Below are 57,671 nucleotides of genomic sequence, written 5' to 3' on the forward strand. Positions count from 1 at the left end.
CATGCCCTCGAAGCTCTTGTGCCGCACGTCTCCCCCACTGGGCGCCTTCCATCGTGGAACCCACTGTACCAACGCGGGAACATCGGGTACGGTCCCGACTTACTTCCACAGTGGAACTAACCGAAACCCTTGGGAAACCTGGAGGAACCATGGCTGCGATCGGTGTGCTGGGCCCTGGCGGAGTCGGCGGGGTGCTGGCGGCCCGGTTCGAGGCGGCCGGCCACGCGGTGACCGTGGTGGCCACGGAGCGCACGGCCGCGCGGATCACCGCGGGCGGACTGACCTTCCAGGGACCGGACAGCCCGCCGGTCGTGACCCACCCGGTGGCGCGGCCCTGGCTGACCGAGCCGGTGGACGTGTTGTTCATCGCGACCAAGGCGACCGAACTGCTCGCGGCGCTGAGCCGGGTGCCGCAGCCGGTGCTCGGCTCGGCCACGGTGGTGCCGCTGCTCAACGGGGTGGACCACCTGCCGGTGCTGCGCGCCCACTACCCGGCCGCCCAGGTGGTGGCGGCCACCATCGCCATCGAGGCCACCCGGCACGAGCCCGGCGTGGTCGAACAACTGACCCCGATGTCCGACGTGGCGGTCGCGGACGGGACACCGGCCGGGGCCGAGGTCGCCGACCTGGTTCGGTCGCTGGGTCTGCACGTCGACACCCATCCGGACGAGAACGTGGTGCTGTGGCGCAAGCTGACCTTCCTCGCGCCGCTCGCCCTGCTGACCACCGGCGCGAACGCGCCCATCGGCGAGGCGTGCACCAGTCGGGAGCCGTGGCTGCGCCCGCTGGTGGACGAGGCGACCTCGGCCGCGAGCGCCTGCTCGGTCACCGTCGACCCGGACGCGGTCGTGGCCCGGCTGCGGGCGCTGCCGGCCACCACGAAGTCCTCGATGCTCAAGGACTTCCGGGCGCGGCGGACGCTGGAGCTGGACGCGATCGCCGGGCCGATCATCCGCGCGCTGGGCCCGACCAAGGCGGCCACCACGGTCGAGGTGGTGCGCACCATCCTCGCCGCCGAGCAGGGCTGACCCCACCCGCCGCGCGTGGCCCGGCCGGGGTGGACCGGCCGGGCCGGGCGCGTGCGGTCAGGCCGCGTTGAACGTGTCCGGGTCGGGCCCGGTGCGGGTGCCGTCGTGCAGCGGGGCGAGCTGGGCCATGTCCTCGTCGGTGAGCGAGAAGTCGAACAGCGCCAGGTTCTCGGCGATCCGCGAGGGCGTGACCGACTTGGGGATCACGATGTTGCCCAGCTGCAGGTGCCAGCGCAGCACCACCTGCGCCGGGGTCCGGCCGTGCCGCCGCGCCAGCGCGGTGATCGCCGGGTGGCCGAGCAGGTCACCGCCCTTGGCCAGCGGGCTCCACGCCTCGGTGGCGATGCCGTGCTCGGCGTGGACGGCCCGCAGTTCTTCCTGCTGCAGGAAGGGGTGCAGCTCGATCTGGTTGACCGAGGGCACCACGCCGGTGGCGTCGATGACGCGCCGCAGGTGCGCCGGCTGGAAGTTGGACACCCCGATGGCGCGGACCCGCCCGTCCTCCTGGAGCTTGACCAGTGCCCGCCAGGTGTCCACGTACCGGTCGCGCTCGGGGGTGGGCCAGTGGATCAGGTAGAGGTCGAGGGTGTCCAGACCGAGCCGGTCGAGGCTGGCGTCGAAGGCGCGCAGCGTCTGGTCGTAGCCGTGGTCGGAGTTCCACACCTTGGTGGTGACGAACAGCTCGCTCCGGTCCACATCGGACTCGGCCAGGGCGCGGCCGACACCGGCCTCGTTGCCGTAGACCGCGGCCGTGTCGATGCTGCGGTAGCCGGCCGCGATGGCGGCCTTGACCGCCGCCGTGGTCTCGTCGTCCGGCACCTGGAAGACGCCGAAGCCCACCTGCGGCATGTGCACGCCGTTGTTGAGCTTGACAGTGGGCACGTCCGTCATGCGGATGTCCTCTCTGGACCCTCTGGACTCGGTGGGGTCCGGTTGTGCGGTCAGGGGATGATGCTGGTCGCCACGCCGCCGTCGACGCGCAGCGCACCGCCGGTGGTGGCCGAGGAGTGCTCGGAGGCCAGGTAGGTGATGAAGTTGGCGACCTCGTGCGGCCGGATCAGCCGGCCCAGCAGCGAGGTGGGCCGCTCCTCCTGGATGAACCGGCGCTCGGCCTCCTCGAAGGAGATGCCGGCGCCGACCCGGCTGGCGATGAACTCCTCCACGCCCGGGGTCAGGGTGGGACCGGGCAGCACGCTGTTCACGGTGACCCCGCTCCCGGCCACGGCCTGGGCCATGCCCCGGGACACCGCGAGCTGCGCGGTCTTGGTCATCCCGTAGTGCACCATCTCGGTGGGCGTCTGCACGGAGGACTCGCTGCTGACGAAGATGACCCGGCCCCAGCCGCGCTCGACCATGCGCGGCGTGTAGTGCCGGGCCAGCCGAACCCCGGAGAGGACGTTCACCTCGAAGAAGCGCTGCCACTCCGCGTCGGGGATCTCGAAGACCGGCGTGGCCGAGAAGATCCCGGCGTTGTTCACCAGCACGTCGACGTCGGGCACCTCGGCGACCAGGCTCGCGGCACCCGCCGCGGTGGCCACGTCCGCGGCGACGCCCCGCAGTTTCGGGGAGCCGGTGGCCTCGCGCAGCGCGTCCACGGCGCCGGCCACCCGGTCGGCGTCGCGGCCGTTGACGACCACCTCGGCACCGGCCCTGGCCAGCGCCTCCGCCGTGGCGTAGCCAATACCCGCGGTTGACCCGGTGACCAGCGCGGTGCGTCCACTCAGGTCGATCTGCATCAGGGGTCACTCCTCATCGCTCTGCCGGTGGGCGGACCGCCCGCGCCGGCAGCTTATTTGCACACGCGTCTTATTGCCTACGCCGACTAACGTATCACGCGGCAGATTCGGGCGCGGCCGGCCGCTGCCCCGGGTGACCGGGTTCACCCTGCTGCTCGCCGTGCGTCACCCGGCACCGCCGGAGCGGCGCAGCGGGGGGATCGACGGCACCTCGGGTGCGTTGTCGATGTCGGCCTGGGTCATCCGGAACTCCGCCGGATAGGCGTCGCGCTGGGTCCGGCGCGCCGGCTCGGTGGTGCGCCAGGTGTACAGGCAGCGCTGGCACTGCAGCACCTGCCACACCCCGGGAACCGGTGACTCGGCGAGCGTGGCGGTGGTGTCGTGGTCACAGCGGGGACAGCTCATGCCAGGTCCTCCTTCCGGTGTGGACGGTTCAGCCCGCCCTGGCGGCCAGCAGGCGGCGCAGCCGGTCGATCCAGGCCGCGGCCTCGGGCAGGTCGGTCACCGGCTGGCTGTAGTGCCCCCGGGCGTCCGGCTCGACCGGCGTGGTGGCGTCGATGATCAGCTTGTTGGAGATGCCGGGCGGCTGCGAGCCGGGGTCCAGCTCCAGCACCGACAGGTTGGGCAGGTTGAGCACGTCGCCGGCCGGGTTGACCTTGGTGGACAGCGCCCACATCACCTGCGGCAGGTTGAACGGGTCCACGTCCTCGTCGACCACGATGATGACCTTGCAGTAACCGAGTCCGTGCGGGATGGTCAGCGCGCGCATCCCCACCGCCTTGGCGAAGCCGCCGTAGCGCTTGCCCGTGGCGATGACCGCCAGCAGCCCGTGCGTGTACATCGCGTTGACCGCCCGCACCTCCGGGAAGTCGGCCTTGAGCTGCTGGTAGATCGGCACGCAGGTGGCCGGCCCGATCAGGTAGTCGATCTCCGTCCACGGCATGCCCAGGTAGAGCGACTCGAACACCGGCCGGTCGCGGAACGAGATCCGGTCCACCCGCACCACCGTCATGTTGCGGCCACCCGAGTAGTGGCCGGTGAACTCGCCGAACGGGCCCTCGATCTCCCGCCTGCGGCCCTCGATGACCCCCTCCAGCACCACCTCGGCGCCCCACGGGACGTCGAAACCGGTGAGCGGGGCGGTGGCGATCGGCGCGGGCGCGCCGCGCAGCGCGCCGGCCATCTCGTACTCGGACTGGTCGTAGGCCAGCGGGGTGCCCCCGACGATGCTGATGATCGGGTCGTTGCCCACGGCGATGGCCACCGGCAGGTCCGCGCCGTTCTCCTCGGCCTTGCGCAGGTGCAGCGCGATGTCGTGCATGGGCACCGGTTGCAGGCCCAGCTTGGCGCGGCCCTTGACCTCGATCCGGTACACGCCGACGTTCTGCTTGTCGAAGTTGTCCGGCTCGTCGGGATCGCGGGAGACGACCACGGCCTTGTCGATGTAGAACCCGCCGTCACCGTCGTTGAGCCGGAACAGCGGCAGCACCTCGAACACGTCCACCTCCCCGCCGGTGCGCGTGTTGCGCGCCCACCCGGGATCGGCGCGCCGCTCCGGCGGGACCGGGAAGGTCTCCCAGCGGCGGATGAACTCCGCGACCTGTTCCTTGACCGCGGTGTCGGCCGGCAGGTCCAGGGCGAGGGCGTGGTTGGCCCAGGAACCGTGCACGTTGAGGGCGATCCGGGCGTCGGTGAACCCGGTGACGTTGTCGAAGTACAGCGCGGGCGCGTTCTCGCCGAGCCGGGCCACGGCGTTGGCCGCCGCCCCCAGGTCCGGCTCGGGCGCGACCTCGTCGCTGATCCGCAGCAACTGCCCGGCCGCGTCGAGCACGTCCAGGAACGAGCGCAGGTCGTCGTGGGGCATCAGGGTCCTCCTTGGACTTCCGCCGGCTCAGCCGCGATCGCTCGGGCGGTCCCGCCGGGCCTCGGCCAGGCCGGCCCACCGGCGCGCGGTCGGCGTGGCCAGGTCGAACTGGTCGAGCACCCGGACCACCACGTGGTCCACGATGTCGTCGACGGTTCGCGGGTGGTTGTAGAACGCGGGCACGGGCGGCACGATCCGCACCCCCATCCGGGCCAGCGCGAGCATGTTCTCCAGGTGGATCTCGCTCAGCGGGGTCTCCCTGGGCACCAGCACCAGCCGGCGCCCCTCCTTGAGCACCACGTCCGCCGCCCGGCCGAGCAGGCCGGCCGCGTACCCGGAGCGGATCCCGGCAAGCGTTTTCATGCTGCACGGCACGACGACCATGCCGTCCGTGCGGAACGATCCCGAGGAGATGGCCGCCGCCTGGTCCGCGCTGCCGTACACCACGTCGGCGAGCCCGGCCACCTCCCGCTGCGAGTAGGGCGTCTCCAGTTCGATGGTGGTGCGCGCCCACCGGCTCAGCACCAGATGCGTCTCCACGTCCGCCATCCGGCGCAGCACCGTGAGCAGCCGCACCCCCAGCCGGGCGCCCGTCGCCCCGGTCATTCCCACGATGAGTCGCACGCCGTCCTCACCCCGGCCCGCCCTCGACCGCCGAACCGGTGTGCCCCGGCCGGCCGCGGCGGTGGGTGAAGCGCCACTGGTGCGGCGGCCGGGCGACCAGCTCGACCGGTGGATCGGGAACCACGGTGGGCGCGCCGGCGAAGCGCGCGATGAGCACCACCCGGTGCTGCTCGCCGGTGTAGACGTCGACGCGCCGGCACCCGGGCTGGTCGGCCAGGTCCGGGAACACGGCCAGGTCGAGCCAGTCCAGCAGGTCGTCGAGCCGGTCCGGGTGGGCGCGCACCTCCCACATGAGCGTGTCCGGCACGGGTCCATCCACAGTGGATTCGGGCATGGCGGCTCCCTGGTGGTCGTGGTGGCTGGGCTGCCCGCTCCCTCGGCGGCTACCGCTGGCCGACCCGTTCCCGGTGCGCCGCCGTGCCCGGCACGTCCCACACGTAGTAGTCGGTCTGGTCCAGCCCGAGGAAACCCAGCAGCCGCGCGGTGAACTCCTCGAACATCTGGTCCACGGTCTGCGGCACGTTGTAGTAGGTCGGGATCATCGGGTACACCACCGCGCCCGCCTCGGTCACCTGGGTCATGTTGCGCAGGTGGATCAGGTTGAACGGGGTCTCCCGGACGCACAGCACCAGCCGGTGGCGTTCCTTCAGGCACACGTCGGCCGCCCGTTCGATCAACGTGTTCGCCTGGCCCTGCGCGATCCGGGCCAGCGCGCCCAGCGCGCACGGCACCACCACCATGCCCCAGAACGGGTAGCTGCCGGACGAGGGCGGCCCGGCCGGCTCCCGGTCCGGGTCCCAGCAGGCGACCTTGGGTGACTGACCGCCCAGCAGCGTGCTGACCGGGTCGTCGGTCTCCGCCCCGCCGAACTCGTGGGCGAGCAGCTTGCGCCCGTTCGCCGACACCATCAGGTCTACGTGTCCCACCCGGTCGTCCCGGACCAGTGCGGACAGCACGTACCGTGCCATGCGGGTACCGCCCGCCCCGGTCACTGCCATCGCCAGCCGGCGCTGCTCCATCGCGCACACCTCCCGCTGTCGGAGTGCCCGATTGGGACGGTGGTACACGCCGATGTGGACAGTGCGGGCGGATTGGCGGTGTTCGGACGGCTGGGTGACCGCGCGCGGGTGAGGCGGGTGCGGCGCGAATATGGCGCGGACCGTCGTCGCACCCGCTGGCTCCCACTCCGCCGCCACCCGAGCCGGTTCCAGACGAGGCAGCACGCCACCGGCTGACATGTCCTCGAGTGGGTGGAACTCACACAATCCGACCAGGTCCGTTTGACGCCACCCGAACGGCAGAATTTAGGGCCGCGGAGGCGCCACACACGTCTCCCTCAACTATCGCTTCACCATACGCCGCACAAGCCGAAGAAGAACACCAGGATCCGCCACGACCGCGAACACGTCACCAACTGGAAATATTCCAACCCTGATTCCTTCATCTCGGAGTTGCGGCAACACCTTGTTCACCCAACGATCCAGCGAAATCACGATAGGACCTTCCCCCGACTCGCGTTCACCTTCGGGATAGCAGCGCGCGGCAAACTCCGGATGCGACCAAAAGGCGATGGTGGTGTTACCTTCCTCGTCTTCCCAGAGCAGCGTATCCTCACCCAGCCCCCAGGAGCAGACCGCCCCTTGCGCCAGCACACGATCCAAAAAGTACTTCTCTCGCTCCTTTCCAGACAGGGACATCTGCCGCAAGTCAGCTGCAGTCAACTCGGGAAATCCTTGAGCCATGTCCAACACTAGCAATTAATCCTTTTCTTGCCGCACAGCCTCTTCCTCAGATCATAATATCTGTGTTGCGTCTCATGCGGCGACACCGGCCGCGGGACCGGGCAGCTGTACCCGAATCCTCGTGCAGTTTCATGGAGGCACCTACGAGCACGCTGGCAACCAGGGACTCCCGGCGTCCTTTTTTCTGACACACAAGGTTCTCTGTGTAAAAACCGCCCGGCTCGGGTCGAGCGCATTCACCCCACTGATCACCAGAACCGTGACCAGCAGTACCGACAACCACCGACGCCGCGACGTCACGGCGTGCCACCGTCAGACGCGGGCAGCACGGAACACGGCCGCACGGCCCATCTGGAGGACTCCCCCGGTTCAGCCGCGATCCCCCGACAGACCACGCGATCGCCGCAAACGCGGGAGATGGTCAGCAACACAGGTAGTGGAAACGTCCAAACGGCGTCACCACGCCCCGCCGACGGCGACCAGCTCTCAGCGGGCCGCGCCGCCGTGCCGGGCCAGCAGCGCGCGCTTGTCCGGCTTGCCGTTGGCCGTCTGCGGCACGTCCCGGATGACCGTCAGGTGGCTCGGCACGTTGATCTCACCCAGTTCGGTGCGCACCAACGCGGCCAGCGCGACCGGGTCGGGCACGGTCTGGCCGGCCGGGACCACGAACGCGTGGATGGCCTCGCCGGTCCGCTCGTCGGGCACGCCGAGCACGTACGCCTGGTCGACGTCGGGGTGGGTGGCCAGCACCCGCTCGATGGGGCCGGCGTGGCAGAGCTGCGCGTTGACGATGATCACGTCGCGGGTGCGGCCCCGCAGCTGCAGCAGCCCGTGCCGGTCGGTGCGGCCGAGGTCGCGGGTGCGCAGCCAGCCGCCGGACAGCACCTCGGCGGTGTGCTCCGGGTCGTTCCAGTAGCCGGACATCATGTGCGGGCAGCGCACCCAGATCTCCCCGACCTCCCCGTCGGCGACCGGTGTTTCGTCCTCGGCGCGGATGCTCACCTCGACGTCCGGGTGTGGCCGGCCCACCGACGCCAGGGCGGCGTCACCGTGCGCGGCCACGTGCTCGGGGCTGAGCAGGGAGATCATCCCCAGTTCGGTCTGCCCGTAGTCCTGGTACAGCACCGGGCCCAGCGCGGTCAGCGCCTCCTGGTAGCGGCGCGGGCTGACCGGGGAGCCGGACACCACCAGCGCGCGCAGGCAGCTGACGTCCACGGGCCGCTGGCGCAGCTCGTCCAGCATCGCGTACAACCGGGGCACCGGCAGGATCGCGGCGGTGATCCGGTACCGCGCGATGGCGTGCGGGAACAGCGGGGCGGTGCTGTCCTCGGGGATGACCGCGGTGCCGCCGCCGAGCAGGCACCGCAGCACGTAGTCCAGGATCACGGCGCTGGCCAGGGTGCCGGACAGCAGGTAGCGCTCGGCCGCCGCCATCAGGGTGGCGTCCTCGGCCGCCCACTGGTCCGGCTGCCGGCACCAGCGGGCACTCAGCGCCCGGTAGGTCTGCGCGCAGCCCTTGGGCAGCCCGGTGCTCCCACTGGTGTAGACCAGACGGGCGACATCGTCCGGCCGGCCGCCGGCGAGCAGCGGCTCGGTGGCGTCCACCTCGGCGGCCAGCACGTCGACCGCGCCGGCACCGGGGCCCAGCGACAGCACCGGCAGCTGGTTGCCCGGTCCCAGGCGCGCCACCTGGTCCGGTCCGTCGACCACGGCCACGTCGATGTCGGCGGCGAGCACGTGGGCCCGCTGCCGGTCCGACAGTCCCGGCGACACCCCCACCACCCGGGCGCCCAGGATGAACGCGGCGACGTAGGCGGCGAACGCCTCCGGGGTGACCGAGGTGAGCACGGCCACGCCAGTGCCCGCGCCGACGCCGGCGCGGCGCATCCCGGCGACCGCCGCGCGCACGAGGTCCAGCAGTTCGCGCCGGGACACGCGCCTGCTCCCGTGCTCGAACGCGACCGCGTCCGGTCGTGCCCGCAGTTCGTCCACAAGAGACTGTGGAAAGACCCGCTGTGGCACGCCGGGCGTGCCGTGCCTGCCGTCGCTCACCGCACCACGCTACCCGGAAGTGGGTCGGTCGGCGCAAGACCCGGGCGCCATTTCCCTTGTGTCCCACGGCTTTCGGCCCCGACGGGCAGTCAGGCCGATGCCGGCGCCGGTTCTGATATTCGCTTGAGAATTCTCGGCCATCATTCGGCTGGGTCCTTCCCAACCCGTTGGCACGACGTGGAGGTTGGCATGTCAGAGGAGATCCTGGACTACCTGGTCGTCGGCGCTGGCCCAGCAGGCCTACAACTGGGTTACCTCCTCCAGCAGCGGAACCGGAACTACCTGATCCTGGAGGCCGGTTCCGCACCAGGAACCTTCTTCCGCACCTACCCCCGGCACCGCCAGCTGATCTCCAGCAACAAGCCGCACACCGGTACCACCGACCCCGAGCTGAACCTGCGGATGGACTGGAACTCGCTGCTGTCGGACAACCCGGAACTGCTGTTCACCCGCTACAGCGAGCGCTACTTCCCGCCGGCCGACGACATGGTGCGCTACCTGGCCGACTTCGCCGAGGCCAACCAGCTGCGCATCCAGTACGACACCCGGGTGGTGCGGGTGGACCGGGACGGTGTCTTCCAGCTGACCGACGCGCGCGGCCGGACCCACCGGGCCGCCCGGCTGGTCGTCGCCACCGGTGTCGGCCAGCTGTACCTGCCGCCGATCCCGGGCATCGAGACGGTCGAGCACTACGACACCGTCACCGTCGATCCGGCGGACTTCGTCGACCAGCGGGTGCTCATCATCGGCAAGGGGAACTCGGCCTTCGAGACCGCCGACAACCTGATCGAGACCGCCGCGGTCATCCACGTGGGTGGCCCCAGCTCGGTCCGGCTGGCCTGGAAAACCCACTACGTGGGCCACCTGCGCGCGGTGAACAACAACTTCCTGGACACCTACCAGCTCAAGTCGCAGAACGCCATCCTGGACGGCCACGTCCAGCGCATCGACCGGGACGGGGACGGCTACCTGGTCAGCTTCAGCTTCTCCAGGGCCAACGAGGTCGTCAAGCAGCTGCGCTACGACCGCGTCATCGCCTGCACCGGTTTCCGGTTCGACGCCTCGATCTTCGCCGACACCGCGCGGCCGGAACTGGTCATCAAGGACCGCTTCCCGGCCCAGACCCCGGAATGGGAGTCAACCACCGTGCCCGACCTCTACTTCGCCGGAACCCTCATGCAGCAGCGCGACTTCAAGAAGGGCACCAGCGGCTTCATCCACGGCTTCCGCTACTCCGTGCGGGCGCTGCACCACGTCCTGGAGAAGAAGTACCACGGCGTCGACTGGCCCAGCCGGACCATCGCGCGCGATCCGGCCGCGCTGGCCGACGCGGTGCTGGCCAGGGTCAACCGCACCTCCGCGCTGTGGCAGCAGTTCGGCGTGCTCGGCGATGTGGTCACCGTCGACCGCGACGGTGCCGCCTACCGCGAGGAACTGCCCGTGGACTACGTGCCCGCCAGTGACTACGGCAAGGCCGAGGACCACTTCGTGATCACCCTGGAGTACGGCCCGGACCACGACAAGGTCGACCCGTTCGACATCTCGGTGAGCCGCATCGCCCAGGACGACGCCGGGCGCGCGCACGACGCCGCCTACCTGCACCCGGTGGTGCGGCACTACCACCGGGGCGAACTCGCCGGCGTGCACCACGTGGCCGAGAACCTGGAGAACGAGTGGGACAAGCCCACCGCGCACCGCCAGCCGCTGGTGGAGTTCTTCGCCCGCCAGCTGGCCGGGTCGGCCGCGGCGGTGTCCACAGTGGAGGCCTAGGCGTGGCGCCGCTGACGCTCGCCGAGTTCGAAGCCGTGGCACGCGAGCGCCTCGACCCGGTCCACTACGACTTCTTCGCCGGCGGCGCCGGGGACGAGACGACGTTGCGGGCCAACCGCGCCGGCTTCGCCAGGCTGGCGCTGCTGCCCAGGGTGTTGCGCGGCAACGGCACCCGCACCACCGCCACCACCCTGTTCGGCCGCGACACCGAGCTGCCGGTGGTCATCTCGCCCACCGCGTTCCACCGACTGGCCCATCCGGACGGAGAACTGGCCACCGCGCGGGCGGCGGCCGGTGCCGGGGTGGTGCTGGTCGTGAGCATGGCCGCCACCACCCCGGTCGAGCAGATCGCGGCGGCGGCACGGGCGGCGGCCCCCGAGCGCGCGCCCACCCTGTGGTTCCAGCTCTACGTCCAGCCGGATCTGGAGTTCACCGAACACCTGGTGCGCCGTGCCGAGTCGGCCGGCTGCACCGCCCTGGTGGTCACGGTCGACTCCCCGGTGTTCGGGCGGCGGGAACGCGACCACCGCAACGGTTTCCACGACCTGCCCGCCGGGCTGTGCTGTGAGAACCTGCGCGAGCCCGGCGGCGCGGTGCGGCGGATCGAGATGTCCGCGGAGCTGTCCTGGGCGCACATCGACTGGCTGCGCCAGCGCACCGCCCTGCCGATCGTGCTCAAGGGCGTGCTGCACCCGGAGGACGCGCTGCTGGCCGTCGAGCACGGCGTGGACGGGCTGCTGGTGTCCAACCACGGCGGCCGGCAACTCGACACGGCGCCGGCCACCGTCGAGCTGCTGCCCGAGATCGCCGCCGCCGTGGCCGGCCGGCTCCCGCTGCTGGTGGATGGCGGGGTGCGGCGCGGCACGGACGTGGTCAAGGCGCTCGCCCTGGGGGCGAGCGCGGTGGGCGTCGGCCGCCCGGTGCTGTGGGGCCTGGCCGCGGCCGGGGAGCGGGGCGTGCGCGAGGTGCTTGCCCTGCTGCGCGAGGAGGTCGACCACACCCTGGCCCTGTGCGGTGCGGCGTCGCCTCGGGAGCTGGGCCCGGATCTGGTCCGCCGCCAGGAAGGGGTGTGCTGATGCTCGTCGTCGTGGCCACCGCCGTGGTGGTCGTGCTGGTGGTGGCCAGCCTGCCGCGCTGGCTGCCCACCGCCGTGATCGCCCTGCGGGAACGCATCTTCGCCTCGATCAACGGCGACGAGGGCATTCCCGTGCCCGGCCCGCTGGTGGACGTCTCCCGGTTCCGGGAGGTCTACGCCCACCCGGCGGCCAACGGGCGCAGCCGGGGCGCCGCCCTGTCCGACCTGTTCTGGTACTGGCTCGCCCCCGGACCGCACGTCCACCAGGAACACCTCGAACCGGGGCCGCGCTACGACGAGGTGGCCCGCACCACCCGCCAGGTGCTGGCCGTGCCCAAGCGGGAGGCCGAGGACCTGGCCCGGCGCTGCGCCGCGCGGGTGCTCGACGAGCTGCCCACCGGTCGACGCGTCCTGGTGCGGCTGCGGGACGTGATGATGCCGGTCTGGGCGGAGGTCTACTACGAGCTGGTCTTCCGCGAGCCCTGCCCGCCCCGGGCCCGTGACCTCATCGTGGCCAACGCCAACGACGTGGTCACCGCGTTGAAGTGCTGCGGGCTGCGGCACATGGACCGGCGCGCGCGGCTGACCCGCTACCTGGTGGACCGCATCAGCGCGGGCGAGGTGCCGGTGCGCCTGCCGGAGTGGCTGTCCACCGAGGAGAAGGCGTACTACCTGCAGGGCACCTTCTTCAACACCGCGGTGGTGCAGATGTCCGAGGCCATGACCCACCTGCTGCTGGCCATCGCCGAACACCCCGAGGTGCAGGCCAGGCTCGTCGAGCACCCCGAGGACTCCGCCTACCTCGACCACGTGCTGGACGAGGCACTGCGCGCCTACCCGCTGTTCGGCATCGCGCACCGGATCACCTCGGCCGACATCGTCGTCGACGAGCACACCACCGTCCCGAGTGGATCGGTGCTCTGCTTCAACTACGCCGACTACCACAACAGCGGGTTCCCCGACCCCGCCAGGTTCGACCCCAGCCGGTGGGAGGGGCTGTCGGCGCGCGAGGCCACCCACATCCCGTTCGGGGTGACGCAGAACCGCCCGTGTCCGGCCAAGGGCATCGCCCCGCTGACCATGCGCGCGGTCACCAGGGAGGTGCTGCGCCGGTTCGCGCTGGCGTCCTCGGTCAGCCACACCCGGTCGGTGCCCAACCGCGGCCCGTGCCTGTTGCTGCCGCGCGCCGCCGGCCCGGCGGCCCGGCCAACCGCGCTGCTGGCGCTGCTGCGCGTCCGCGACCGGTGGGAGGACGTGTGGCGCAGCCTGGTCCAGCTGGTGCTGGGCAGCTACATGGTGTGGGACGCCCGGCGGCAGCGCCTGTGCCAGCGCTACTTCGAAACCCACCGGCCGTTCGGCCCCGCCCCGAGCGGACCGGCCGACGGCTGCCCGGTCCGGCACTGAACGCTGTCCCTCCCGGAGGCGAACACCTGTGGACATCACCGCACTCGCACCGACCTTCTTCCTCGCCGTGGTGGTCATCCTGCTGGCCTGCCGGGTGGTGGTCCTCGTCGTGGCCCGGCTCGGCCAGCCCCCGGTGGTCGGCGAGATGATCGCCGGCGTGCTGCTCGGCCCCTCGCTGGTCGGGCTGATCAGCCCGGGACTGCAGGAGACCCTGTTCCCCCAGCAGCTCAAACCCGTTCTCTACGTGGTGGGCCAGATCGGCCTGGTGGCCTTCATGTTCCAGGCCGGCCACGAGTTCAAGTCCCACCGGACGGGCCGGATCGCCGGCACCGCCGGCGCCGTCTCCCTGGCCGGCATGGTGGTGCCGCTGCTGCTGGGCGTCGGGATCACCCTGCTGGCCCAGGGCAGGGTGAACATCTTCGTCGACGGTGTGCCCACCGGGGTGGCCGCCGCGTTCGTCGGCGTGGCGCTGGCGATCACCGCGTTCCCCATGCTCGCCAGGATCATCACCGAGCGGGGGCTGGCCGGCACCCGGTTCGGCTCGCTGGCGCTGGCCTGCGGCGCGGTCGACGACGCGGTCGCCTGGATCCTGCTGGCGTTCGTGCTGACCGCCGCCACCGGCCACAGTGGACCGGCGCTGATCACGCTCGGCGGCAGCGTGCTGTTCGGGATCGCCGTCGCCACCGTCGGCCGGCGGGTGCTGGCCTGGGTGCTGGGCCAGCCCCGGCTGTCCGCCCAGACCAGGCTGCTGCTGACGGTGGCGGTGCTGTTCGCCGCAGCCTGGTACACCGACGAGATCGGCCTGTACGCGGTGTTCGGCGCGTTCTGCGTCGGCATCGCGCTGCCCAGCGGCCCGGTCGCCGACCGCGTGGTGAACACGATCGCACCGGTCACCAACACCGTGTTCGTGCCGCTGTTCTTCGCCTACTCCGGGCTGAACACCAAGTTCGGCCTGCTCACCGAGCCCAGCCTGCTGGTCTTCTCCGCCGTGTGCGTGGTGGTCGCCGTGGTGGGCAAGTTCGGGGCCTGCTGGGCGGTGGCCCGGCTGCGCGGTGAGCCGCCCGAGGTGGCGGCGCGGGTCGGTGCGCTGATGAACGCGCGCGGCCTGATGCAGTTGGTCGCGCTGAACATCGGGTTGCAGGCGGGCATCGTCAACCAGGAGCTGTTCACCGTGCTGGTGCTGGTCGCCCTGGTGACCACCGTCATGGCCACCCCGAGCCTGTCCTGGCTGGACCGCCGCGACCGGCGGCGCGCCGCGCGCACGCCCAGCCCGTCCGCCACCCCCGACGTCGCCCCGGCCGGGTAGCCGGCGCACGCACCGGTTGTTCGTCCGGGGGCACGGCGCTGTGCCGGCGAAGAGCGCAGCCCACGCCCCCGGACGCGCGAGCACCGCTACTGCCGGGGGTGGCGGCGCTGACCAGAACCGGACGCCGGCGTTGTCCCACCAGGACACCCCGCCCTAGCGTGCGCACTCACCCGCCCGACCAACGGAGGACCGCCCCCTCTCCCCCACCGCCCCCTCTCCCCCACCGCCCGCCCGCAGTTCGACGACGGCACCGTCACCGGTTGAGCCCGGCCAAGGGAGACCCGGATGCCCGCCAGGAGAACCCTCGCCGCGATCCGGCCCGCCGCGCTGGCCGTGGCCGCGATCCTCACCGCTGCCGGCGCCGCGGCGGCCGCGCCGCCAGCCACCACCCAATCCACTGTGGACGGTGATGGCCCCGGCGAGCTGCGGCGACCGTTCGCCATGCCCGGGTTCAAGGAACAGGACTTCAACGGGGCGCTGTTCGTCGGCGAGGGGGAGGCCAGGTTCGCGCTGCGCGTTGACCTGCTGACCAAGGCCGGCACGGTCATCCGCGAGAACATGGTGCCCAACATCCACCGGATCGGGCCGACCTCGCCGGACGGCTCCTACTACGAGATCGAGGTCAGCACCGACGACCGGAGCATCACCCCGGAACGGTTGGGCGCACTGCGCGAGGTGCTCGCCAACCCGGCCGACTGGACCCCGGAGCAGGTGGCCGCGGCCCGCGCGCGGCTGCCCGTGCTGCAGGGCCAGTACGACCAGCTCCAGCGGGACGAGCGGGTGGTCCGGATCAGGTACGCGCGCTCCGGCAGCGGCGCGCTGGTCGGGTCGGTGACCGCGCTGCACGACGACACCACGGTGTTCCTCGAAGCCGCCTCCCCCCTGGGGCGAGCCGGGCAGCTTCCAGGTGGACGACGGCGGCGTGCGCGCGTCCTCCCCCGGCGTGGTCGACCCGGCGCGCACCGGGCACTTCCGCCTCACCCCCACGGTCGCCGCCGGCTCGGCCGGCGCCTACGCGAGCGCGCCGGACCTGGTCAACGCGATGACCGGGAAACCGGCCGCACCCGGCACGGCCGCCGCGGCCCTGCGCTACGACCTGCGCAGAAACCAGACGGTCACGTTCACCGCGCAGGTGGCGGACCGCCCGGTGCCCAGCGCGCCGCGCCCGGCCGCGGGCATCCTCCGCGACCTGGACACCGCCAAGGCCCGGCTGGCCGCCAGCCAGTTGCGCGGCACCGGCCCGGCGGGCCGGGCCATCACCGCCATGCGGGACGCGATCGCGTTGAACACCAACTACGACGAGGTCCACCGCCGCAGCTTCGTCATGTGGGGCCTCGGCGGTGGCGGTGACTGGATCTTCACCGGCTGGGACTCCGGCTGGGACGCCATCACGGCCGCCGCCGTGGACCCGGCACTGGCCCTGGACCACGAGCGGGACCTGTTCGACAGCGGCGGCCCGCGCTACGACCAGGCCAACGCCGGCGCCATGCACGCCTACGCGGTGTGGCGGCTGTACCGGGACTTCGGCGACCGCGCCCTGGTGGAGCAGGCCTATCCCGTGCTCGTCGCGTTCTTCGACAAGCTCGTCGAGTGGGACGTCAACCGGGACGGCCTGCTGGAGTCGCCCTACGGCGGTGACCGCGTCGGCGGCCGGGGCAACCACCTCGGCCTGGACGACAGCCCGCAGTACGCCAACTACCAGCGCGTCGCCAAGACCGGCGGCAGCGGCGACCCGCGCGACAACACCAACCTGACCGACGTGGCGCTCAACTCCTGCTACGCGCTGTTCGCCGAGGCACTGGGCGGGATGGCCGAGGTGCTCGGCGAACCGGCCGACCAGCAGCGGTTCGCCCGGGTGCGCGACACCGTCCGGGACGGGGTGAACACCCTGCTGTGGAACGAGGAGCGCGGCCTCTACCTCAACCGCTACCCGGACGGCACGTGGAACCCACCGTCTACGACGGACTGAAGCGGTACGGGTTCGACGCCGAGGCCGCCGAGGTGGCGGCCAGGAGCACCGGGATGTGGCTGGACACCTGGGACCGGGAGAGCTGGTTCCCCGAGTACTTCGACCCGGAGCCGGACCAGTCGATCAACGCCTCGGCCACGGACACCGCCTGGCGGACCTACAGCTGGTCCAACCTGATGCCGCTGATGCGCACGCACGAACTGATCGCCGACGAGCCGTGGAGCGCGTCCAGCGGCATCCGGTTCGGCACGCTCGGCCTGCCGGGCACCAACACCGTGCACGACGTGTGGCTGCGCGGCCACCGCTACGGGGTGTCCGCCGGGCCCCGCCTGACCCGGCTGGTCCAGGACGGGCGGGTCGTGTTCGAGGCCCGCGGTGCCCGCGTGGTGGTGCGCGACTTCGTGCTCACCGACACCGGCGCGTCGTTCCGGGTCACCGCGCAGGGCCCGGTGCGGGTGTCGGTGTGGCCGCGCACGCACGGCGGCCCGCGGCAGGTCGAGACCGCGGCCGGCAGCACCACCGTCCACCTCTGAGGCGGCACACCACCACACCGATGCGCCGCGGGGCGGTGCTCGGCCAGGATGGCGGGGTGCGTGAGACTCCGCTGCCCGGTGGGTTCGTCACCGAGGTGGTCCGCGTCGGGGACACGGTGCGGCGCGTGCCCTCGGCCCGCGCCGACTTCGTGCACGAGCTGTTGCGGCTGCTGGAACAGCGCGGCTGGCCGGGCGCGCCCCGACTGCTGGGCGTGGACGAGCGGGGGCGCGAGGTCCTCACCTTCCTGGCCGGCTGGGTGCCGTGGCGGGCCGCGCACCGCGCGCGGATCCGGTCCGCCGGCGCGCTGGTCCGGGTCGCCGAACTGCTGCGCGAGTTCCACGACCTGACCGAGGGCACCGCACTGGCCGGAGACCGGGAAGTGGTGTGCCACAACGACCTGTCCCCGAAGAACACCGTGTACCGGGAGCTGCCGCAGGGGCCGCTGCCGGTCGCCTTCATCGACTGGGACCTCGCCGCTCCCGGTGAGCGCGTCCAGGACGTCGCCCACCTGTGCTGGCAGTACCTGGATCTGGGGCCGTCGTGGGTGGACGCCGGGCAGGCCGGCCGGCGGCTCCGCCTGCTGTGCGACGCCTACCGGTTGGACGAGCGCGCGGACGTGGTGGACACCGTCCTGTGGTGGCAGGACCGCTGCTGGCGCGGTATCGAGTCGGCCGCCGACGCCGGCGAGACGGCGATGATCCGGTTGCGCGACAGCGGAACCTGTGCCCGGATCCGCGGCGCCTACCACTGGGTGCGCCAGCACCGGTCAACGCTGCGCGCCCACCTCGGCTGAGCCGGCACACCGCGCTGCCGACCCAACCGGGCCGCCCGGACCGGCGTCCTGCCAGGCCGGGTGGTTGATCCGCGCGGTGCACCGCTGTTACGCCGGCCAGCGCATTTCCGTCCGTTTCGGAATGGCGATCCCGACAATCCGGCCGGGGTGTTCTGGTGTCGGTTGTACAGTGCGCGCCATGCGCTTTCTCGCCTGGTTCGGCGGTCTGCCCGGAATTGTCACCCTGCTCACCGCGACAACCGCTGCGCAGATGGGTCTCATCGCTTTCGGGAACATCACCGATTTCGGCACCAACCAGGCGTTCGTCCAGCACGTGTTCGCCATGGACACGACATTCCAGTCGCCGAACACGATGTGGCGGGCCATCACCAGTCCGGGCGTGGCCACGGCCGCCTACGTGCTGATCATCGCGTGGGAGGCGGTCACCGCGGTCGTGCTGGCCGCCGGGTTCGTGGTGTGGTTGCGCAGCGTGGCCGACCAGCGGCGGGTTGTGCTGGCGCGGCAGCTGTCCAGCGCCGGGTGGCTGATGATGGTGCTGCTGTTCGCCGGTGGCTTCATCACCGTGGGCGGCGAGTGGTTCCAGATGTGGCAGTCCGAGCAGTGGAACGGGTTGCAGCCGGCGCTGCAGAACTTCCTGATCGCCTCGGTCGGCCTGCTGCTCACCCACCTGCCGGCGCGCGCCGACCGCGGCGTGGCCGCCGCCGCCGAGGACCGCTGACCGCCCGCCTCACCCCAGCAGCGCGGCGATCACGACCAGCACCGGGATCGCGAGCACGGTGGACAGCAGGATCGACTCGCGCGCCAGCCGCGTGGCGGTCTGGTAGCGCGAGGCGTAGGTGAACAGGTTCTGCGCCGAGGGCAGCGCCGAGGTCACCACGACCGCGAACAGCGCCCTGCCGTCCAGGTGGAACAGTCCGGCACCGAGGGTCCAGGCCACCACGGGCTGCACCGCGGACTTCAGCGCCACCGACAGCAGCACCGGTCCCCGGTCGGCACCCCGCGCCGGCAGGGTGCTGCCGCGCAACGAGATGCCGAACGCGAGCAGCACCGCGGGCACCGACATCCCGCCCACCAGGGTGACCGGCTCCAGGATCGCCGACGGAACCGTCCAGCCGCTGGCCGCCACCGCGACACCGCTCAGCGAGCCGATGACCACCGGGTTGCGGAACGGCGTGACCACCCGGCGCAGCACCGACTGCGGTGCCCGCGACTGGGCGAGGTCCAGCACGGTCAGCGAGATCGGCGTGAGCACCAGCTGTTGGAACAGCAGCACCGGGGCGATCAGCGACGCGTCGCCGAGCACGTAGGCGGCGATGGGGATGCCGAGGTTGCCCGCGTTGACGTAGCTGGCGCACAGCGCGCCGATGGTGGTCCGCCCCACCGTCCACCGCCGGATCACGCCCACCGCGATGAACACCCCGGCCACGGTGAACGTGCTCAACGCGGTGACGAGCAGCTGCGGCGAGACGATGACGGACAGATCGGCCCGGGACAGGGTCTCGAACAGCAGCGCCGGCGTCGCCACGTAGAAGGCGAGCTTGGTCAGCACCTCCCGCCCGTTGTCGCCGAGTGAGCCTCGCCACCCCAACACGTAGCCCACCGCGACGATGCTGGCGATCACGGCGAAGCCGGTGATCACGCCACCCACGGCGCCTCCATCCACAGTGGACGGTTATGCCCGGCGGGTCGTCGGTGCGGTGCGGTGGCCACCTCGTGGCCGGGCAGCGGGGCGGGGTGGGCGCTGGTCATCCTCGGTGGTTCTCTTCCGGGTACGGGTGATCGGCCGGCGTCACGTCGTCGCGACGCGGTCACCGGCTGTCGTGCACACAGCCGGGCACGCTACCCCGTGGCCCCGCCGATCCCCGCGCGACTGAAACCGAGATCTCATGTGGACGGCCGACCCGGACGCCGCCGCAGGGCGCCGGCCGGCAGGACCACGCGGCCCTCACCCGATCGGCCGAGCAAACACCCCCGGGGCGGGTAATGGCGTGCCCGTAGAATCGCCGGATGAGTTTGCCCGAAACCGGCCCGGACGTGAGCACGCACACCAGCGTTGTCACCAGTGCCGACGGCAGCGCGGAAACCACGGTCCCGGACACGTCGGTGGTGCGGTCGGCCAGCACACCGGCGGAGGTGCTGCGCCGCGTTTTCGGTTATGACTCGTTCCGCGGGAATCAGCAGGACATCGTCGAACACGTCACCGCGGGCAATGACGCGCTGGTGCTGATGCCGACCGGCGCCGGGAAATCGCTCTGCTACCAGATTCCCGCACTGGTGCGAAAGGGTGTCGGCATTGTTGTTTCGCCGCTGATCGCGTTGATGCAGGACCAGGTCGACGCGTTGACCGCGCTCGGCGTGCGCGCCGGATTCCTCAACTCGACGCAGGACCCGGACGAGCGCCGCCTGGTCGAGTACGCGTTTCTCAACAACGAGCTGGACCTGCTCTACCTGGCGCCCGAGCGGCTGCGCCTCGACTCGACGCTGCGCCTGTTCGACCAGGGCGAGGTGGCGTTGTTCGCGATCGACGAGGCGCACTGCGTCGCCCAGTGGGGGCACGACTTCCGCCCCGACTACCTGGCCCTGTCCACCCTGCACGAGCGCTGGCCCAGGGTGCCGCGCATCGCGCTGACCGCGACGGCCAACCCGGCCACGCACGCGGAGATCGCGGCCCGGCTCAACCTGGAGAACGCCCGCCACTTCGTGGCGAGCTTCGACCGGCCGAACATCCAGTACCGGATCGTGCCGAAGAACGACCCCAAGCGGCAGCTGCTGGACTTCCTGCGCACCGAGCACCCCGGCGACGCCGGCATCGTCTACTGCCTGTCCCGCGCGTCGGTGGAGAAGACCGCGGAGTTCCTCAGGGACAACGGGATCGAGGCGCTGCCGTACCACGCCGGGCTGGACGCGCGCACCCGCGCCGCCAACCAGGCGCGGTTCCTGCGCGAGGACGGCCTGGTCATGGTCGCCACCATCGCGTTCGGCATGGGCATCGACAAGCCCGACGTGCGCTTCGTGGCCCACCTCGACCTGCCCAAGTCGGTCGAGGGCTACTACCAGGAGACCGGTCGGGCCGGCCGGGACGGCCTGCCGTCCACCGCCTGGCTGGCCTACGGCCTGCAGGACGTGGTGCAGCAGCGCAAGATGATCGACACCTCCGAGGGCGACGACGCGCACCGCCGGCGCCTGGCCGCGCACCTGGACACCATGCTGGCGCTGTGCGAGACCGTGGAGTGCCGGCGCCAGCGGCTGCTCGCCTACTTCGGCGAGGAGCACCCCGGCAGGTGCGGCAACTGCGACACCTGCCTGTCCCCGCCGGAGTCGTGGGACGGCACCATCGCCGCGCAGAAGCTGCTGTCCACGGTGTACCGGCTGCAGCGGGAGCGGCGCCAGAAGTTCGGCGCCGGCCAACTGATCGACATCCTGCTCGGCCGCAAGACCGCCAAGGTCATCCAGCACGACCACGACTCGCTGACCGTGTTCGGCATCGGCACGGAACTGCGGGAGAGCGAGTGGCGCGGGGTGGTGCGGCAGCTGCTGGCGCAGGGCCTGCTCGCGGTGGAGGGCGACTACGGCACGCTGGTGCTCACCGAGGCGAGCGGTGAGGTGCTGGGCAGGCAGCGCCAGGTCCTGCTGCGCCGCGAGCCCGAGCGGAGCGCGCCGGCCGGCGGCGGCAAGCCGAAGCGCGCCGCGGCGACCGCGCCGGTCGAGCTGTCCGACCAGGCCGCGCCCGCGTTCGAGCAGCTGCGCGCGTGGCGGGCGGCCACCGCGCGGGAGCAGGGCGTGCCCGCGTACGTGATCTTCCACGACGCGACCCTGCGGCAGATCGCGGTCGAGTCGCCCACCACCCTGGACGAGCTGAGCCAGGTCAGCGGGGTCGGCGAAAACAAGCTGGCCAAGTACGGACAGCAGATCCTGGACACCCTCCGGTCCTGACCCCCCGGCCACCCAGGTGGGCATCGCCGTGCCTGGCCCGGCCACTGCCCCGCGGTCTGGCCTGCTCCGCGGTCCGGGTGGCCTGGCCGGGTGCCTGGCTGGTCACCGCGCTCACCACTGGGCGCAGGCCAGCTCCAGTGCCTGCGCGGCGGACAGCGCCCGACCCCGGTCGACGGCCGCCGCCCAGGCCGGGGAGCCGATCAGGTCCCGCCCCCTGGCGGCGGTGCTGGCCACGTCGGCGCCGCTGGCGGGGGCACCGCGCAGCCGCGCCGCCGCGCCGACCAACAGCGCGGCGCGCTCGCCGTCGCCCTCGGCCACGGCCGCGCCGGCCATGCCCTCCACCGCCGCCGCCACCGCCGGCAGGTTGCGGTGGTGCAGCGCGGCGGCCAGCGCCTGCCCGTGCCAGCGGCGGGCCGCCGTGCCGTCGCGGTCCACCTCGGCGAGGCGGCCGAGTGCGGTGCACACCCGCGAGCGGGCGGCCAGTGCGGTGACCGACTCGCCGGCGCACTCGGCCAGCGCCATCCGGTGCAGCCGGTCGGCCTCGGTGTGGTCGCCGCGCAGTCGGGCGATCTCGCCGAGGCCCCGGTGCGCGTCGGCCGCCATGTGCGTGGCGCCGGCCCGGCGGGCGAGTTCGGCGGCGCGCTCGTAGTCGGCGCGCGCGGCGCCCACCTCGCCGCCGTCCAGCAGGCCGTCGGCGCGCCGGCACAGCAGTTCCGCGGTGTCCTCGGTGACCCCGATCAGCTCGATCAGCTCGATGGCCTCGGCCACCAGTGCGAAGAACCGGTCGCGGTCACCGCGCCAGCGGGTGATGCCGGCCAGCTGGTCCAGTGCGTTGGCGATGCCCCAGCGGTCGCCGACCGAGCGGAAGCTGTCCAGTGCCGCCACCAGTTCCCGCTCGGCGTCGGCGAGCCGCCCGTCGAGCAGCAGCTGCAGGCCGGTGCCCATCCGCACGAACGCGTGCGCCCAGGCGTCGGCGTCGAACATCGCCGGCCAGTCGACCTGGTCGGTGTCCACGGTCTCGCCGGCGACGACCCACAGCAGCAGCGTGTGCGGGTGGCGGAACCGCCAGGCCCGGGCGGCCAGCAGCGCCCTGGCCGTGGCCAGGTGGCCGGCCAGGCCCGGTCGGGGTGTCCCGCCCAGGGCGGTCAGCGCGCACAGCACGTACTCCTCGGCCAGCTCCGCCGGCGGGTCATCGCCGAGTGCGGCGAGCAGTTCGGTGGCCAGTGGCGCGGCGTGGCCCCGCTGGCCGCGCAGCCACCAGTACCAGGTCAGCGCCGCCACCAGGCGCAGGGCCAGCGGTGGATCGGCGCGCACCGCCCAGCGCAGGGCGGCGTGCAGGTCGGCCCGCTCCGCGTCCAGGCGCGCCAGCCAGTCCAGTTGGGCGGCGGAGCGCAGCAGCGGATCCGCGGTCCGGGCCAGGTCGAGGACGTGCGCGGCGTGCGCGCGGCGCAGCCGGTCCTCCTCACCTGCGGCGGCCAGCCGCTCGGCGCAGAACGCGCGGACGGTCTCCAGCATCCGGTACCGCCCGCCCACGGCCTCCACCAGGGACTTCTCCACCAGTCCGGCCAGCGGACCGTCGAGGTCGCCGCCGTGCTCCGGTGCGACGTTCCCGCAGACCCGCTCGACCGCGGTCGTGCTGGCGCCGCCGGCGAACACCGCCAGCCGCCTGGCCAGCACCTGCTCGCTCGGGTCGAGCAGGTCCCAGCTCCACTCCACCACCGCGCGCAGCGTCCGGTGCCTGGCCGCCCCGGTCCGGTCGCCCCGGGAGAGCAGCCGGAACCGGTCGTCCAGGCGGGCGGCGATCTCGGCGAGGTCCAGGCTGCGCAGTCGGGCCGCGGCCAGCTCGATGGCCAGTGGCAGCCCGTCCAGCGCGGCGCAGACGCGGGACACCACGGCGGCGTTGCCGGGGTGCACGGTGAAGTCCGGGCACACGGCCGCGGCGCGGTCGGCGAACAGCCGGACCGCCGGCGCCGCCGCCACCAGGGCGGCCTCGGCGCCGGGCGCGGGCAGCGGCAGCGGCGGCACCGGGCACAGCGACTCGCCGGTGATCCCCAGCGCTTCCCGGCTGGTGGCCAGCACGCGCAGCTCGGGGCAGGCGGTGAGCAGTCGCCGGGTCAGCCGGGCCACGTGCGCGACCACGTGTTCGCAGTTGTCCAGCACCAGCAGCAGCCGCCGGTGGGCGAGCCCGGCCACCAGCCGGGTGACCGGGTCGTCGGGCTGGCCGGGGTCGCCGGCGCCGAGCAGGCCGGCTGAGCGCAGGCCGAGCGCGCCGAGCAGCGTCTGCGCCACCTCGGCGGCGTCGGTGACCGGAGCGAGTTCCACGAAGCAGACCTCACCGTCTGGCCACTCGCCGGCCGCCTGCTCGCCGGCGCGCACCGCCAGTCGGGTCTTGCCGGCCCCGCCCGGGCCGGTGAGGGTGACCAGCCGGGAGCGCCGCAGCAACGCACCGACCCTGGCCAGGTCCGCGGTGCGGCCGACGAAGCTGGTGAACTCCGCGGGCAGGCCCCGGACCGCGCCGGTGGGCGGTGGCGGCGGCGCTGGTGGGCTCGGCGGGGTGGCCGGCTCGGCGCGCAGCAGGGCCAGGTGCACCCCGGCCAGGTCGGCGGACGGGTCCACGCCGAACTCCTCGGCCAGCGCCTGGCGGGCGTCCTCGAACACGGCGAACGCCTCGGCCCGCCGGCCGGCCGCGGCCAGCGCGCGCATCAGCTGCCCGCGCAGCCGTTCCCGCAGCGGGTGCTCGGCCACCAGCTGGTGCAGCTCGGGCAGGACCGCCAGGTGCTCCCCCACGGCGAGTTCGGCCTCGACGCGGTCCTCGGCCGCGGCCAACCAGGCCTGCTCCAGCCGGGTGATCTGGGCCGGGGCGAACGGCGCGGCCGCCACGTCGGCCAGGGCCGGGCCGCGCCACAGGCGCAGGGCCTGGCGCAGCAGTGCCCCGGCCTGGTGGGGATCGCCGCCGGCCAGCGCGCGGCGGCCCTGCTCGGCCAGCCGGGCGAACCGGTGCGCGTCCACGGCGTCCGGGTCCACCGCCAACCGGTAGCCGGCCGGGTGGAACTCCAGCACGCCGGCGGTCCCGGCGCCGCCGCGCAGTCCCCGGCGCAGTCGGGACACCTGCGACTGCAGCGCGTGTGCCGCGCCGGCCGGTGGTCGCTCGCCGTAGAGGCCGTCGACGAGCGCGTCCACGGCGACCACCCGGCCCGCGTTCAGCGCCAACAGGGCCACCAGCGCGCGGAGTCGCGGTCCGCCCACGGCGACGGGGTCACCGTCGGCCCGGCGCACCTCGACCGCCCCCAGGATGCCGAAGAACACGCCGCAGATTCTCACCCATCGTCCTGGCCCGTCCCGACCCGGAATAACCCTGGTCAGGGTGTGGTTGGCGGTGGCATGGCGAACATGCGCGCGGTGGTGCTGGACGGTCCCGGCCCGGTGGAGGCGCTGCGGGTGCGCACTGTGCCGGTGCCCGAGGCCCGCCCGGGCTGGGTGCGGGTGAAGGTGGCGGCCTTCGGGCTCAACCGCTCCGAGTACCACCTGCGCACGGGACAGGCGAGCAACCCGGTGTTCCCGATCATCCCGGGCATCGAGGCGGTCGGCACGGTCGACGCCGCACCCGGCGGCGAGTACGAGCCGGGCCAGCAGGTCGCCGCGATGATGGGCGGCATGGGCCGGGCCTTCGACGGCGGCTACGCCGAGTACACCGTGGTCCCGGCGAGCGCGGTGGTGCCGGTGCGCACGGACCTGGACTGGGCCACCCTGGGCGCGCTGCCCGAGATGCTGCAGACCGCGCACGGCTCGCTGCACACCGGCCTGGCCATCCAGCCCGGGCAGACGATCCTGGTGCGCGGCGGCACGTCCTCGGTGGGCGTGGCCGCGGCGGTGCTCGCCAAGCACGCCGGGCTGACCGTGCTGGCGACCACCCGCGACCCGGGACGGCTGGCGGCGCTGCGCGAGCACGGCGTGGACCACCCGGTGCTGGACACCGGGTCGATCGCCGAGGAGGTCCGGCGGATCGTGCCGGGTGGGGTGGACGCGGCACTGGAGCTGGTTGGCGCCAACACCCTGCCGGACACGCTGCGCGCCACGGCGGTGCGCGGCACCGTGTGCTTCACCGGGATGCTCAGCGATAACTGGGTGATCCCGGACTTCTACCCGATGGCGGTGATCCCCAACGGGGTGCGGCTGACCGCCTACAGCGGCGAGAGCAGTGACCTGCCCGCCGAGGCGTTCCAGCGCTACGTGGACCTGGTCGCGGCCGGTGAGCTGCCGGTGCGCGTGCACCGGGTGTACGCGCTCGACGAGATCGCCGAGGCGCACCGGGTGATGGCGAACGGCGAGGCGATCGGCAAGCTCGTGGTGCGCGTCCACTGAGGACGCCTGCCGGGCGGGCCGGTCGGTGCCGGGGCGAGGACTCCGGCGAGCGGGCACCCCGCCCGCCGGAGTCCGGTGTGGACGGTTGCCTACTTGACCGCGCCCATGGACAAGCCGCGGACGAGGTAGTTCTGCGCGATCCAGCCGACGATCACCACCGGCAGCGAGGCGAGCAGTGCGGCGGCCGACAGCTGCGCCCAGTACAGGCCCTCGCTGGTGATGAACCCGACCAGGAACACCGGCACGCTGCCGGCCCTGGCCGAGGTGAGGTTGACCGCGTAGAAGAACTCGGTCCACGAGAAGATCACGCAGATCAGCGCGGTCGCCGCGATGCCGGGCGCGACCACGGGCAGCACCACCCGCAACAGCAGGGTGGGCAGGCGGGCGCCGTCCATCTGCCCTGCCTCGATCACCTCCTTGGGCACCTCCAGGAAGAACGACCGCATCATCCAGATGGCCAGCGGCAGGTTCATCGCCGTGTAGAGCACGACCAGCGCCCACACGTTGTCCAGCAGCTGGACGTTCTGCGCGATCACGTACAGCGGGATGATCGCGGCGACGATCGGCAGCATCTTGGTGGACAGGAAGAAGCCCAGGGCGTTGCTGGTGCCCCGGACCGGGGCCAGCGACAGCGCGTAGGCCGCCGGCACCCCGAGCAGCAGCACGAACAGCGTGGACAGCACGGTGACGAACGCGGAGTTGCCCAGGTAGGGCAGGAAACCGCGGTCCAGCACCCTGGCGAACTGGTCCAGGGTCGGGGTGAAGAACAGCCGAGGCGGGTCGGTGTAGGCGTCGGCCTCCTGCTTGAACGAGGTCAACACCATCCACACCAGCGGGAAGACGAACAGCACGGCGACCACCCAGGTCAGCGTGGTCAGCGCCGCCCTGCCCGCGCGGCCGCGGCGGCCTCGGGCGCGGGGCGGGTCCTCGGTCAGCGCGGTCGATGCGGCCGACGCCGTGGATGCCGTCGATGCGGTCATGTCACCTCACCCCGCCGGAGACGTCGAAGGCCCGGAACATCAGCCGGAGCGTGAAGGTCGAGACGATCATCGTGAGGATCACCACGATCACGCCCATGGCCGAGGACTGTCCGATGTCGAAACCCTCGAACGCCCGCTGGTAGATGTAGTAGGGCAGGTTGGTGCTGGCGGTGCCCGGTCCGCCCTGGGTCATCAGGAAGATCGCGTCGAAGCTGTTCACCACGTAGATCGCGCCGAGCAGGGCGGCCAGCTGGAGGAACCGGCTCAGCTGCGGCAGCGTGATCGAGGCGAACGTGCGCCACCGGCCGGCACCGTCCACCTGGGCGGCCTCCAGCACCTCCTTGGACTGGCTCTGCAGGCCGGCCAGGATCAGCAGCATCATGAACGGCGTCCACTGCCACACGACCTGCGCCATCACCGAGGCCAGCGGGAACTCCGAGAGCCAGTCGGTCTCCCCGCCGAGGACGAAGTTGAGCAGTCCGTAGGTCGGGTCGAACATCGTGGTCTTCCACAGCAGCGCACCGGCCGCGGGCAGGATCAGGAACGGGGTGATGAGCAGCGTGCGCACCACGCCCCGCCCGAGGAACGCGCGGTCCAGCAGCAGGGCCAGGCCCAGGCCGAGCAGCATGGCGACCAGCACGCAGACCACGGTGAGCACCACCGTGTTGAGCATGGCGCCGCGGAACTGGCTGTCGGCGAACACGTCCACGTAGTTGCGCAGGCCCACGAAGTGCTGCGACCCGGGCCGGACCAGGTTCCAGGACTGGAACGAGTAGAACACCGTGAGCAGGAACGGCACCTGGGTCACCGCGATGGTGAACACCAGCGCCGGCAGCAGCGGCGCCCGCCGCTTCCAGGCTCCCCTGTCGGATCTGGGCTGGACCGGGTGGTCGCGGTCCTGGCTCGTCGTCGTTGGCAGTGCCAGCTCCACGGCGGTCATCGCGTCTCCCGGTAGGACTCACCAACGGTGTGCGCGTACTGCTGTGCCTGGTTCAGCGCGTCGGCAACGGAGATCTGCCCGGCGATGGCCGCGGACAGCTGCTGGCTCACCCGGGTGCCCAGGTCCTGGAACTCGGGGATGCCCACGAACTGGATGCCCGGGTAGGGCACGGGCCGCACCATGGCGTTGCGCTGGTCGGCCTCGCTGATGCCGTCCAGGGTCGGTTGCGCGTAGGCCTGCGCGGCCCGCTGGTACTCCTGGATCGCATAGGTCGACATGCGGCAGCCCGGCGGCACCCGGTTCCAGCCGAAGGTGCTGCCCACGGTCTGGACGAACTGCTTGGAGGTCATCCAGCGCATGAAGTTCCACGCGGCCTGCTTGTGCTCGGTCACCTTGGGCATGGCCAGCGCCCAGGTGTAGAGCCAGCCGCTGCTGCGGGTCTGCTGCACGGGCGCGGCCACGTAGCCGGACTTGCCCACCACCTTGCTGCTGGCCGGATCCTCGTTGGTGCCGGCCATCACCGTGGCGTCGTACCACATGGCCGCCTGCCCCTGGGCGTAGCGGGTGCCGCACTCGGAGAACCCGGCGCTGGACGCGCCGACCTCGCCGTGCTCGCGCACCAGGTTCACGTAGAACTCCGCGGCGGCGCGGAACTCCGGTGAGGTCAGCCGCGCGTTCCAGTCCTGGTCGAACCACTGGCCGCCGAAGGTGTTCACCACGGTGGTCAGCGGGGCGAGGCTCTCGCCCCAGCCGGGCTTGCCGCGCAGGCAGATGCCGGCCACACCGGCGTCCTCGTCGTCCAACCGGGCGGCGAACTCGGCGATCTGCTGCCAGGTCGGCCTGGCCGGCATGGTCAGCCCGGCCTGCTCGAACAGGTCCTTGCGGTAGGCGAGGAACGAGGACTCGCCGTAGAACGGCACCGCGTACATCGACCCCTGGTAGGACAGGGAGTCGCGGATGCTGGGGATGAAGTCGGCGGCGTCGTAGTCCGGCGAGGAGTCCACATAGGACTGCAAGTTCTCCAGCCAGCCGTTGGCCGCCCACTGCGGTGTCTCGTAGTTGCTGATCATCACCACGTCGAACTCGCCACCCCCGGTCGCGGTGGACGCGGTGATCTTGGCCCGGGCCTGGTTCTCCGGCAGCCGGACGAACTTCAGCCGGACGCCCGGGTTGTCCCGCTCGAACTGGTCGGACAGCTCGATCGCGTCGTTCATCTGCGGATTGGCCACGATCGCGATGACCAGCGTCTGGCCGCCCGCGCCCAGCGCACCCGCGCCGGCACAGCCGGTCAGGGTGAGCAGGGCGACCAGCACGAGCAGCGGCAGCCGGCTCCATTGCCCGCTACCGGCGGAATCAGGCATGGCTGCTCCCCTCCGGAAGGACCTGCACCTTCAGCCCGGCGCCGCTGCGCATCAGCGCCAGCGCGTCCGGGTAGCGCTCCAGCGGGAGCGCGTCGGTCAGCAGCGCCCCGGTGTCGATCGCACCCGAGGCCACCAGGTCGAGCGCGGCACCGAAGCTGTTCAGCACGGCCATGGAGCCGACCACGGTGATCTCGTCGTTGTAGATCCGGAACGGCGACAGGCTGACCCGGTCCTGCTCGGGCGCGACGCCGAAGACGAGCAGCCGGCCACCGCGGCGCAGCGAGTCGAACGCGGCCTCGATGGCGGGCACCGCGCCCGTGCAGTCGGCGGCGGCGTCGAACACCTCGCCGTCGAGGTCGGCGACGTCACCGGCGACCGCGTGCGCGCCGAGGCTGGTGGCCCGGTCCAGGCGGGCGGTGTTGCGGTCGACCACGGTCACCCGCGCACCGGCCCGCTGCAGCAGCTGCTGCATGATCAGCCCCATGGTGCCTGCGCCCATCACCAGGAAGCGCTCGCCAGCCTCGACCCCGACCCGGCGCACCCCGTGCACCGCGCACGACACCGGCTCCACCAGGGCGCCCTGCTGCCAGGTCATGCTGTCCGGGATGCGGTAGCAGTTGGCCGCCGGCACCGCCACGTACTCGGCGAACGCGCCGTTGACGGTGTCGCCGGTGGCGTTCCAGTTCTCGCAGAGGTTGCCGTGGCCGGAGCGGCACGGGGTGCAGTAGCCGCAGTACAGCGAGGGGTCCACGGCCACGCGGTCGCCGACCCGCCAGTCGCCGGGCACGTCGCTGCCCACCTCGACGATCTCGCCGGCGAACTCGTGGCCGGGCACGATCGGGTAGGGCGTTGGCGGGAAGTGCCCGTCGGCGATGTGCAGGTCGGTGCCGCAGATGCCGCAGGCCCCCACCTTGACCACCACCTGGCGCTCGCCCGGCTTCGGGTCGGGCACGTCGCCCACTCTGATCGAACCCGGCCTGTCCACGATCGCGGCGCGCATGTCACCTCGCCTCTCGTGTGCTCATATGAGCACGTCGACCATCAGTACTGCTCATTGTCGCGGATGCATTGAAGGACTCTCCTAGTGATTCCGTCAATCTTTCGAGCGCTTTTCGCGTTATAGTGCTCATATGAGCAGATCAAAGCGGCGCCCCACGTTGACCGACTCGGTTCAGGCCGCCTCGATCGCCCACCGGTTCTACCTCCGGGGCGAGTCCAAGCTGGACATCGCCGAGGCGTTCGGGATCAGCCGGTTCAAGGTGGCGCGAATCCTCGACGCCGCACTGGAACAGGGTCTGGTGCGGGTGGAGTTCGACCTGCCGGCGCCGGTGGACGTCGGCCTCTGCGAGGAGCTGCGCTCGGCCTACGGACTGCGTCGCGCCCTGGTACTCGAACGAGCGCCCGGCAAGCAGACCCGCCCGGAGATGCGGCGGCGGATCGGGGCGCTCGCCGCCGAGCTGCTGACCGAGATCGTCACCAAGGACGACGTGATCGGCCTGGCCTGGGCGCGGTCGGTGAACGTGATGACCGAGGCGATCCGGTCGCTGCCGCCGTGCCCCATCGTGCAGTTGTGCGGTGTGCAGGCCGGGATGGACATGTACGACCGGTCGGTGGAGACGGTGAGCCGGCTGGCGGCCGTGTCCGGCGGGGACGCCTACCCCATTTTCGGCCCCCTGGTGCTGCCCGACCGCCGCACCACCGAAACCCTGCGCAAGCAGCCGGGAATCGCCGAGACATTCGGGCAGTTCCGCAACCTCACCAAGGCGGTGGTCAGCATCGGCGCGTGGCAGCCCGGGGAGTCCACCGTCTACGACGCGCTCGGCCCGGCCGAGCGGGAGGCCATCGGCAAGCGGGGCGCCAAGGCCGAGGTGAGCGCGCGGCTGTTCGACGCCGACGGCAACGCCCTGTCCACCGGGCTCTCCCACCACGTGCTGGCGATCAGCGCCGAGGAGCTGCGCCAGGTTCCCGAGGTGATCGCGCTCGGCTACAGCACGCCCAAGGCCGAGGCCATCGACGCGGTGCTGCGCTCGGGCATGGTGAGCACGCTGATCACCGACGCGGACACCGCCCAGCTCACCCTGGAGCTGGCCGCCAAGCGGCCGCCTCGGCCGCGCCGGGCCGCGTCGGCGTAGCGGTGCGCCCGGCACGCCGCCTGCCGGTCACCCGCCTGGCCGGGCTACTCGGCGTGGCCGTGGCGGATCTGCTCGCGCGCCGCCCGGTCGGTGACCGACTCGGTGACGTTCAACGCGATCAGCAGCACCGCCAGCACGCCGAGGCTCGCCAGCGCCGGCAGGTGCGCCACCAGCGGCACCACCGCGACCAGCACCACGGCCGCCACCAGCCGGTGCACCCGCACCGCGCGCCAGCACCGCCACGCGAAGCCGACGTGCGCCAGCAGGTACAGCGCGGTGCCGCCGTACAGCGCCCACAGCGGCACCCCGTACAGCGCGTCGGTCAGCGTGTGGTGCTCGGTGTCGCCCACGTAGGTGAGGACCTTCTTCATGCCCAGCGCCAGCATCACGATGCCGAGCACCATGGGCAGGTGCAGGTAGGTGAACGCGGCGCGGGCCATCGACACCCGGTGCTCGCCCCGAGCGCGCACCAGCGCGTGCTCGCCCAGCAGGGCGGTGGTGTCGAAGTAGGCCCACCACAGGCTCGCCGACACCGACAGCCCGAGGATCGCGGCCACCGCGATCGGCCACGAGATCGGCAGGTGGGCCACGCCGACACCGATCGCCACGATCGACTCGCCGAGCGCCACGATCACGATCAGACCGTGCCGCTCGGCGAAGTGCCGCGCCGAGTTCAGCCGCCAGCCGCGGGCGCCGATGGCGAGGGTGCCGCCGTAGTCCGCAGCCACCGCGGCGAGCCACAGCAGCAGCTGCGCGGCGCCCTCGGTGTTCGCGGCGAGCAGCAGCAGCGCGGTACCGCCGATCATGGACAGCGCGAACCGGCCGACCTGGCGGCGCAGCGTGGGATCGTCGGGGCTGATGAGCCAGAACAACGCCAGGTGCGCCGCGCGCAGCACCAGGTAGCAGAACGCGAACACGGTCGGCCCGGACAGCCCGCCGGGCAGGTCGGTGAACGCCTCGGGGATGGTGAGCGCCACCAGGAACATCGCCGCCATCGCCACGAGCGTGGTGACGCGGGCGAGGCCCTCGTCGGCCTTGACCACGTTGGACACCCACGAGTACCCGACCCAGCACCACCACACGACGGCCATCAGCAGCGAGCCGCGCAGCAGGCCCAGCCCGGTCGGCTGGTCGGCCATCAGTGCGGTGATCTGGGTGAGGGCGAAGACGAACACCAGGTCGAAGAACAGTTCCAGCGTCGTCGCCGAACCGGCCTCGTTCACCTTCTCGACCCGTACCCGGGCTGGTTGCGCCATGCGCACAGTCTGCGCGACGACACACGGTGACCAGGTGCTCGACGGTTTTCGGGCAGACCGAGGGCTACCCCGGCGTCGTCAGGAGTAGTCGAACGCGCACACGCTGGGGATGTAGCCCGACCACCCCAGCCGCCCCAGGTTCTGGATCAGGATCCAGCCGTTGGCGTCGTACTTGCCGCAGGCGTTGTAGCCGGCGCCGACGACCAGCTTGCGGCACGGGCTGACCGAGCCCTCCTGGATCTGGAAGACCGCGGCCGAGGCCGCGTCGGGCTTGGCCCTGGCCGTGATCCACTCACCGACGTTGGGTGAGTCCACCTCGATCCAGGACCCCGTGCACTGCGCCGGAGCGGCGAGTGCCCCGGCCGGTGCCGAATCCGCCGCCGGCGCGGCCGTGTCGGCGCTCGCCGTGGTGGCGGTGGCCGCCACGACCGCGACCACCGAAGCGAGCAGGGACAGAGTTCGCGTCTTTCGCACGGTTCCTCCTCGGGAAAACCGGTTCAGGAAATACCCGTCCGGCACCGGACCAGCCGGACGGCCGATTACCAGCACGTGCCCGGACATCGGTCCCGGTCAGCTGGCACGGCCAAGGGAGCGACCCCCTCGTGCCCCTCCCTGGTGCCGCTGTCCAGCGCACGGCGCGGCCCACCGTAGGACCCGGAGTTTGTTCAGTGTCAGGCAATGGACACTGAACAACCTTCTCTGAACAATGGCCGCTGATTCGGGGGAGGCGACAATGCCGCGACGCGAACGCCCACTGGGCGCGGAGGACACCGACGTGCTGCGGTTCGCCGCTGATCTGCGCCGGCTGCGGGACAAGGCGGGCACCCCGACGTATCGCGAGCTGAGCCGCCGCGCGCACTACTCGGCCGCGGCGCTGTCCGAGGCGGCGAGCGGCCGCCGGCTCCCCAGCCTCGCGGTCACGCTGGCCTTTGTCCGGGCCTGTTCCGGAGACATCGCCGAGTGGGCGGCCCGGTGGCGGTCGGTGGCGGCGGGAGAGGACGACACGCGGCCCCGCGACGAGGATCCGGCGCGGTCCCCCTACCGAGGGCTCGCCGCGTTCGGCCAGGACGACGCCGACTGGTTCTTCGGCCGGGACGAACTGGTCGGGGAACTGCTCTCCACTGTCGAGCGGCACCGTTTCGTCGGCGTGTTCGGCGCGTCGGGTTCCGGCAAATCCTCGCTCCTGCGGGCCGGGTTGCTCAGCCGGACGGACATGCCGGCGACAGTGTTCACCCCGGGAAAGAACCCGCTGGAGGAATGCGCCGTGCGCCTCGCCGCGCTCACCGGCGGATCCGCCGTCTCCTGGCGCGCGGACCTGGCCGCGGACCCGGCGAACCTGCACCTGCGGATCAGGCAGGCACTGGTCGACAGCGAGTCGGACGCGCTGGTGGTCGTCGACCAGTTCGAGGAGCTGTTCACGCTGTGCGCGGAGCAGGAGCGGAGCCGGTTCGTCCGGGCACTGACCGCGGCGGCGACCGCGGCCGGCAGCCGGGTGCGGGTGGTGCTCGGGGTGCGCGCGGACTGCTACGGCCACTTCGGGCAGTACCCCGAACTCGTCGCCGCCGTGCGCGGTGGGCAGCTGCTCGTGGGGTCCATGACGCCCGACCAGCTGCGCGAGGCCATCACCGGGCCGGCGGCGCGTGCCGGCCTGAAGGTCGAAACCGCGTTGCTGGCCCGGTTGATGGCCGATGCCACCGGCCGGCCGGCGGTGCTGCCGCTGGTCTCCCACGCGCTGCGGGAGACCTGGCGCCGCCGGCACGGCGTCACGCTGACCCTGGCCGGCTACGAGGCGGCCGGCGGCATCCACCACGCCCTGGCCCGCACCGCCGAGGACGTGTACTCCGCCCTGGACGCCCCGCAGCAGGCCGCGGCGAAGCAGCTCTTCCTGCGGCTGACCGCGGTGGGGGACGGCATGGCGGACACCAAGCGCCGGATCGGCGCCGAGGACGTCACCGGTGATCCCGACACCAGGGCCGTGCTCGACCGGCTCACCCAGGCCAGGCTGCTGGTGGCCGACCGGGACGGCATCGAGATCAGCCACGAGGCCCTCATCCGCCACTGGCCGCGGCTGGCCGACTGGCTCGCCGAGGACCGGGAAGGCCTGCGCGTCCACCAGCAGTTGACCGAGGCCAGCCACGCCTGGGTGGCACTGCACCGCGATCCCGGCGCGCTGTACCGGGGCGCCCGCCTCGCGCTCGCCTGCGACTGGGCCGCGACCCGCGCCGGCCAGCTGACCGCCGGCGAACGGGAGTTCCTCAACGCCAGCGTGCGCGCCCGCGACGACGAGGCCGTGCGGACCCGGCGGCGGACTCGCCGGCTGCGGCAGCTCGTCGCGGGGGTGGTGGTGTTCGCCGTGCTCACCGCGGCCACCGCGGTGGTGGCCGTGCAGCAGCGGGCGGCAGCCGTCGACCAGCGCAACGAGGCCGTGTTCCAGCAGGTGCTGGCCGAGGCCGACCGGATCGCCGACCGCGATCCGTCGCTGTCCGCCCAGCTCACCCTGCTGGCCCACCGGATGCGCCCCGGTGACCAGTCCGTCACCCCCCGGCTGCTCGCGACCCAGAACGCCGCCCTGGCCACGCCGCTGAGCGGGCACACCGGCAACGTCTACCTGACCTCCTTCAGCCCCGACGGCCGGACCCTGGCCACCGCGAGCGAGGACACCACGGTCCGGCTGTGGGACGTGCACGACCCGACCCGGCCAACACCGCTCGGCCAGCCGCTGACCGCGCACTCCGGCTGGGTGGGCACCGCGGTGTTCAGCCCGGACGGCCACACCCTGGCCACCGCCGGCGACGACGGCGGCGTGCGGCTGTGGAACGTCACCGACCCCGCCCACCCGTCCCCGCTGGGCCCACCGCTGGCCGCCGGCGACGGCACCGTCTACCTCGCCGCGTTCAGCCCGGACGGCCGCACCCTGGCCACCGCGACCGAGCAGCACGCCGTCCGGCTCTGGGACGTGGCCGACCCCACCCGCCCCCTGGCGCTGGATCCGCCGCTGACCGGGTTCGCCGGACCGGTCCGCTCGGTGGCCTTCAGCCCGGACGGGCGCACCCTCGCGGCCGGTGGGGACGACACCACGGTCCTGCTGTGGAACGTGACCGACCCGGGTCGCGCCGCACCCCTGGGGCACCGGCTCACCGGGCACACCCAGCTCGTGCACTCGGTGGCGTTCAGCCCGGACGGGTCCGTCCTGGCCACCGCCAGCGAGGACCGGACGGTCCGGCTGTGGCGGGTCGCCGACGGCACCCTCCTCGGCAGCCCGCTCGCCGCGCACACCGGCGGCGTGTGGTCGGTGGACTTCAGTCCCGACGGCCGCCTGCTCGCCACCGCCGGCGCCGACGGCACGACCCACCTGTGGAACGTCTCCGCCCCGGCCGGCGCCACGCCGCTGAGCACCCGCCTCACCAGCAGCGGCGGCAGCAACACCTACGCCGCCGAGTTCAGCCCGGACGGGCGCGCCCTGGCCACCGGCAGCGCTGACGGCCTGGTCCGGCTGTGGTCGCTGCCCACCGCGGTGCTGATCGGCCACCACAGCGACGTGCACTCGGTGGCCGTCCACCCGGGCAACCGTCTGCTGGCCACCGCGGACCGGGACGCCGTCGTGCTGCTCTGGGACACGTCCGAGCCCACCCGGCCCACCGCGGTCGGCACGATCCCGGCGGGCAGCGGCCAGCTCCAGTCCTGCAGCGCCAGGTGCACCCGGGTGCGGTTCGGCCCGGACGGCCGCACCCTCGCCGTGCTCAGCTACGCCAAGCTCGTCCAGCTGTGGGACGTCGCTGATCCGACGCACCCCACGCCGCTGGGCCCGGCCTGGTCGCTGCGCACCCGCTACGCCGCCGCCACCCTGGAGTTCAGCCCCGACGGCCGGCTCCTCGCCACCGGCGACGACGAGCACAGCGTTCAGCTGTGGGACCTCGCCGACCCCACCCGGCCGACCGCCCTGGCCCACCTCACCGGCCACACCGGCAACATCAGGGCCACGCGGTTCAGCCCGGACGGGCGTGTCCTGGCCACCGCGAGCCTCGACCACACGATCCGGCTGTGGGACATCACCGAACCACGCCGGCCCCGGCTCGCCGGCCAGCTCACCGACACCCTGGCCTACCTCGCGTTCAGCCCCACCGGCAGCACCCTCGCCAGCGCCGGTGACACCCTCCGGCTGTGGGACACCAGCGACCCAGGCACCCCCGTGCTGCTGGGCGAGGCGGTGACCGGGCACTCCCAGGCGGTGTCGTCGGTGGTGTACGGCCCGGACGGCCGGCTCGCGGCCACCGCCAGCAACGACCACACCATCCGGCTGTGGAACGTCAGCGATCCCACCGGTCCCGTCCCGCTCGGCCCGCCGATCGACTCGCTGGCGGGCACGGGCGCGGACCTGGAGTTCAGCCGCGACGGACGGTTCCTGGTCACCACCGACAGCACGAACACCGTGCGCCTGCTCGACCTGGACGTCGACCACGCCGTGCAGCGGATCTGCGCGGTGACGCACGGCGCGCTCAGTCCCGCGCCGAGCACGCTGCGCCTGCCGGAACTGGAAAAGCCGCTCTGCGCCAGCTGAATCGCGTGCTCGCCGACCGATGCCCGATCGCACCACCCAGGGGTGTCGAATTGGGCAACACCACCCCGGCGAACGGGCAGTGCGATTGTCTCCCGGCCGTATCCGGCCGGTAACTCTTGCGCAATGAACCGCCGGCCGGTATTCCTCGGTTGAGGACGTGTCCGATTGCCAGTTGTCCACCCACAACGGCCGCCCCCTTTGTCTCGGTCCCGCTGACCGTTCCCCGCTTCCCCACTTCCCCCATTCCCGCTTCCACATTTCCGCTTCCCGCGTTCGTGCTTCCCGCGTTCCCGCCGACAATTCCGCAGCCGCCAGCACACGCGATGGACGGCCACCGGTCCGCGGTGGCGACCACGAGTGAGGAGCGACATGTCGCGACCACGTCACCGGCACCGATTCCAGGCACACCGACCCACCGCGGTGAGCGCGCTCATCGCGCTGATCGCGTCCACCGCGCTGGTCGCCCTCGCACCGAGCGCCGCGGCCGAGCCAGCCGCTGCTGCTGCTGCTGGCCGCACCGTCACCGGCCGGGTGCTCGACGCGGTCACCGGCAGGGCCGTGGCCGGCGCGGTCGTGCACGCGGCCGCCCAGACCACGAGCGTGCGCACGGGCGACGACGGCGGCTTCAGCCTGCCGGACGTGCCGGCCGACGCGCTCGCCGTGGTGGCCGGCAAACCGGGCTACGCGATGCGGTGGCTGCCCCTGGAGCCGCCGGGCACCGAACCGGTGGTGCTGCGCCTGGACCGGGAGACCCCGAGCACGGTCCCGCACCCGGACTACCCCAGGCCGGACGCGGACCGCAGGGCCGGCACGGGCGGCCGGTGGCTGTCCCTCAACGGCACCTGGTCGCTCGGGTTCGACGCCGCCGATGTCGGGCTGGACCAGAACTGGGCGGCCGGCGGCCACGAGTGGGAGCACGTGGTGCGGGTGCCGTTCAGCTACACCTCGCTGGCCGGCGTCGGCGAGCAGGCGCGCGCCACCAACGAGGTGTACGCCAGCCAGTTCGAGGACGTGCGGGGCGCCGTGTGGTACCAGCGGGAGTTCACCGTGCCCTCGGACTGGCCGGCCGACCGGGGTGTGCTGCTGCGCTTCGGCGCGGTGGAGTGGAGCGCCCAGGTGTTCGTGGACGGTGGCCGGGTCGCCGAGCACGACGGCGGCTACTCCCCCTTCGACGTGGATCTCGGTCGGCTGCGGCCCGGTTCCACCCACTCGCTGGTGGTGCGCGCCTGGGTGCCGGACAACGGCGAGACCACGCCCTACCCGCAGGGCAAGCAGATGGGCTGGTACGCGGACACCGGCGGGATCTGGCAGTCGGTGTGGCTGGAGCCGGCCGACCCGGCGCGGCTGGACACCGTGCACGTCACGCCGGAGCTGGACTTCGCCTCGGCACCGCGCGGCGCGAACGCGGCCGTGACCGGCGCGCGCGCCGAGATCGCGGTGACCGGCACGGACCGGGCCGCCGGGGGCACGGTCCGGCTGACCGTGCGCGAGCAGGCCGGTCAGCCCGGCGCGGCCCAGGACGGGCTGAACCTGCCCCGGCCGGCCGAGCCGAGGGTCGGCCGGGTGGTCGCCACGGCGACCGTGCCGCTGAGCGCGGGCAAGGCCGTCGTGGACATCCCCGACCCGAAGCTGTGGTCGCCGAACAGCCCCTGGCTGTACCAGGTGCGGGCGGAACTCACCTCGCCGGGCGGCACCGACGCCACCACGACCTGGTTCGGGCTGCGCACGATCAGCAGGGACTGGGCGCCCGGGCACTCCCCGGCCGAGCAGTCCGATCCCCAGCAGCAGTACCAGTACCTGTACCTGAACAACCGGCCGATCTACCTCCGCTCCACTTTGGACCAGGCGTTCAACCCGTGGGGCGGGTACGCCTACACCGGTCTCTACCAGGGCAGCGACCTGCGCGGCGGCAGCCTGGCCAGCCCGGGCAAGGGCTCGGTGCTGTTCGACCTCGCCCTGGCCAAGCAGCTCGGGCTGAACTCCACCCGGCTGCACATCAAGATCAACGATCCGCTCTACTACCACTGGGCGGACGTGCTGGGCCTGCTGGTCTGGTACGACCAGCCCAACTTCGGCTACAACGGCTACTCGGCCGAGGCCGAGCGACACTACGAGAGCGTGCTGCGCGACGCCGTGCGCCGCGACTACAACCACCCGTCCATCGTGATCTGGGACGTGCTCAACGAGGGCTGGGGCGTGGGCGGTGGCGGCCCGATCCGCGAGGACAGCAAGCCCTGGATCGAGCGCATGGTGCAGTTGACCAGGAGCCAGCTCGGGGACACCCGGCTGGTGGTGGACAACTCGCCCTGCTGCTCCAACGGGCATCCCAGCAACGACACCGACCTGCTCGACTTCCACGGTTATCTGTCCACGTGGGACGAATGGAAGTCCAATGTGGACAACTACGTGCGCAACACCTACCCCGGTTCGTCGTTCAACATGGAGGAGGGCCGGGTCCAGTCCGGCCAGCCGCTGCTGAACTCCGAGTTCGGCCCCTGGTCGGGTGGCCGGGAGAAGGACCAGGAGGTGGCCACCCCGTTCCGGTACACCGCCGAGCTGTTCCGGTCGCAGCCCAAGATGAACGGCTACCTGTTCACCGAGCTATCCGACATCGAGTGGGAGTGGAACGGCTGGGCCGCCTACGACCGCACCCTGCAGGTGCCCGGCTACCTCGACGCCGAGGGCCGGCAGGGCGGTGTGGCACTGGCCAACGCCGACGACGTCCTGCTGTTCGACGCCCGCCCGGTGCAGCGGGTCACGCCGGGCACCACCCTGTCGCTGCCGGTCAAGTCGTCGCTGTTCTCCGGCCGGCCGGTGGACGGGGCCGTGCTGCGCTGGCGGATCAGCGGCACGGACGCCACCGCGACCGCGCTGCGCCCGACCGGGTGGACGCAGCGACCGGCCGCGCCCAGGCAGTACACCACCAGCGACCTCGGCACGGTCACCGCCCAGGTGCCGGCCGGCCTGGTGTCCGGGCGGCTGGACGTGCAACTGGTGCGCGGCCGGGACGTGCTGGCCAGCGGCCAGACCTTCCTCGCCGGCTGGTCCGACTCGACCGGGGCCGCGGCCGACGCGTCCACAGCGGACGGTGCGGTGGACGGTCAGGTGGCGCGGCTGGCGCTGGATCCGGCCCGGGCGACCGGGAACTGGCCGCAGGGCGCGGGCACGTTCCACGCGGACGCGGCGAGCGCCGCGTGGGGCTACGGCGACGGGGAGTTCAGCTGGCAGGTGGACGTGGGCGACCAGGTGCGCTCCGGCGGCTGGAACCGCGCCCAGCTGGTGCTGGAAGCCTCGGCCGCCCGCCCGGACCTGCCCCGCACCCGGTACCCGCAGACCTCGGAGCGGCGCTACCCCACCACGCTGACCGCCGTGGTCGACGGCGTGGCCACCAGGGGCGTGCTGCTGCCGGACGACCCGGCGGACGCGCGCGGCGCGCTGTCGCACGAGGCCGGCTTCGACCCCGGCCAGTACGGCTACCGGGTGGTGCTCGACCTGGACGCCCGCGCGCTGCGCGAGGCCGCCGCGGACGGCACGCTCAGCGTGTCGCTGCGCGGCAGCGGCGGCGGGTTGACCGTGCTGGGGCCGCGCACCGGCCGGTTCGGCATCACCCCGCAGCTGGTGTTCTCCCGCGGCCGCGGTGTGTCCGGCCCGGAGGTCGCCGACGCCGAGCCCTACCTGGCCACCCGGGAGGGCGCCGGGGTGAGCACCTACCTGGTCCCCGGCCAGCCCGTGGCCGACCAGCCGGGCACCATGACCGTCACCGTGGTGAACGACTCGCCGAGGGCGGTGCGCGATGTCCGGCCGGCGCTGCTGCTGCCGGCGGGGTGGCGGGCCGAGCCGGTCGACGCCGCGCCGGTGCCGGAGCTGCGGCCGGGTCAGGCCGTGTCCCAGCGGTACCGGGTCACCCCGACCGGCGTGGGCGAGGCCCAGGTGCGGACCCGGGTGCACTACGGCGCCGACGGTGTCCGGCAGGTGGCTGAGCAGCCCTGGCAGCTGAGCGTTCCGCTGCCGGCCCCGAGCGAGCAGAACTTCCCGAACAGCCAGGTGCGGGACACCTTCGACACCGACACCGCCGGCGACTACCGCACCTTCCAGCCGTTCTCCGGGGAGGTCGCGCCACAGCCCCGGGTGAGCGACTCGGCGCTGCGCGTCACCGCGGACCGCCGGTTCTTCAGCCTGCTGGCGTCCTCGGCCACACCGGCCGCGACCCCGTCGGCGACCATCGTGGAGGTCGGCGAGCTGGCCGGCGGCAGCGGGGCGGAGAACAGCCTGTTCACCGGGCTGGTCAAGGACCAGGGCAACTACGTGCTCGCCTGGTACAACCACATCCGCGGGGAGACCGGCTTCGACGTCCGGGTCAACGGGCAGCTGCTGCCCGGGCAGAGCACCGCGCGGCTGCGACTGCGTGCCGGCGACCGGTTCGCCCTGGTGGTCGCGGGCGCTTCGCTGGGCATCTTCCACGGCCGCGACGGCAGCTGGACCCCGATCCACACCGGCCGGATCAGCGGCGGGCTGGACCTGACCGATCCGGCCACCCTCGCCCAGTTCCGCCACGGCGCGGGCATGCGCGGTGACGCGGGCGCGGTGTCCATCGCCTCGCTGGTGGGCCGCAGCCGGTGACCTGGTGGTGCCGGTGGCGCCTGCACGACCAGGCCGTCACCGGCACCCCGGTCCGGGTGTTCGGGTCAGGACACGGTGACCGGCAGCGACTCCACCCCGTAGACGATGGAGATCTTGCGGAAGGCCAGGTCCTCGGGGTCGACGTGCAGGCGCATGTCCGGGAACCGGCGCACCAGCGCGGGGTAGGCCGCGCGCAGCTCCATCCGGGCCAGCTCCGCGCCGACGCAGCGGTGGATGCCGTGGCCGAAGGCCAGGTGCGAGGTGGGCCGCCGGGTCGCGTCGAAGCGCTCCATGTCGGCGCCCAGTGCCTCGTCCCGGTTGGCCCCGCTCAACGAGCACAGCACCACGTCACCGCTGGCGATCTTGGTGCCCGCGATCTCCATGTCCCTGCGGGCGAACCGGGGGAAGGCCACCTGCACCACGGTCAGGTAGCGGAGCAGTTCCTCCACGAACGGGTCGATCGCGCTGTCGTCGTCGCGGATCCGGGCGGCGACGTCCCGGTCCTGCAGCAGGACCAGGGCACCCAGCGCCAGCATGCTCGCGGTGGTCTCGAAGCCGCCGGTCAGCACGCCGTCGGCGAGTCCGGCCAGCTCCTGGTCGTCGATCTCGTCGCCGTGCTCCTTGATGATCATGCCGATCAGCCCGTCGCCCGGTGCCTCGCGCTGCTTCTTGACCACGTCGAGCAGGTAGGTCAGCGACTCCGAGATCGCGCCAAGCGACGCGCCGACCCCGGCGAACAGGTCGAAGCGGGTCATGGCCAGCCGCTGGAAGTCGTCGCGGTCCTCGTAGGGCACGCCGAGCAGCTCACAGATGGTCAGCGACGGGATGGGCAGCGCGAACTCCTCGACCAGGTCGACCGGGCCGGTCGCGCGCGCCATCGCGTCCAGCCGCTCGGTCACGATCTCGTCGATGCGCGGGGTGAGCCTGGCCAGCCGGCGCATGGTGAACTCGGGCGTTAACAGGCGGCGCAGCCGGGTGTGCACGGGCGGGTCGTTGAACCCGAGGCCACCGGGGTGCTCGCCGGCGGCCAGGCCCAGGTTCGTGGCCAGGTTGCTGAAGTCACTGCTGAAATCGTCGGCCTTGCTGAGCACGGCCTTGGTCTCCTGGTAACCGGTGACCAACCAGACGTTCACCCCGAAGGGCAGGGCGACCTTGCTGATCGGCTGTTCCGCCCGTATTCGGCCCAGCTCGGCGACCGGGTCCAGGCCGTTGCGCCGCAACGGCATCAGCGCCGAATCCGGCAGGAAGGACATCTTCGAGAGGTCGAAACCGCCCTTTTTCTGCTTGCGGGCGAAGTAGGCGCGGCCCAGCCAGCCGAGAACGCGCGAGCGAAGGTTCCCCATGGCCGAAACCTACCTTGTGACCAGCGATGACCAGTCAGGCGCGTCGCCGTGTGAACCGCGCCACGCGACGCCGCCCGCCACGCCGGACCGGCCGCCTGGCGACGCCGGCGGGTTAGGCTGCCCGGCGATGAGACGCAAGCGCAAGGCGCCCCTGCCGCAGCGGCACGGACTCGACCCGGTCCGACTGCGCCTGCCCGCCGAGGGCCCCTGGGCCACGATCCGCGACCACCTGGTCGACCGGCTGCCCCGGGTGCCGGCGCAGCGGATCGACATGATGCTGCGCGAGGAGCGGATCGTCGACCTCAACGGCCCGGTGGCGGTGGACGCGCCGTTCGTGCCCAACTCCTGCGTCTGGTTCCACCGGGACCTGCCCGACGAGGTCCCGGTGCCGTTCGACCTCACCGTCGTGCACCGCGACGACGACCTGCTGGTGGTGGACAAGCCGCACTTCCTGGCGACCATCCCGCGCGGCAAGCACGTCGTGGAGACCGCGCTGGTCCGGCTGCGCCGCGACCTCGACCTGCCCGATCTGGTGCCGGCGCACCGGCTGGACCGGGCGACCGCCGGGCTGCTCATGTTCGTCGTCCGGCCGGAGCGGCGCCGGGCCTACCAGCTGCTGTTCCGGGATCGCCTGGTGCACAAGGAGTACGAGGCGATCGCCCCGCACTCCCCCGACCTCGCGCTGCCGTGCACCGTGCGCAGCCGGATCGTCAAGGAACGCGGGGTGATCACCGCGCAGGAGGTGCCCGGGCCGCCGAACGCCGAGACGCTGGTCGAACTGGTCGAGCACCGCGACGGCCTGGGCCGGTACCGGCTGCTGCCCGCCACCGGCCGCACCCACCAGCTCCGGCTGCACATGAGCCGGCTCGGCGTGCCCATCCTCGGCGACGACTTCTACCCGGTGCTCACCGAGCGCCCCCTGAACGACTTCACCCGCCCGCTGCAACTGCTGGCCAAGGTGTTGGAGTTCACCGACCCGGTGAGCGGGCAGCGGCGCCGGTTCCACAGTGGAGCGTCGCTGCTGGCGTGGACCTCACGCGAGGCCTGGGAACGCGGCCCGGCTTTCTCGGCGGCCCCGGGCCGGGTCAGGACAGCGCCGCCCGCCACACCCACGCCGTGACCCGGTCCCGGCCGGGCAGCTCCCCCCGCCCGGTGGCCCACAGCAGCACCTGGGCGGGATCACCGGCCGGCGCGTCCGGCAACAGCCGCCCGAGCACGGCCGCGCACAGGTCCTCGGGCGGTCGCCAGGTCAGGCCGAGGCCCTGGGTGATGTCGTGGGTGTGCAGCAGGGTTTCGGCGACGCCCATGGCCGCGAACCCGGTCGGGTCGGCCGGCCCCCAGTGCCACGCGCGCGTGTCCGGGTCGGCACCGGCGAGTGCACCGACCAGCAGCGCGCCCACGGCCCGGACCACCCGCAGCACGTCGGCCGGGGCGGCGTCCTCGGCGATGGCCAGGTCGAACGGCAGGTAGGCGTCGTCCGGCCGGCCGGCCACCTGCCCGGCGTAGGCGAGCAGGTCGTGTGCCACGTGCGCCGCCGTCGTCCAGCAGCTCCACTCCAGCGAGCCGGCCCGAACCGCCCGCCAGTCCCGTCCGGTGTGCGGGCCGAGCACCCGCACCATCTCGGCCACCGCCCGGTCAACGTCTTTCCCGCCCACACCACTCACAACACCGATGCTGGCAGCGGCTCACCTCGGCCGACAACCGTTTTGCCACCCGCCCACCGGTTCAGCCGCGGCGGAGGCGGACCCGGCGGGCGGTCACCAACGCGCTGCCGACCAGGGCGGCCGCGGCGATCGCCAGCGACAGCCGCAGCCCGGCCAGGAAGTCCCCGACGACCAGGGTGCCGAAGAGGGCGACACCGACCGCTCCGCCGACCTGCCTGGCCGTGTTCAGCTCCGCGGCGGCCACCCCGGCGTACCCGGGCTCGACCGTCTCCAGCACGGCGCTGGTCATGGCTGGGACCACCATCCCGGCGCCGAGCCCGACCGGCACGGTGGCCAGCCAGATCAGCCAGTTCGCCGCGCTGGGCCCGGCGACCAGCAGCCCCAGCAGGCCGAGCGCGAACAGGAACTGGCCGGCCAGCATCGGCGACCGGGGCCCGAGCCAGCTGGTCAGCCGGCCGCCCAGCAGGTTGGCCGCCATCGCTGCGATGCTCATCGGCAGGAAGATCAGGCCCGTGGCCAGCGCGGACTCACCCCGTTCACCCTGCAGGAACAGGCTGAGCAGGAAGACGATCCCGTAGTAGGCGAAGTTCTGCGCGAAACCGGCCACGCTGGCAGCGGGGATCACCGGGTGCCCGAACAGCGACATGGGCAGCATCGGCTCCGGTGCCCGCCGCTCCCACCACACGAAGACCACACCGCCGGCCACGGCCACCAGCAGCGCGGCCAGCACCGGCGGTGCGGTCCAGCCCACCGTGCCGCCCTCGATCAGGGCGAAGGTCAACGCGGACAGGGCCAGCATCACCGCCACCTGGCCGGGCAGGTCGAGCCGGCGCTTGCCCCCGGCCGGCGTGCTGTCCGCCAGCGCGGTCGCGGCCAGGCCGACCGCCCCGATCACCAGGTTCACCAGGAACAGCGACCGCCACCCCAGCCACACCAGGAGCAGCCCGCCCAGCACCGGGCCGGCCGCCACCGCGGCGCCGCCGGCCGCCGCCCACACGCCGACCGCCCGGTTCCGCCTGGCCGCGTCGGGGTAGGCGTGCCGGATCATCGCCAGCGACGCGGGCAACTGCACGGCCGCGCCCACGCCCTGCGCGAACCGCGCCGCGATGAGCATCCCCGGCGACGCGGCCAGGCCGCACAGCAGCGAGGCGAGCACGAACAGGCTCAGCCCGACGGCGAAGGCCCGACGCGCACCCATCCGGTCCCCCAGCGAGCCGCCGCTGAGCTGGAGCGCCGCGAACGTGAGGGTGTAGCCGTCCACCACCCACTGCAACTGGGACAGCCCCGCGCCGAGTTCACGGCCCAGGGTGGGCAGCGCGACGTTCACGATCGTCGCGTCCAGGCTGACCATCAGGAACCCGAACGAGGCGGCGAGCAGGGTCCACCGGGATCGCGCCGAGGTCGTGGTGGCGACCGGGTGCGGGGCAACGGGGGACGTGGATTGGGCCGTGAGCTGGGTGTTCACCCCACCAGGCTGCTGCGTACGGTGGGCCGAGGCAATCAACGAGGGTGCACCTGACAGGGTCACCCTGATCGACAGGACAACGGGACGGACGGGGTGGCCGGGCGGAACACGAGGGCACAGGAGTTGGGTGCGTTCCTGCGGTCGCGGCGGACACTGCTCACGCCGGACGGGGTGGGGCTGCCGCGCGAGGGCGTGCGCCGCACTCCCGGGCTGCGCCGGGAGGAGATCGCTCGACTGGCCGGTGTCAGCACGGGCTACTACGTCCGGTTGGAGCAGGGCCGCGCGCCGCACCCGTCCGCCAGCGTGCTGGGCGCGCTGGCCAGGGCGTTGCAGCTGTCCCACGAGGAGCGCGAGCACCTGTTCGCCCTGGCCGACCAGCTCAGCCCGGAGCCCGAGCCGACGGTGCTCGCCGAGAGCGCCCGCCGCATGCTCGCCCTGCTCGTCCCGCCGACCGCCGGCTACGTGATCGACGGGCGCAGCGACGTGCTGGCCTGGAACGACGTGGCGGCCGCCCTGTTCGGGCACCTCGTCGCAGGCCCTATCCGCCCCAACAACGTGCGGTACGTGTTCACCGACCCCGCGGCCAGGCAACTGTTCGTCGACTGGGCGGACATCGCGGCGGACTCCGTGGCCCACCTGCGCGCGGCCACCGGGCACCGCCCCGACGACGCCGAACTGGCCGGGCTGGTCACCGAACTCGACGCGGCCAGCCCGGAGTTCCGCCGGTTGTGGCGGACCCGGGAGTTGCGCCACAAGAGCGACGGACGCAAGGAACTGCACCACCCGCTGGTCGGCCGGATAACCCTGGACTACGTGGTGTTGGCCGTGCCGACGAGCCCGGGCCAGCGGCTGGTCGCCTACAGCGCCGTCCCCGGCTCCGACTCCTACACCGCCCTGGTCCACCTGGCGCGGACCCCCCCACCACACCGACCGCGGCCGGGACTGACACACCGGGATCAGCGCGCTTGGCCCGGGCGGCGGTCCCGCCACCCGCGATTGGTTTTGCCCGCCGGACATCGGCGAGAGGTATTGCGCCACGCCGACCACTGTTCCTGGCGGCTATCCACACGGCATATGCAGGATAAAGAAAGGTTGGACAGCACCGCGGTGAGCGTGTACGAGTAGAAAACGCGAAAACAGTTTTTCGGAAAGCTCACAGGGCTCTGAACCGGGGGGATCAGACGGTGAGTCTCAACGATGTGATCAATCAGCTCAGGCGTTCGCTGGAACTGTGCGGGGAATGCGAGGAGTACCTCCTCCTGATTCAAGATCGAACCGACGAATCCCACGAGCTGATCGCACAGGCTCTCGCCGGGTCCGCCAAGTCCGACGTGCAACAGCTCCTCAGCCGGCTGGCCGATCTGCGCGAGCGGGCGGGCGAACTGCTGGTCACGCTGCGACAGGGCGAGCAGCACACCCGGAAGTACCTGGAGCACCTGGGCGACATCCTCGCCTCGTTCCAGGGGCCGCGCCCGGCACCGGCGGCGGCCGCGGCCAGCACGCCGGGCCAGCCGGGCGGATCGGGTGAACCCGCTGCTCACCCCGTGCCGCAACGCCCTCGACCGGACGAGATACGCCTCACCGAGAGCCGCCGCGCCCATATTCTCGACGGGGACGGCAACGGAGTGAGCGGTGGCCACCGCTTCGGCACCGGCATTCCCGGCAAGACCGAGTTCCCCAGGGGGTGGACGGAGGACAGGATCGCGCGCGCGGTTGTCGACGTGGCCAGGTACCCCGATCAGCCGCCCCACCACCAGGCGAACGGCCGATGGCTGTTACGGGGGACCCGGGACGGCGTGGCGATCGCTGTCGTCGTCGCACCGGACGGAGAGATCATCACCGCCTATCCGATCAGCGGACCGGGTGTCATTCGCAACCCTCGGAGGTGACCAGTGGACTACGACCAGTTCTCGGCGTCAGCGACCGCCCTGCTCGACCGACTCGCCGATCGGGTGCCCGCGGCGAACGCGGAGGTCCTCCGGGAGTTCGCCCAGGTTGGCGAATGGGGTGAACTGATCGACGAACTCACCGCGGTGCTGGTCGCCCACCACATCACCCTGACCCGTGCCGAGCACACGACCCTGCGCGATCTCGCGGACCACGCCGAACTTCCCACGGCAGCGTTGGACGAACTACCCGTGATCGAGGACCCGCCCGAATCCGACGCCTGAACGGCGGTCCGCCAAGGCCGGTAGCGTGATCACGGATGTGCGGTTGATCATCGGACTCGCCTGGGGTGTGGCAATGGGACTGTCGGTGTTCGTTCAGAACCAGATTCACGATGAGGTCCATCAGTTGCACGATGACCTCGACGAGAGCTTCATGCGGCTTTGCGAAGCAGGTCCCCGGGCGAGCGTCCGTAGAGGAATCGTGCGCCATGGCGACACGGTTCTGAACCCGTTCCAGTTGACCATCCTCATCGAGGAGATCACCGCGCTGCCCCCGGACGCGGTCAACGGCACCATCACCCGCATCCTCGACGCCGCTGAGCATGCCATTCGATTGCGGGGCTACTTGTTCTTCTCCGGCGACTGACTTGTCGGCACCGACGGCAACGGGCCGGGTGGTTCGCGCACCCGCACCGGTGGCGGGGCGGTCACGGTTCGACCACCCCGCCATTGCCCCGCGGGTTCGCCGGACCCGACCGGATCAGGTCCAGACCAGGCGTTCCTCGGGGCGCGGGTCGTCAACGCGTTCCCAGGTGTCGGCGATGCGCATGGTCGGCCGGTGCACGGTGTCGTAGCCGGGCCAGCCGGGATCACCGGTGGTGGCGAAGTCCACCCAGGTCCGCTGCATCCGCTCGGCCAGTTCGGCCGGTGGCTCGTCCGGGCCGAGCAGGGCGTGCGGGCCGAGCAGGGCCGGGATGTCCGTGGTGTTGAACACGAACGGCAGATCCGCGCTGTGCGGTGTGCCCAGGGTGCCGTCGAACGCGCCGGACCGCCAGGCGAACTCGTACAGGTGGGTGCCCGAGCCGGGGTGCGCGGCGTGGGCCTCGGCCAGTGCGCGGGTGCCGGCGCCGAACAGGCCGTCGGTCATGATCGCGGCGTGCAGCTGGCCGACCGAGGCAGCCGGACGCCGCGCCCGGTAGGTGCGCACCAGCCGCTCCGGGTCGCGGTGGGCGCGCGCGGCCATGGCGGTCAGGTCGCTGTCGGTGATCTGGTCGAGCGTGCCGGTGGGCACCAGGTACAGGTTCGCCTCGTCGCTGTTGACGCCCAGCAGCAGGTCCACGTCGGCGCCGTGTCCGGCGGCGACCTGGTGGGCCGGCTGGCCCGGTAGCGTGTCGGTGCCCGCGACCAGGCCGAACGAGGTCAGCTTCAGCAGCGGGTCGGTTTCCCCGGTGGCGGTGACGTCCAGGCCCGCGACGGCCGGCAGGGCGGCGATGATCCGCTCGTCGGGCAGGTCGGCGAACCCGGCCAGGTCGGGGCTGACGCCCAGCTGGTCGGCCAGTGCCCGGGTGACCAGGGCGGCCTGGGCGGTGCTGAACGCGCCGAGCCCGCTGCCGCTCTGGCTGATCGCGCGGCGGAACAGGCCGGTCGGGGCGGTCGCCACGGCCGCGCCCACGATGGTGGCGCCCGCGGACTGGCCGAACAGGGTGATGTTGTCCGGGTCGCCGCCGAAGCCGGCGATGTTGTCGCGCACCCAGGTCAGGGCGGCGAGCACGTCGAGCAGGCCGCGGTTGGCCGGCGCGTCGGGGAGGTGCAGCCAGCCGGCGGCGTTCAGGCGGTAGTTGAGGGTCACCAGCACGACGCCGCGGCGCGCGAAGCCGGTCCCGTCGGCGACGGCCGCCCGCGCGGAGCCGGCGACGAACCCGCCGCCGTGCACGAACACCAGCACCGGCAGGCCGGCGGCGCTCGGGTCCGGGGTCCACACGTTCACGCCGAGGTAGTCCGGCCCGGGGAACCAGCCGGGCCCCAGGATCGGGCGCATGTCCAGGTCGCCGAAGCCGCCGCGCACCGGCGCGGGCGCGGTGGGGCCGGGGCTGGTGGCGTCGCGGACACCGGACCAGGACGGCGCGGGGGTGGGGGCGGCGAAGCGGCCGGCGCCGGCCGGGGTGGCCGCGTAGGGGATGTTCCAGAAGACGGTGGTGCCGTCGGAGCGCTGGGCACCGCGGACCCTGCCCGAGGTGGTCGGGACGAGTGGTGCAGACATGGTGATCGCTTTCGGTGGTGGTCAGACGCGGGCGAACGGCGCCCATTCCTTGAGGGCGAACCTGTCGCCGTTCCGGCGGAGTTCGGCGGCGCCGGAACCGCCCAGGTGCGCGGGCACGACCAGGGCGTTGTTGTCGGCGGCCCAGCCCAGCACGGCCCGCCGGCTGGCCCTGGCCTGTGCCGCGTCCTCGCAGAAGCAGCTGTTCATGTCCGGCTCGACCAGCTGGATCGGGGTGTGCACCAGGTCGCCGACGAACACCACCCGGTCCGAACCGGACTCCAGCCGCAGCACGGACGACCCGGGGGTGTGCCCGGCCGCCAGGTCCAGCCGCAGGTTGCGGTCGATCACGTGCGACTCGTCCCAGAGTTCGACCAGGCCGGCCTGGTGCACCGGGGTGACGCTGTCGGCGAAGATGTTGCGGTGGGTCTCCGGGTTCCTGGACCGGTGCACGTTGTCCGGGCCGAAGAACGCGAAGTCGCGGGCGGGCAGCAGATAGGTGGCGTTGGGGAAGGTGGGCACCCAGTCCCCGCCGTCGAGCCGGGTGTTCCAGCCCACGTGGTCGGCGTGCACGTGGGTGTTGATGACCAGGTCGACGTCCTCCGGGCGCACCCCGGCGCCGGCCAGGTTGTCCAGGAAGTCCGTGTCGAGCTGGTGGAAGATCGGCATCTGCGGCCGGTTCTTGTGGTTGCCGACCCCGGTGTCCACCAGGATCGTCCTGCCCTCGCTGCGCAGCACCCAGACCTGCAGGGCGGAGCGGACCTGGTTGGACTCGGGCAGCCAGAAGTCCGGGACCAGCCAGGACGCGTGGTCCGCCCAGTCCTGCTGGGTGCTGTCCGGAACGAAGTCGGTCGGCGGCATGATCGGCCGGACCGTCTCGATGACCCGGGTGACGCTGACGTCCCCGAACGTGATGGTGTCCACGGTTTGTCTCCCCTCAGATGCGGACGATCAGTGGGTGGCCGAGGCGGTGGCCACCGTGCTGGCCAGCGCCACCAGGGTCGCCTCGATGCTGGCCACGGTGCGGGCGCGCAACGCGAGCAGGTCGGCGCGGGTCGAGCCGAAGACCGGGAGCAGGGCCAACAGCTCCCACGACTCCTCGACCACGGTGCCGGCGCCCTCGGGCCGGAAGGCGTAGCGCCAGGACACCACCGACGTGCCGGCGGAGTCGACCTGCCAGGCGAAGGCCACACCGGGGGTGGCCTCGGTGACCTGGGAGCGGGTCCGCCACTCGTGGCCGTCGTGGGTGTTGTGCCCGGTGAACCAGGCACCCACCCGCGGCCCGTGGCCCTCGTCGTAGTGGGCGGCCAGCACGGCCGGGCTCAGCGCCGACATGGCGCGGACGTCGCTGATCAGCCCGTAGACCCGGTTCGGATCGGCGGCGACCCACGTCTGCCGGCGGATCCGCAGGTCAGCCAGGTTGACCGCGGTCGCGGGGTCGGTCATCGACATGCCTGTTCTCTCCCGTTGGCTCGGGGTGTGCCTCGATGGGGAAATCTTTCGGCCCCGCCCGGGCGTTGAGGTATCCGTCAGCTGACTGCACTTGCGTTGTGCCTGGTCAAGGCCTGGTGGCCGGGCGAACGCGGACACGACCGGGAGGCAACGGTGACGCGAGGGCGGACCAGCTCACTCCACCCGGACCCCGACGCGGAGCGGCCGGTCGGCCGGGACGCCGAGATCGAGCGGGTGCGGGCGGTCGTCGAGTCCGGTGGCGTGCTGATGGTGACCGGGGAGGCGGGCGCCGGCAAGACCACGCTGCTGGACCAGGCCGTCCGGCACGCCGAGCACCAGGGGCGGCGGGTGCTGGCGGTCGCCGGCAGCGAGAGCGAGACCAACCTCGCGTTCGCCGGCCTGCACCAGCTGCTGGCCCCGGTGGTCGCCGAGGTCAGCACGCTGCCCGAGCGGCAGCGCACCGCGCTGCTGGCCGCGCTGGGGCTGGGCGCCGAGGCGCCGGCGCCGGACTCCACGCTGGTGAGCCTGGCCGTGCTGACCGCGCTGGCCGAACTCGCCGCCGCCCGGCCCACGCTCGTGGTGGTCGACGACGCGCAGTGGATCGACCACGGGTCCCGCGAGGCGCTGGCCTTCGCGGCCCGCCGGCTGGCCGGGACCGGCCTGGCCCTGCTCGTCGGGGTCCGCGCGGATGCCCCACTGCCCGGATTCGACCACCAGCACCCGACCCTGTCGCTGGGGCCGCTGGACGCGTGGGCCGCCAACCAGCTGCTGGACCGGCAGCCGCACCCGCCCACCGGCCGGCAGCGGCTGCACGTGCTCAACCAGGCGGGTGGAAACCCGTTGGCGCTGACCGAACTGGCCCGCGCCGCCGGTGATGACCAGCACCTGCTGCCGCTGTCCGACCGGCTGGAGCGGATCTTCGCGGCGCGGCTGCCCGAACTGCCGGCGCGAACCCGGCGGCTGCTGCTGTTGGCCGCGGCCGAGCCCGCGTCCTGCCTGCACGACGTCGATCCCGAGGCGTGGTGCCCGGCCGAGGACGCCGGGCTGGTCCGGTTCAGCAACGGGCGGGTGCGGTTCCGCCACCCGCTGATCCGGTCGGCGGTCTACCACGCCGCGTCCTTCGACCAGCGGCGCGAAGCCCACCTGCGGCTGGCCAACGCCCTCGCGGAACCGGACCGGCGCGCCTGGCACCTGGCCGCGGCCACCGCGCACCAGGACGAGTCGGTGGCCGCCGCGCTGGAGGCGACCGCCGACCGGGCGCGGCGCCGGGCCGGGTACTGCGCGGCGGCCACCGCGCTGGAGCGCGCCGCCGAACTCAGCCCGTCGCCCGAGGACCGGGCCAGGCGGCTGGTGCTCGCCGCGCACAACACCATCCTGTTCGGACAGTCACAGTGGACACACGAGCTGGTGGCCAGGGCCACCGCGTTGACCGAGGACCCGGCGGTGCGCACGGCCGCGGCACTGCGCGCCGGGCAGGCGTACACAGTGGACCACCACTACGCCGCCGCGTTCTCCGTGCTGTTCCAGGAGGTTGAGCGGGTGGCGGGCAGCGACCCGGCAGCCGCGCTCACCATGCTCGCCACCGCCGCGGTGGCCGCCTACTACTCCGGTGACCGGGCCGGCCGGGACGAGATCCGCCGCCTGCTCGCCGTGGTCGACCCCGAGGGCCGGCCCGGGGTTGAGCGCGCGTGGTCCCTGGCGGTCACCGACCCGTTCGGGTACCGGGCCGGTCTGCTGCGGGAGCTGCCGCGCCTGGCCGAGGCCGCCGGCGGCCGGCCGGGCGCGCTGATCAGCGTCGCCACCGTGGCGTGGCTGCTCGACGAGGCAGGGCTGGCGCTGCGGCTGTTCGACGACGGCCTCAGCCGCTGGCGGCTGCGGGGTGCGGCGCCGGAGGGGCTGGCCTGCGCCGCCTGGACGGCGTACTTCGAGCAGGGCAGGTGGGAGCTGGCCGGCGACATGGCGGTCCAGTCGCTGGCCAGGGCGAGCACCGCGAACCTGACCGCGGTGGCCGCCGGCGCACTGGGGATGCACGCCTCGGTGCTGGCCGTGCGGGGCGACACGGCGACCGCGCGGGACCTGGCGACGCAGGCGCTGACCGCGATCGATCCGCTGGAGACCACGTCGGTGGGGGTGCGGGCGCGGTGGGCGCTGGGGATGGCGGCCACCGCCGACGGTGACCACGACACCGCGTTCGAGCAGTTCCGCATGCTGTTCACCGCGCAGGGCGAGCCACTGCACTACCACGCGTGCTACCCGGCACTGGCCGACCTCGCCTCGGCGGCGGCCCGCACCGGCCGGCAGCGCGAGGCCGCCGCCGTCCTCACCGCGGCCGAGCGGACACTGGCCGGTGCCCGATCGGACCGCCTCACCGCGCTGCTGCACCGGGCCAGGGCGCTGCTGGCCACCGACCACGACGACGCCGAACACCACTACCGCGCGGCACTGGCCGTGCCACTGGGCGAGCACTGGCCGTTCGAGCGGGCCCAACTGCTGCTGGACCACGCCGAGTGGCTGCGGCGGCGGCGCCGCATCGCCGAGGCCCGCCCGCGGCTCACCGCCGCGCTGGAGATCTTCCGCCGGCTGGGGGCACGGCCCTGGGCCGACCGCGCCCAGCGCGAACTGCGCGCCGCCGGCGTGGAGATCCTCCGCCCGGTGCGCGACCCGCTCACCGAACTGACCGCCCAGCAGCAGCAGATCATCCGGCTGGCCGCGCGCGGCCTGACCAACCGGGAGATCGGCGAGCGGATGTTCCTGTCGCCGCGCACCGTCAGCTCACACCTCTACCGGTCGTTTCCCAAGCTGGGCGTCACCTCCCGGGCGCAGCTGCGCGACCTGCTCGACACCGTCCACAGTGGATAGCCCTGACCCGCCGCGCCCTCGGCGCTGACGCCGCCGCGCACGGCGTCCACCGCGCGGCGGCACCAGAAAGCGCCATCTGGCGGCCAGTTCCCGGCCATGTCCGGCCCCTAGAGTCACGGATCACCGAATCCGCGCTCGGGGAAGGACACCAGCATGAACCGTCTGCTCGCTCGGATGGTCGCCACCGCCGGAGCCGCCCTGCTGTTACTGGGCCTGCCGGCGACGGCGCAGGCCCGCACCGCCACCGGCACCACCGCGGTGGGCGTGCACAACGCCTACGACCAGGCGACGGCCGCCTACCTGGCCGACGTGCTGGACGCCGGCGCCGGCATGGTCGAGATCGACGTGTGGTCCAACTTCCTCTTCTCCGGTGACTTCCAGGTGGGGCACAACCCGGGCAACGCCAACAACTGCGCGAAGGCCACCAGCTACGACCAGCTGCGCACCGGCAGCCGCAACCAGAACCTGGCCACCTGTCTGCGCAACATCCGGCTCTGGCACGACCACAACCCCGACCACCCGCTGGTCGTGCTGAAGGTGGAGGTCAAGAACGGCTTCGACGAGACCAACGGCCACGGCCCCGACGAGTTCGACCGGTTGCTGGCCAGCACGATCGGTGCCTCGGCGATCTTCGGCCCGGCCCAACTGCTCGGCGGGCACACCACGCTCGACGCGGCCGTGCGGGCCGGCGGCTGGCCCAGCCGGTCCGCGCTGGCCGGCAGGTTCCTGGTGCTGGTCGAGCGGGGCACCTTCGAGGCGGGCAACCCCTTCGACCACTACGACACCGACCTGGAGTACGCCGACCGGCTGATCACCGCGCACGCGGCCGGCGCGCTGGCCGACGCGCTGGCCTTCCCGGCGATCAACGGCGCCTCCGCCGGCGATCCCCGCACCGGCGACCGGGGCGGGGATCGGGCCGGCTGGTTCGTGGCCTTCGACGGTGCCGCCAGCGCCTACGCCGCCTACCCCGGCGGCGAGTACCTGGACGGCCGGTACCTGGTGGTGATGACCGACGCGCACGCCGTGGCCCCGGCCATCGACAACCGCGCGCCCTCGGTGGCCGACGCGCAGGCCAGGGTGCGGCTGCTGGCCGCCAAGGGCGCCACCATCGTCTCCAGCGACTGGACCACCCCGGACATCGTGCGCTACACCGTCACCCACTGACCCGCGCCGGCACAGCCGCCCCACGTCGGCGGTGCGCCGAACGACCAGGGCCAGGACGAGACCGACCCCTGGCCGAAGCGCGTCACCGCCGACGACGGTGGGCGACGACGACGTCCCCGCCATGCCGACGGGTCAGCCGGCACTGTGGATGAGCCCCTGTTGGAGGCGGAGCTTGGCGGTGAAACGGATCAGCACGTCCTCGACCCGCTCCCGGTAGTGCTCGCGGATGACCCGGCGCACCACCGGGTCCTTGAACAGGACGAGGCATGCGTGGCAACGGTGCGCGTAGCGGCCTTCCCAGCGGATCTCCGGTGCGGTGCTGGCGGCCCAGGCGAGGATCCGCTCCGGACCGTCGACGTGCAGCCACATCTTCATGAAGTCACCCGCATCGGCGGCGAGAACCGGGTCCAGCGAGTCGCCGTCCCAGTCGGCGTTGAGTTCGGGTATCTGCTCGCGGGTCAGCCCGCAGCACGAGCCGATCCTGTTGTCCGGGGTGAGGACCAGCGTCTTCAGCACGTTGCGGCAACCGCCGCGCAGGTGCAGGGTGCGGCGGCTGAGCAGGAGGTCGTCCCGCTGGTCGATCACCGCCTCGTGATCCATCGGCATCCACGGGGATTCGAGCAGGTGGAACCGGGCTGCGGGGTCGTCGATGAGTTCCCGGACCCGCGGGTCCTGGGCCAGTGTCTCGCCGGTGACCCGCCGTTCCTTCTGCACCTCGACGACGATGACAGTCTCCAGGCCCAGTTCGACGCCGAGACAGGCCGCGTTGACCACGGCGTCCTGGCTCACCCAGCGCTGGTGGTGGTCGCCGGTGCTGATGTTGAGTTCGGTGAGCCCGGAGGCGACCAGCCCGGCCAGCCTGGCCCGGCCGTGCGGTGTCCGCTTGGCCCAGTAGCCGTTGGTGACGCAGCGGGTGAACAGTCCCAGGCTCGTGGCGTGCTCGATGGCGGCGTTGAGGTCCGAGCGCAGCAGGAAGCACTCCCCGCCGGAGAACACGACCTGCTTGCAGTTCGGATAGCGCGCGCCCGCGGTGATGAAGGCGAGGATCTGGTCGAGGTCCAGGCGCTGCGTGAGGTAGGGGTTGCTGCCGAAGCAGCAGTTCTCGCACATCGCCGTGCACTTGTAGGTGCCCAGGATGGTCAGCACTTCCGGCTCCAGCCGCAGGCTCACCGCCGGCGCCGGCCGGTGCACGCGTTGGTCGCCGGCGGTCATGGCCGCTCGAAGGTGTACGCGTGCTGCAGCAGTTCACCCGCGAGCCGGGTCAGCGCGCCCACCGTGGCCGTCGTGCGGATCGCCTCCGGGTCGCGCCGGAACGCGGCGTCGAGGGCCGCCTGGTTCGCCGCCAGGGCGGAGCTGATGTCCTCCTTCGCCAGCACGGTGGCGGGCACCGCTATCTCGACCGGCAGCACCACGGTGAGCAACGCCGCGGCCTCCGCGATCGGACCGCCCAGGGGTTTTCCGATGCCGTGCTGGGCGTCCCACTCCTCCAGCACCGGCATGTCGCGGACGGCGCGGCGCTCGGCGACGGCCCAGGCCATC

48 protein-coding genes (2 of these 48 only partly in view) are annotated in these 57,671 nt (G+C 72.6%); 21 read left to right on the forward strand and 27 right to left on the reverse strand.

The genetic code is table 11. The annotated features are described in order from the left end of the window. A protein-coding gene (locus tag LX83_RS01835; RefSeq protein ID WP_253766232.1) for a winged helix-turn-helix transcriptional regulator crosses the window boundary here: on the reverse strand, positions 1-3 show its beginning. Its footprint begins 453 nt before the window's first position; the window shows 3 of its 456 coding nt (coding positions 1-3); its start codon is at positions 1-3; the stop codon falls past the left edge of the window. A 146-nt stretch (positions 4-149) separates the two neighbouring features. Between LX83_RS01835 and LX83_RS01840 the strand changes: the two genes are divergently transcribed. After that, a complete protein-coding gene (locus LX83_RS01840) occupies positions 150-1,028 on the forward strand; it encodes a ketopantoate reductase family protein (protein WP_253766234.1) in 879 nt (292 codons plus the stop codon). Between the two features lie 57 nt (positions 1,029-1,085). Here LX83_RS01840 and LX83_RS01845 read toward each other — a convergent pair whose 3' ends face one another. From LX83_RS01845 to LX83_RS01885, 9 genes are all read right to left on the reverse strand, one after another. Next, entirely contained in the window at positions 1,086-1,919 is an 834-nt protein-coding gene (locus tag LX83_RS01845; protein WP_253766236.1) for an aldo/keto reductase, read from the reverse strand. 50 nt (positions 1,920-1,969) lie between these two features. Next, on the reverse strand, positions 1,970-2,764 hold the full coding sequence (locus tag LX83_RS01850) for an SDR family NAD(P)-dependent oxidoreductase (RefSeq protein ID WP_253766238.1): 795 nt from the start codon (positions 2,762-2,764) through the stop codon (positions 1,970-1,972). A 165-nt stretch (positions 2,765-2,929) separates the two neighbouring features. Next, complete coding sequence (locus LX83_RS01855; RefSeq protein WP_253766240.1) at positions 2,930-3,169, reverse strand: non-oxidative hydroxyarylic acid decarboxylases subunit D; 240 nt, start codon at positions 3,167-3,169, stop codon at positions 2,930-2,932. A gap of 28 nt (positions 3,170-3,197) precedes the next feature. After that, positions 3,198-4,628 carry a non-oxidative hydroxyarylic acid decarboxylases subunit C gene (locus tag LX83_RS01860; protein WP_253766242.1) on the reverse strand — a complete coding sequence of 477 codons (1,431 nt, stop codon included), beginning with the start codon at positions 4,626-4,628 and terminating at the stop codon, positions 3,198-3,200. Positions 4,629-4,655: 27 nt separating this feature from the next. After that, on the reverse strand, positions 4,656-5,252 hold the full coding sequence (locus tag LX83_RS01865; RefSeq protein ID WP_308203890.1) for a non-oxidative hydroxyarylic acid decarboxylases subunit B: 597 nt from the start codon (positions 5,250-5,252) through the stop codon (positions 4,656-4,658). A gap of 7 nt (positions 5,253-5,259) precedes the next feature. Next, positions 5,260-5,586 (reverse strand): hypothetical protein, encoded by a 327-nt coding sequence (locus tag LX83_RS01870; RefSeq protein ID WP_253766244.1) that lies wholly within the window; start codon positions 5,584-5,586, stop codon positions 5,260-5,262. Between the two features lie 49 nt (positions 5,587-5,635). Beyond that, the gene (locus LX83_RS01875) at positions 5,636-6,490 is read right to left on the reverse strand and encodes a UbiX family flavin prenyltransferase (protein WP_308203891.1); all 855 of its coding nucleotides are present in this window, start codon (positions 6,488-6,490) and stop codon (positions 5,636-5,638) included. Positions 6,491-6,592: 102 nt separating this feature from the next. Next, on the reverse strand, positions 6,593-6,994 hold the full coding sequence (locus LX83_RS01880) for a DUF2750 domain-containing protein (protein ID WP_253766969.1): 402 nt from the start codon (positions 6,992-6,994) through the stop codon (positions 6,593-6,595). 486 nt (positions 6,995-7,480) lie between these two features. Next, complete coding sequence (locus LX83_RS01885) at positions 7,481-9,046, reverse strand: class I adenylate-forming enzyme family protein (protein WP_253766248.1); 1,566 nt, start codon at positions 9,044-9,046, stop codon at positions 7,481-7,483. A gap of 189 nt (positions 9,047-9,235) precedes the next feature. Between LX83_RS01885 and LX83_RS01890 the strand changes: the two genes are divergently transcribed. Genes LX83_RS01890 through LX83_RS01905 form a run of 4 tightly spaced genes read left to right on the forward strand, consistent with a single transcriptional unit; the run spans position 9,236 to position 14,601 of the window. After that, the gene (locus tag LX83_RS01890) at positions 9,236-10,816 is read left to right on the forward strand and encodes an NAD(P)-binding domain-containing protein (protein WP_253766250.1); all 1,581 of its coding nucleotides are present in this window, start codon (positions 9,236-9,238) and stop codon (positions 10,814-10,816) included. 2 nt (positions 10,817-10,818) lie between these two features. Further along, on the forward strand, positions 10,819-11,892 hold the full coding sequence (locus LX83_RS01895; protein ID WP_253766252.1) for an alpha-hydroxy acid oxidase: 1,074 nt from the start codon (positions 10,819-10,821) through the stop codon (positions 11,890-11,892). Then, positions 11,892-13,295: a cytochrome P450 gene (locus LX83_RS01900; protein WP_253766254.1), complete on the forward strand. Its 1,404-nt coding sequence runs from the start codon at positions 11,892-11,894 to the stop codon at positions 13,293-13,295. The genes LX83_RS01895 and LX83_RS01900 overlap by 1 nt, the downstream gene beginning before the upstream one ends. 28 nt (positions 13,296-13,323) lie before the next feature. Further along, positions 13,324-14,601 (forward strand): cation:proton antiporter, encoded by a 1,278-nt coding sequence (locus tag LX83_RS01905; RefSeq protein ID WP_253766256.1) that lies wholly within the window; start codon positions 13,324-13,326, stop codon positions 14,599-14,601. Positions 14,602-15,209: 608 nt separating this feature from the next. Here the strand turns inward: LX83_RS01905 and LX83_RS01910 are convergent. After that, the gene (locus LX83_RS01910) at positions 15,210-15,455 is read right to left on the reverse strand and encodes a hypothetical protein (RefSeq protein WP_253766258.1); all 246 of its coding nucleotides are present in this window, start codon (positions 15,453-15,455) and stop codon (positions 15,210-15,212) included. 53 nt (positions 15,456-15,508) lie between these two features. Here LX83_RS01910 and LX83_RS38275 point away from each other — a divergent pair, with 53 nt between their 5' ends. The 4 genes from LX83_RS38275 to LX83_RS01930 all read left to right on the forward strand — a co-directional run bounded on the left by LX83_RS38275 (position 15,509) and on the right by LX83_RS01930 (position 18,615). Further along, on the forward strand, positions 15,509-16,570 hold the full coding sequence (locus tag LX83_RS38275) for an MGH1-like glycoside hydrolase domain-containing protein (RefSeq protein WP_253766260.1): 1,062 nt from the start codon (positions 15,509-15,511) through the stop codon (positions 16,568-16,570). After that, positions 16,543-17,103, forward strand: coding sequence for a hypothetical protein (locus LX83_RS01920; protein ID WP_253766262.1), 561 nt, complete (start codon positions 16,543-16,545; stop codon positions 17,101-17,103). The genes LX83_RS38275 and LX83_RS01920 overlap by 28 nt, the downstream gene beginning before the upstream one ends. A 56-nt stretch (positions 17,104-17,159) precedes the next feature. Beyond that, on the forward strand, positions 17,160-17,897 hold the full coding sequence (locus LX83_RS01925) for a phosphotransferase (protein ID WP_253766263.1): 738 nt from the start codon (positions 17,160-17,162) through the stop codon (positions 17,895-17,897). Between the two features lie 178 nt (positions 17,898-18,075). Beyond that, entirely contained in the window at positions 18,076-18,615 is a 540-nt protein-coding gene (locus LX83_RS01930) for a DUF2165 domain-containing protein (protein ID WP_253766265.1), read from the forward strand. A gap of 9 nt (positions 18,616-18,624) precedes the next feature. On the opposite strand, the gene LX83_RS38280 is transcribed toward LX83_RS01930, so the two are convergent. Then, complete coding sequence (locus LX83_RS38280; protein WP_253766267.1) at positions 18,625-19,545, reverse strand: AEC family transporter; 921 nt, start codon at positions 19,543-19,545, stop codon at positions 18,625-18,627. Positions 19,546-19,904: 359 nt separating this feature from the next. Between LX83_RS38280 and recQ the strand changes: the two genes are divergently transcribed. Then, positions 19,905-21,830 (forward strand): DNA helicase RecQ, encoded by a 1,926-nt coding sequence (recQ, locus tag LX83_RS01940; RefSeq protein WP_253766269.1) that lies wholly within the window; start codon positions 19,905-19,907, stop codon positions 21,828-21,830. 111 nt (positions 21,831-21,941) lie between these two features. Here recQ and LX83_RS01945 read toward each other — a convergent pair whose 3' ends face one another. Next, the gene (locus LX83_RS01945; protein ID WP_253766271.1) at positions 21,942-25,151 is read right to left on the reverse strand and encodes a BTAD domain-containing putative transcriptional regulator; all 3,210 of its coding nucleotides are present in this window, start codon (positions 25,149-25,151) and stop codon (positions 21,942-21,944) included. Between the two features lie 69 nt (positions 25,152-25,220). On the opposite strand from LX83_RS01945, the gene LX83_RS01950 reads away from it, so the two are divergent. Then, a complete protein-coding gene (locus tag LX83_RS01950) occupies positions 25,221-26,192 on the forward strand; it encodes a zinc-binding dehydrogenase (RefSeq protein WP_253766972.1) in 972 nt (323 codons plus the stop codon). Positions 26,193-26,281: 89 nt separating this feature from the next. Here LX83_RS01950 and LX83_RS01955 read toward each other — a convergent pair whose 3' ends face one another. Genes LX83_RS01955 through LX83_RS01970 form a run of 4 tightly spaced genes read right to left on the reverse strand, consistent with a single transcriptional unit; the run spans position 26,282 to position 30,473 of the window. Beyond that, positions 26,282-27,127 carry a carbohydrate ABC transporter permease gene (locus tag LX83_RS01955; protein ID WP_407649468.1) on the reverse strand — a complete coding sequence of 282 codons (846 nt, stop codon included), beginning with the start codon at positions 27,125-27,127 and terminating at the stop codon, positions 26,282-26,284. Positions 27,128-27,173: 46 nt separating this feature from the next. Next, positions 27,174-28,112, reverse strand: a complete 939-nt coding sequence (locus LX83_RS01960) for a carbohydrate ABC transporter permease (RefSeq protein WP_253766274.1) — start codon at positions 28,110-28,112, stop codon at positions 27,174-27,176. Beyond that, complete coding sequence (locus tag LX83_RS01965) at positions 28,109-29,473, reverse strand: ABC transporter substrate-binding protein (RefSeq protein ID WP_253766276.1); 1,365 nt, start codon at positions 29,471-29,473, stop codon at positions 28,109-28,111. The genes LX83_RS01960 and LX83_RS01965 overlap by 4 nt, the downstream gene beginning before the upstream one ends. Continuing rightward, positions 29,466-30,473, reverse strand: a complete 1,008-nt coding sequence (locus tag LX83_RS01970) for a zinc-dependent alcohol dehydrogenase family protein (protein WP_253766278.1) — start codon at positions 30,471-30,473, stop codon at positions 29,466-29,468. Before LX83_RS01970 ends, LX83_RS01965 begins: the two co-directional genes overlap by 8 nt. A gap of 130 nt (positions 30,474-30,603) precedes the next feature. Here LX83_RS01970 and LX83_RS01975 point away from each other — a divergent pair, with 130 nt between their 5' ends. Continuing rightward, positions 30,604-31,605: a sugar-binding transcriptional regulator gene (locus tag LX83_RS01975; protein WP_253766280.1), complete on the forward strand. Its 1,002-nt coding sequence runs from the start codon at positions 30,604-30,606 to the stop codon at positions 31,603-31,605. Positions 31,606-31,649: 44 nt separating this feature from the next. On the opposite strand, the gene LX83_RS01980 is transcribed toward LX83_RS01975, so the two are convergent. Next, on the reverse strand, positions 31,650-32,861 hold the full coding sequence (locus tag LX83_RS01980; protein ID WP_253766282.1) for a low temperature requirement protein A: 1,212 nt from the start codon (positions 32,859-32,861) through the stop codon (positions 31,650-31,652). A 78-nt stretch (positions 32,862-32,939) separates the two neighbouring features. Continuing rightward, positions 32,940-33,335, reverse strand: coding sequence for a hypothetical protein (locus LX83_RS01985; protein WP_253766284.1), 396 nt, complete (start codon positions 33,333-33,335; stop codon positions 32,940-32,942). Positions 33,336-33,594: 259 nt separating this feature from the next. Between LX83_RS01985 and LX83_RS01990 the strand changes: the two genes are divergently transcribed. Together LX83_RS01990 and LX83_RS01995 are read left to right on the forward strand one after the other, a co-directional pair. Beyond that, the gene (locus LX83_RS01990; RefSeq protein WP_253766286.1) at positions 33,595-37,419 is read left to right on the forward strand and encodes an nSTAND1 domain-containing NTPase; all 3,825 of its coding nucleotides are present in this window, start codon (positions 33,595-33,597) and stop codon (positions 37,417-37,419) included. 369 nt (positions 37,420-37,788) lie between these two features. Further along, a complete protein-coding gene (locus LX83_RS01995; protein WP_253766288.1) occupies positions 37,789-42,039 on the forward strand; it encodes a sugar-binding domain-containing protein in 4,251 nt (1,416 codons plus the stop codon). Positions 42,040-42,104: 65 nt separating this feature from the next. Here LX83_RS01995 and LX83_RS02000 read toward each other — a convergent pair whose 3' ends face one another. After that, positions 42,105-43,382, reverse strand: a complete 1,278-nt coding sequence (locus LX83_RS02000; RefSeq protein ID WP_253766290.1) for a cytochrome P450 — start codon at positions 43,380-43,382, stop codon at positions 42,105-42,107. A 127-nt stretch (positions 43,383-43,509) separates the two neighbouring features. Between LX83_RS02000 and LX83_RS02005 the strand changes: the two genes are divergently transcribed. Continuing rightward, positions 43,510-44,502: a pseudouridine synthase gene (locus LX83_RS02005; protein ID WP_253766292.1), complete on the forward strand. Its 993-nt coding sequence runs from the start codon at positions 43,510-43,512 to the stop codon at positions 44,500-44,502. On the opposite strand, the gene LX83_RS02010 is transcribed toward LX83_RS02005, so the two are convergent. Together LX83_RS02010 and LX83_RS02015 are read right to left on the reverse strand one after the other, a co-directional pair. Next, a complete protein-coding gene (locus LX83_RS02010; RefSeq protein WP_253766294.1) occupies positions 44,468-45,046 on the reverse strand; it encodes a hypothetical protein in 579 nt (192 codons plus the stop codon). The two genes, LX83_RS02005 and LX83_RS02010, sit on opposite strands and share 35 nt — an antisense overlap. Positions 45,047-45,107: 61 nt before the next feature. After that, a complete protein-coding gene (locus tag LX83_RS02015; protein WP_253766296.1) occupies positions 45,108-46,511 on the reverse strand; it encodes an MFS transporter in 1,404 nt (467 codons plus the stop codon). Positions 46,512-46,634: 123 nt separating this feature from the next. Here LX83_RS02015 and LX83_RS02020 point away from each other — a divergent pair, with 123 nt between their 5' ends. Genes LX83_RS02020 through LX83_RS02035 form a run of 4 tightly spaced genes read left to right on the forward strand, consistent with a single transcriptional unit; the run spans position 46,635 to position 49,046 of the window. Further along, complete coding sequence (locus LX83_RS02020; RefSeq protein ID WP_253766298.1) at positions 46,635-47,636, forward strand: helix-turn-helix transcriptional regulator; 1,002 nt, start codon at positions 46,635-46,637, stop codon at positions 47,634-47,636. Between the two features lie 59 nt (positions 47,637-47,695). After that, positions 47,696-48,400: an EndoU domain-containing protein gene (locus LX83_RS38285; protein ID WP_253766300.1), complete on the forward strand. Its 705-nt coding sequence runs from the start codon at positions 47,696-47,698 to the stop codon at positions 48,398-48,400. A gap of 3 nt (positions 48,401-48,403) precedes the next feature. Then, positions 48,404-48,682 (forward strand): hypothetical protein, encoded by a 279-nt coding sequence (locus LX83_RS02030; RefSeq protein WP_253766302.1) that lies wholly within the window; start codon positions 48,404-48,406, stop codon positions 48,680-48,682. A gap of 25 nt (positions 48,683-48,707) precedes the next feature. Continuing rightward, positions 48,708-49,046 carry a hypothetical protein gene (locus LX83_RS02035; RefSeq protein WP_253766304.1) on the forward strand — a complete coding sequence of 113 codons (339 nt, stop codon included), beginning with the start codon at positions 48,708-48,710 and terminating at the stop codon, positions 49,044-49,046. Positions 49,047-49,160: 114 nt separating this feature from the next. Here the strand turns inward: LX83_RS02035 and LX83_RS02040 are convergent, their stop codons facing one another. The 3 genes from LX83_RS02040 to LX83_RS02050 are packed head-to-tail and all read right to left on the reverse strand — an operon-like array spanning position 49,161 to position 52,109. After that, entirely contained in the window at positions 49,161-50,660 is a 1,500-nt protein-coding gene (locus LX83_RS02040; RefSeq protein WP_253766306.1) for a carboxylesterase/lipase family protein, read from the reverse strand. Positions 50,661-50,681: 21 nt separating this feature from the next. Continuing rightward, entirely contained in the window at positions 50,682-51,581 is a 900-nt protein-coding gene (locus LX83_RS02045) for an MBL fold metallo-hydrolase (protein WP_253766308.1), read from the reverse strand. Positions 51,582-51,608: 27 nt separating this feature from the next. Next, positions 51,609-52,109 carry an SRPBCC family protein gene (locus LX83_RS02050; RefSeq protein ID WP_253766310.1) on the reverse strand — a complete coding sequence of 167 codons (501 nt, stop codon included), beginning with the start codon at positions 52,107-52,109 and terminating at the stop codon, positions 51,609-51,611. 153 nt (positions 52,110-52,262) lie between these two features. On the opposite strand from LX83_RS02050, the gene LX83_RS02055 reads away from it, so the two are divergent. Both LX83_RS02055 and LX83_RS02060 read left to right on the forward strand, forming a co-directional pair. After that, complete coding sequence (locus tag LX83_RS02055) at positions 52,263-54,968, forward strand: helix-turn-helix transcriptional regulator (RefSeq protein WP_253766312.1); 2,706 nt, start codon at positions 52,263-52,265, stop codon at positions 54,966-54,968. A gap of 153 nt (positions 54,969-55,121) precedes the next feature. Continuing rightward, the gene (locus LX83_RS02060; protein ID WP_253766314.1) at positions 55,122-56,132 is read left to right on the forward strand and encodes a Ca2+-dependent phosphoinositide-specific phospholipase C; all 1,011 of its coding nucleotides are present in this window, start codon (positions 55,122-55,124) and stop codon (positions 56,130-56,132) included. 132 nt (positions 56,133-56,264) lie between these two features. On the opposite strand, the gene LX83_RS02065 is transcribed toward LX83_RS02060, so the two are convergent. Together LX83_RS02065 and LX83_RS02070 are read right to left on the reverse strand one after the other, a co-directional pair. Then, positions 56,265-57,344: a radical SAM protein gene (locus LX83_RS02065; protein WP_253766316.1), complete on the reverse strand. Its 1,080-nt coding sequence runs from the start codon at positions 57,342-57,344 to the stop codon at positions 56,265-56,267. Beyond that, on the reverse strand, positions 57,341-57,671 hold the 3' portion of the coding sequence (locus tag LX83_RS02070) for a hypothetical protein (RefSeq protein WP_253766318.1). It continues 470 nt past the right edge of the window; the window shows 331 of its 801 coding nt (coding positions 471-801); its start codon lies beyond the right edge, outside the window — the gene reads right to left on this strand; the stop codon is at positions 57,341-57,343. Before LX83_RS02070 ends, LX83_RS02065 begins: the two co-directional genes overlap by 4 nt.

It is taken from the genome of Goodfellowiella coeruleoviolacea (genome assembly GCF_024171785.1).
Taxonomy (GTDB): domain Bacteria; phylum Actinomycetota; class Actinomycetes; order Mycobacteriales; family Pseudonocardiaceae; genus Goodfellowiella; species Goodfellowiella coeruleoviolacea.

Bases quoted from the DNA above. Each gene is read 5' to 3' on its own strand.
- LX83_RS02000 (WP_253766290.1), bottom strand. From the start codon at position 43,382: ATGGGGAACCTTCGCTCGCGCGTTCTCGGCTGGCTGGGCCGCGCCTAC.
- LX83_RS01980 (WP_253766282.1), bottom strand. From the start codon at position 32,861: ATGGCGCAACCAGCCCGGGTACGGGTCGAGAAGGTGAACGAGGCCGGT.
- LX83_RS01995 (WP_253766288.1), top strand. From the start codon at position 37,789: ATGTCGCGACCACGTCACCGGCACCGATTCCAGGCACACCGACCCACC.
- LX83_RS01855 (WP_253766240.1), bottom strand. From the start codon at position 3,169: ATGAGCTGTCCCCGCTGTGACCACGACACCACCGCCACGCTCGCCGAG.
- LX83_RS02040 (WP_253766306.1), bottom strand. From the start codon at position 50,660: ATGTCTGCACCACTCGTCCCGACCACCTCGGGCAGGGTCCGCGGTGCC.
- LX83_RS01950 (WP_253766972.1), top strand. From the start codon at position 25,221: ATGCGCGCGGTGGTGCTGGACGGTCCCGGCCCGGTGGAGGCGCTGCGG.
- LX83_RS01890 (WP_253766250.1), top strand. From the start codon at position 9,236: ATGTCAGAGGAGATCCTGGACTACCTGGTCGTCGGCGCTGGCCCAGCA.
- LX83_RS01900 (WP_253766254.1), top strand. From the start codon at position 11,892: ATGCTCGTCGTCGTGGCCACCGCCGTGGTGGTCGTGCTGGTGGTGGCC.
- LX83_RS01875 (WP_308203891.1), bottom strand. From the start codon at position 6,490: ATGTCAGCCGGTGGCGTGCTGCCTCGTCTGGAACCGGCTCGGGTGGCG.
- LX83_RS01880 (WP_253766969.1), bottom strand. From the start codon at position 6,994: ATGGCTCAAGGATTTCCCGAGTTGACTGCAGCTGACTTGCGGCAGATG.
- LX83_RS02050 (WP_253766310.1), bottom strand. From the start codon at position 52,109: ATGTCGATGACCGACCCCGCGACCGCGGTCAACCTGGCTGACCTGCGG.
- recQ (WP_253766269.1), top strand. From the start codon at position 19,905: ATGAGTTTGCCCGAAACCGGCCCGGACGTGAGCACGCACACCAGCGTT.
- LX83_RS01990 (WP_253766286.1), top strand. From the start codon at position 33,595: ATGCCGCGACGCGAACGCCCACTGGGCGCGGAGGACACCGACGTGCTG.
- LX83_RS01860 (WP_253766242.1), bottom strand. From the start codon at position 4,628: ATGCCCCACGACGACCTGCGCTCGTTCCTGGACGTGCTCGACGCGGCC.
- LX83_RS01975 (WP_253766280.1), top strand. From the start codon at position 30,604: ATGAGCAGATCAAAGCGGCGCCCCACGTTGACCGACTCGGTTCAGGCC.
- LX83_RS01870 (WP_253766244.1), bottom strand. From the start codon at position 5,586: ATGCCCGAATCCACTGTGGATGGACCCGTGCCGGACACGCTCATGTGG.
- LX83_RS01840 (WP_253766234.1), top strand. From the start codon at position 150: ATGGCTGCGATCGGTGTGCTGGGCCCTGGCGGAGTCGGCGGGGTGCTG.
- LX83_RS02065 (WP_253766316.1), bottom strand. From the start codon at position 57,344: ATGACCGCCGGCGACCAACGCGTGCACCGGCCGGCGCCGGCGGTGAGC.
- LX83_RS01965 (WP_253766276.1), bottom strand. From the start codon at position 29,473: ATGCCTGATTCCGCCGGTAGCGGGCAATGGAGCCGGCTGCCGCTGCTC.
- LX83_RS01850 (WP_253766238.1), bottom strand. From the start codon at position 2,764: ATGCAGATCGACCTGAGTGGACGCACCGCGCTGGTCACCGGGTCAACC.
- LX83_RS01970 (WP_253766278.1), bottom strand. From the start codon at position 30,473: ATGCGCGCCGCGATCGTGGACAGGCCGGGTTCGATCAGAGTGGGCGAC.
- LX83_RS02005 (WP_253766292.1), top strand. From the start codon at position 43,510: ATGAGACGCAAGCGCAAGGCGCCCCTGCCGCAGCGGCACGGACTCGAC.
- LX83_RS01930 (WP_253766265.1), top strand. From the start codon at position 18,076: ATGCGCTTTCTCGCCTGGTTCGGCGGTCTGCCCGGAATTGTCACCCTG.
- LX83_RS01845 (WP_253766236.1), bottom strand. From the start codon at position 1,919: ATGACGGACGTGCCCACTGTCAAGCTCAACAACGGCGTGCACATGCCG.
- LX83_RS01960 (WP_253766274.1), bottom strand. From the start codon at position 28,112: ATGACCGCCGTGGAGCTGGCACTGCCAACGACGACGAGCCAGGACCGC.
- LX83_RS02060 (WP_253766314.1), top strand. From the start codon at position 55,122: ATGAACCGTCTGCTCGCTCGGATGGTCGCCACCGCCGGAGCCGCCCTG.